This window comes from Shewanella fodinae, from assembly GCF_014651955.1.
GTDB classification, from domain to species: Bacteria; Pseudomonadota; Gammaproteobacteria; order Enterobacterales; family Shewanellaceae; genus Shewanella; species Shewanella fodinae.
This window is the reverse complement of sequence record NZ_BMXW01000004.1, coordinates 115,344-173,014: the sequence shown is the minus strand read 5'-3', so window position 1 is coordinate 173,014 and position 57,671 is coordinate 115,344. Positions and strand designations below refer to the sequence as shown.

Annotated in this window: 50 protein-coding genes (1 of these 50 only partly in view); 20 read left to right on the top strand and 30 right to left on the bottom strand. The window is 50.2% G+C overall.

Annotated elements, in window-relative coordinates; genetic code table 11:
- Positions 1-82 precede the first annotated feature (82 nt).
- Positions 83-493 carry an META domain-containing protein gene (locus tag IE064_RS05675; protein ID WP_189617014.1) on the top strand — a complete coding sequence of 137 codons (411 nt, stop codon included), beginning with the start codon at positions 83-85 and terminating at the stop codon, positions 491-493.
- A gap of 19 nt (positions 494-512) precedes the next feature.
- Here IE064_RS05675 and IE064_RS05670 read toward each other — a convergent pair whose 3' ends face one another.
- The 8 genes from IE064_RS05670 to IE064_RS05635 all read right to left on the bottom strand — a co-directional run bounded on the left by IE064_RS05670 (position 513) and on the right by IE064_RS05635 (position 11,724).
- On the bottom strand, positions 513-1,829 hold the full coding sequence (locus tag IE064_RS05670; protein ID WP_189617013.1) for a dicarboxylate/amino acid:cation symporter: 1,317 nt from the start codon (positions 1,827-1,829) through the stop codon (positions 513-515).
- A gap of 255 nt (positions 1,830-2,084) precedes the next feature.
- Positions 2,085-3,770 carry a sigma-54-dependent Fis family transcriptional regulator gene (locus tag IE064_RS05665; protein ID WP_189617012.1) on the bottom strand — a complete coding sequence of 562 codons (1,686 nt, stop codon included), beginning with the start codon at positions 3,768-3,770 and terminating at the stop codon, positions 2,085-2,087.
- Positions 3,771-3,915: 145 nt separating this feature from the next.
- Positions 3,916-4,248 (bottom strand): cytochrome c3 family protein, encoded by a 333-nt coding sequence (locus IE064_RS05660; RefSeq protein ID WP_133039834.1) that lies wholly within the window; start codon positions 4,246-4,248, stop codon positions 3,916-3,918.
- A 31-nt stretch (positions 4,249-4,279) separates the two neighbouring features.
- Entirely contained in the window at positions 4,280-5,485 is a 1,206-nt protein-coding gene (locus IE064_RS05655) for a DcaP family trimeric outer membrane transporter (protein WP_133039835.1), read from the bottom strand.
- 55 nt (positions 5,486-5,540) lie between these two features.
- On the bottom strand, positions 5,541-7,070 hold the full coding sequence (locus tag IE064_RS05650) for a flavocytochrome c (protein WP_189617011.1): 1,530 nt from the start codon (positions 7,068-7,070) through the stop codon (positions 5,541-5,543).
- 476 nt (positions 7,071-7,546) lie between these two features.
- The gene (locus tag IE064_RS05645; RefSeq protein ID WP_189617058.1) at positions 7,547-8,737 is read right to left on the bottom strand and encodes a class I SAM-dependent methyltransferase; all 1,191 of its coding nucleotides are present in this window, start codon (positions 8,735-8,737) and stop codon (positions 7,547-7,549) included.
- A 110-nt stretch (positions 8,738-8,847) separates the two neighbouring features.
- Complete coding sequence (locus IE064_RS05640) at positions 8,848-9,912, bottom strand: endonuclease/exonuclease/phosphatase family protein (protein ID WP_189617010.1); 1,065 nt, start codon at positions 9,910-9,912, stop codon at positions 8,848-8,850.
- 45 nt (positions 9,913-9,957) lie between these two features.
- Positions 9,958-11,724: an alkaline phosphatase D family protein gene (locus IE064_RS05635; RefSeq protein ID WP_189617009.1), complete on the bottom strand. Its 1,767-nt coding sequence runs from the start codon at positions 11,722-11,724 to the stop codon at positions 9,958-9,960.
- 181 nt (positions 11,725-11,905) lie between these two features.
- On the opposite strand from IE064_RS05635, the gene IE064_RS05630 reads away from it, so the two are divergent.
- Positions 11,906-12,328 carry a CBS domain-containing protein gene (locus tag IE064_RS05630; protein ID WP_189617008.1) on the top strand — a complete coding sequence of 141 codons (423 nt, stop codon included), beginning with the start codon at positions 11,906-11,908 and terminating at the stop codon, positions 12,326-12,328.
- A 61-nt stretch (positions 12,329-12,389) separates the two neighbouring features.
- On the opposite strand, the gene IE064_RS05625 is transcribed toward IE064_RS05630, so the two are convergent.
- The 7 genes from IE064_RS05625 to IE064_RS05595 form a co-directional block, all read right to left on the bottom strand.
- The gene (locus tag IE064_RS05625; RefSeq protein ID WP_133039882.1) at positions 12,390-12,674 is read right to left on the bottom strand and encodes a heavy-metal-associated domain-containing protein; all 285 of its coding nucleotides are present in this window, start codon (positions 12,672-12,674) and stop codon (positions 12,390-12,392) included.
- Complete coding sequence (locus tag IE064_RS05620) at positions 12,671-12,988, bottom strand: mercuric transporter MerT family protein (RefSeq protein WP_133039892.1); 318 nt, start codon at positions 12,986-12,988, stop codon at positions 12,671-12,673. Before IE064_RS05620 ends, IE064_RS05625 begins: the two co-directional genes overlap by 4 nt.
- 34 nt (positions 12,989-13,022) lie before the next feature.
- Positions 13,023-14,162: a transglutaminase-like domain-containing protein gene (locus tag IE064_RS05615; protein WP_189617007.1), complete on the bottom strand. Its 1,140-nt coding sequence runs from the start codon at positions 14,160-14,162 to the stop codon at positions 13,023-13,025.
- Between the two features lie 305 nt (positions 14,163-14,467).
- Positions 14,468-15,688 carry a phosphoenolpyruvate carboxylase gene (locus tag IE064_RS05610; RefSeq protein ID WP_189617006.1) on the bottom strand — a complete coding sequence of 407 codons (1,221 nt, stop codon included), beginning with the start codon at positions 15,686-15,688 and terminating at the stop codon, positions 14,468-14,470.
- Entirely contained in the window at positions 15,685-16,323 is a 639-nt protein-coding gene (locus IE064_RS05605) for a hypothetical protein (protein WP_189617005.1), read from the bottom strand. Before IE064_RS05605 ends, IE064_RS05610 begins: the two co-directional genes overlap by 4 nt.
- A complete protein-coding gene (locus tag IE064_RS05600) occupies positions 16,323-19,994 on the bottom strand; it encodes an ATP-binding protein (RefSeq protein ID WP_189617004.1) in 3,672 nt (1,223 codons plus the stop codon). Before IE064_RS05600 ends, IE064_RS05605 begins: the two co-directional genes overlap by 1 nt.
- 155 nt (positions 19,995-20,149) lie before the next feature.
- Entirely contained in the window at positions 20,150-20,347 is a 198-nt protein-coding gene (locus tag IE064_RS05595) for a YheV family putative zinc ribbon protein (RefSeq protein ID WP_189617003.1), read from the bottom strand.
- Between the two features lie 145 nt (positions 20,348-20,492).
- On the opposite strand from IE064_RS05595, the gene IE064_RS05590 reads away from it, so the two are divergent.
- The 5 genes from IE064_RS05590 to IE064_RS05570 all read left to right on the top strand — a co-directional run bounded on the left by IE064_RS05590 (position 20,493) and on the right by IE064_RS05570 (position 25,143).
- Positions 20,493-22,397: an ABC transporter ATP-binding protein gene (locus IE064_RS05590; RefSeq protein WP_189617002.1), complete on the top strand. Its 1,905-nt coding sequence runs from the start codon at positions 20,493-20,495 to the stop codon at positions 22,395-22,397.
- Positions 22,398-22,437: 40 nt separating this feature from the next.
- On the top strand, positions 22,438-22,920 hold the full coding sequence (locus tag IE064_RS05585) for a TIGR02444 family protein (RefSeq protein WP_189617001.1): 483 nt from the start codon (positions 22,438-22,440) through the stop codon (positions 22,918-22,920).
- 13 nt (positions 22,921-22,933) lie between these two features.
- Positions 22,934-23,911, top strand: coding sequence for a hydrolase (locus IE064_RS05580; protein ID WP_189617000.1), 978 nt, complete (start codon positions 22,934-22,936; stop codon positions 23,909-23,911).
- Entirely contained in the window at positions 23,895-24,152 is a 258-nt protein-coding gene (locus tag IE064_RS05575) for a YheU family protein (protein WP_133039873.1), read from the top strand. Before IE064_RS05580 ends, IE064_RS05575 begins: the two co-directional genes overlap by 17 nt.
- A gap of 103 nt (positions 24,153-24,255) precedes the next feature.
- On the top strand, positions 24,256-25,143 hold the full coding sequence (locus IE064_RS05570; RefSeq protein WP_133039872.1) for a phosphoribulokinase: 888 nt from the start codon (positions 24,256-24,258) through the stop codon (positions 25,141-25,143).
- Positions 25,144-25,366: 223 nt separating this feature from the next.
- Here IE064_RS05570 and IE064_RS05565 read toward each other — a convergent pair whose 3' ends face one another.
- Positions 25,367-26,149 (bottom strand): tetratricopeptide repeat protein, encoded by a 783-nt coding sequence (locus IE064_RS05565; protein WP_229799868.1) that lies wholly within the window; start codon positions 26,147-26,149, stop codon positions 25,367-25,369.
- 372 nt (positions 26,150-26,521) lie between these two features.
- Here IE064_RS05565 and crp point away from each other — a divergent pair, with 372 nt between their 5' ends.
- The 4 genes from crp (at position 26,522) to IE064_RS05545 (ending at position 29,595) form a co-directional block, all read left to right on the top strand.
- Positions 26,522-27,157: a cAMP-activated global transcriptional regulator CRP gene (crp, locus tag IE064_RS05560; protein ID WP_133039871.1), complete on the top strand. Its 636-nt coding sequence runs from the start codon at positions 26,522-26,524 to the stop codon at positions 27,155-27,157.
- Between the two features lie 86 nt (positions 27,158-27,243).
- Positions 27,244-27,588: a PepSY domain-containing protein gene (locus IE064_RS05555; protein WP_189616999.1), complete on the top strand. Its 345-nt coding sequence runs from the start codon at positions 27,244-27,246 to the stop codon at positions 27,586-27,588.
- Positions 27,569-28,246: a response regulator transcription factor gene (locus IE064_RS05550; protein WP_133039869.1), complete on the top strand. Its 678-nt coding sequence runs from the start codon at positions 27,569-27,571 to the stop codon at positions 28,244-28,246. The genes IE064_RS05555 and IE064_RS05550 overlap by 20 nt, the downstream gene beginning before the upstream one ends.
- Positions 28,243-29,595: an ATP-binding protein gene (locus tag IE064_RS05545; RefSeq protein ID WP_189616998.1), complete on the top strand. Its 1,353-nt coding sequence runs from the start codon at positions 28,243-28,245 to the stop codon at positions 29,593-29,595. The genes IE064_RS05550 and IE064_RS05545 overlap by 4 nt, the downstream gene beginning before the upstream one ends.
- Before the next feature lie 192 nt (positions 29,596-29,787).
- On the opposite strand, the gene IE064_RS05540 is transcribed toward IE064_RS05545, so the two are convergent.
- The 7 genes from IE064_RS05540 to IE064_RS05510 form a co-directional block, all read right to left on the bottom strand.
- On the bottom strand, positions 29,788-30,588 hold the full coding sequence (locus tag IE064_RS05540; protein WP_189616997.1) for a DUF1338 domain-containing protein: 801 nt from the start codon (positions 30,586-30,588) through the stop codon (positions 29,788-29,790).
- Positions 30,589-30,677: 89 nt separating this feature from the next.
- On the bottom strand, positions 30,678-32,138 hold the full coding sequence (gene astD, locus IE064_RS05535; protein ID WP_189616996.1) for a succinylglutamate-semialdehyde dehydrogenase: 1,461 nt from the start codon (positions 32,136-32,138) through the stop codon (positions 30,678-30,680).
- Positions 32,139-32,147: 9 nt separating this feature from the next.
- Positions 32,148-33,167: an arginine N-succinyltransferase gene (gene astA / locus IE064_RS05530; RefSeq protein WP_189616995.1), complete on the bottom strand. Its 1,020-nt coding sequence runs from the start codon at positions 33,165-33,167 to the stop codon at positions 32,148-32,150.
- A gap of 99 nt (positions 33,168-33,266) precedes the next feature.
- Positions 33,267-34,484 (bottom strand): aspartate aminotransferase family protein, encoded by a 1,218-nt coding sequence (locus IE064_RS05525; protein WP_133039864.1) that lies wholly within the window; start codon positions 34,482-34,484, stop codon positions 33,267-33,269.
- 417 nt (positions 34,485-34,901) lie between these two features.
- Positions 34,902-36,074, bottom strand: a complete 1,173-nt coding sequence (locus IE064_RS05520; RefSeq protein WP_189616994.1) for an HDOD domain-containing protein — start codon at positions 36,072-36,074, stop codon at positions 34,902-34,904.
- 138 nt (positions 36,075-36,212) lie between these two features.
- Positions 36,213-38,696, bottom strand: a complete 2,484-nt coding sequence (locus IE064_RS05515) for a S9 family peptidase (RefSeq protein WP_189616993.1) — start codon at positions 38,694-38,696, stop codon at positions 36,213-36,215.
- A gap of 146 nt (positions 38,697-38,842) precedes the next feature.
- Positions 38,843-39,421, bottom strand: coding sequence for an anthranilate synthase component II (locus IE064_RS05510; RefSeq protein ID WP_189616992.1), 579 nt, complete (start codon positions 39,419-39,421; stop codon positions 38,843-38,845).
- A 482-nt stretch (positions 39,422-39,903) separates the two neighbouring features.
- Here IE064_RS05510 and IE064_RS05505 point away from each other — a divergent pair, with 482 nt between their 5' ends.
- From IE064_RS05505 to IE064_RS05475, 7 genes are all read left to right on the top strand, one after another.
- Complete coding sequence (locus IE064_RS05505; RefSeq protein WP_189616991.1) at positions 39,904-41,991, top strand: TonB-dependent siderophore receptor; 2,088 nt, start codon at positions 39,904-39,906, stop codon at positions 41,989-41,991.
- 251 nt (positions 41,992-42,242) lie between these two features.
- Positions 42,243-43,772 (top strand): ABC transporter substrate-binding protein, encoded by a 1,530-nt coding sequence (locus IE064_RS05500; RefSeq protein ID WP_189616990.1) that lies wholly within the window; start codon positions 42,243-42,245, stop codon positions 43,770-43,772.
- Complete coding sequence (locus IE064_RS05495; protein WP_189616989.1) at positions 43,769-44,707, top strand: ABC transporter permease; 939 nt, start codon at positions 43,769-43,771, stop codon at positions 44,705-44,707. Before IE064_RS05500 ends, IE064_RS05495 begins: the two co-directional genes overlap by 4 nt.
- Positions 44,701-45,501 (top strand): ABC transporter permease, encoded by an 801-nt coding sequence (locus IE064_RS05490; protein ID WP_189616988.1) that lies wholly within the window; start codon positions 44,701-44,703, stop codon positions 45,499-45,501. The genes IE064_RS05495 and IE064_RS05490 overlap by 7 nt, the downstream gene beginning before the upstream one ends.
- Positions 45,498-46,913: an ABC transporter ATP-binding protein gene (locus tag IE064_RS05485; RefSeq protein WP_189616987.1), complete on the top strand. Its 1,416-nt coding sequence runs from the start codon at positions 45,498-45,500 to the stop codon at positions 46,911-46,913. The genes IE064_RS05490 and IE064_RS05485 overlap by 4 nt, the downstream gene beginning before the upstream one ends.
- Positions 46,891-49,053 (top strand): TonB-dependent siderophore receptor, encoded by a 2,163-nt coding sequence (locus tag IE064_RS05480; RefSeq protein ID WP_189617056.1) that lies wholly within the window; start codon positions 46,891-46,893, stop codon positions 49,051-49,053. The genes IE064_RS05485 and IE064_RS05480 overlap by 23 nt, the downstream gene beginning before the upstream one ends.
- A gap of 432 nt (positions 49,054-49,485) precedes the next feature.
- Positions 49,486-51,684 carry a TonB-dependent siderophore receptor gene (locus IE064_RS05475; protein ID WP_229799867.1) on the top strand — a complete coding sequence of 733 codons (2,199 nt, stop codon included), beginning with the start codon at positions 49,486-49,488 and terminating at the stop codon, positions 51,682-51,684.
- Here IE064_RS05475 and IE064_RS18230 read toward each other — a convergent pair.
- The 3 genes from IE064_RS18230 to IE064_RS05465 form a co-directional block, all read right to left on the bottom strand.
- The gene (locus IE064_RS18230) at positions 51,681-51,803 is read right to left on the bottom strand and encodes a hypothetical protein (RefSeq protein ID WP_268244736.1); all 123 of its coding nucleotides are present in this window, start codon (positions 51,801-51,803) and stop codon (positions 51,681-51,683) included. The genes IE064_RS05475 and IE064_RS18230 overlap by 4 nt on opposite strands.
- A 56-nt stretch (positions 51,804-51,859) precedes the next feature.
- The gene (lepB, locus tag IE064_RS05470; protein WP_189616986.1) at positions 51,860-52,510 is read right to left on the bottom strand and encodes a signal peptidase I; all 651 of its coding nucleotides are present in this window, start codon (positions 52,508-52,510) and stop codon (positions 51,860-51,862) included.
- A gap of 89 nt (positions 52,511-52,599) precedes the next feature.
- Positions 52,600-53,112, bottom strand: coding sequence for a hypothetical protein (locus IE064_RS05465; RefSeq protein ID WP_189616985.1), 513 nt, complete (start codon positions 53,110-53,112; stop codon positions 52,600-52,602).
- A gap of 162 nt (positions 53,113-53,274) precedes the next feature.
- Between IE064_RS05465 and IE064_RS05460 the strand changes: the two genes are divergently transcribed.
- A complete protein-coding gene (locus IE064_RS05460) occupies positions 53,275-53,844 on the top strand; it encodes a LemA family protein (RefSeq protein WP_189616984.1) in 570 nt (189 codons plus the stop codon).
- A 146-nt stretch (positions 53,845-53,990) separates the two neighbouring features.
- Positions 53,991-55,007, top strand: coding sequence for a hypothetical protein (locus IE064_RS05455; RefSeq protein WP_189616983.1), 1,017 nt, complete (start codon positions 53,991-53,993; stop codon positions 55,005-55,007).
- 58 nt (positions 55,008-55,065) lie between these two features.
- Here the strand turns inward: IE064_RS05455 and IE064_RS05450 are convergent, their stop codons facing one another.
- From IE064_RS05450 to IE064_RS05435, 4 genes are all read right to left on the bottom strand, one after another.
- Positions 55,066-56,052 (bottom strand): DUF4382 domain-containing protein, encoded by a 987-nt coding sequence (locus IE064_RS05450; protein ID WP_189616982.1) that lies wholly within the window; start codon positions 56,050-56,052, stop codon positions 55,066-55,068.
- 160 nt (positions 56,053-56,212) lie between these two features.
- Positions 56,213-57,121, bottom strand: coding sequence for a zinc metalloprotease HtpX (locus tag IE064_RS05445; protein WP_189616981.1), 909 nt, complete (start codon positions 57,119-57,121; stop codon positions 56,213-56,215).
- Entirely contained in the window at positions 57,114-57,437 is a 324-nt protein-coding gene (locus IE064_RS05440) for a chaperone modulator CbpM (protein WP_133039849.1), read from the bottom strand. Before IE064_RS05440 ends, IE064_RS05445 begins: the two co-directional genes overlap by 8 nt.
- On the bottom strand, positions 57,434-57,671 hold the end of the coding sequence (locus tag IE064_RS05435; RefSeq protein WP_189616980.1) for a DnaJ C-terminal domain-containing protein. The gene runs 695 nt beyond the window's last position; 238 of the gene's 933 nt are visible here — the last part of the coding sequence; its start codon lies off the right edge, out of view; it ends in the stop codon at positions 57,434-57,436. Before IE064_RS05435 ends, IE064_RS05440 begins: the two co-directional genes overlap by 4 nt.

The window sequence follows — 57,671 nt, the reverse complement described above, 5'->3', positions numbered from 1 at the left end:
ATACGGTTAACAGCAGGCTGAACTTCATTTCTCCCGCAAAAATTGTCACACTTCTGCGTCAATACTCTAATGGAACCGTTGAATGCGAAAACCCACCTTGTTAGCGCTGGGGCTGCTGTCGCTTAGTGCATGTCAGTCAATGACAGCGATACCAGTCACTAGCGCATCCCTATTGGGCCGCTGGCACATAGAACAGCTGCAAGAGCGGCCAGTGGTCGATTTTAGCCCAGCGCAGCTCACCTTTAACGCCAAAAATCAGCTTAGTGGCAATAACAGCTGTAACTATTTCTCAGGGAGTTATCAGCTCAATGGGCAACAACTGCGAATCAGCCCGGCTGCAAGCACCATGAAAGCCTGTGTCGATGAACTAATGCAACAAGAGCAGCAAGTCATGCAACTGCTACCTCTGGTTACTAAAGCCGTCATTAAAAACGGCAAACTGTTGCTTGTTGATAGTCATGACAACTCACTACTGACCTTAAAGCGCAACTAACTTGCCGCTGATTTATGCATCATTCTGTCTGCTGCTCCGATGCGGCATTCTGTTCTGCAATGCGCGCACTTTGCTGTAAATCCGCATTGTAATGCGCCAGATCCAGTTCATTTTCAGATTTGGCAATCACTGTCGTTGCCACTAGATCGCCAGCCACATTCACGACCGTCCGTGCCATATCAAGAATTCGGTCAATACCCGCAATCAACGCCACCCCTTCCAGCGGTAACCCCACCGAATTAAGCACCAGCGTCAACATCACCAGACCGGCACCAGGAACACCTGCGGTGCCAATAGACGCTAAGGTTGCGGTCAATACAATGGTGGCATAGTCAACCCAGGTTAGATCCACGCCAAATGCCTGTGCGACAAACAGCGCCGTCACCCCTTGGTACAAGGCAGTTCCATCCATGTTAATGGTTGCCCCCAGTGGTAATACAAAACTGGAGATCTTTTTATTCACCCCAAGATACTCGCTGGCGCACTTCATGCTGACGGGCAAAGTACCGGCAGAACTGGATGTGGTAAAAGCCACTGCCAGCGCATTGCTGACACCTTTGAAAAACTGTAACGGGTTGAGACGGGCAAAGACACTCAGCACGATGCTGTAAAAACCCAATACGTGCAAGATGCAACCCAGATATACTGCAACGATCACTTTCAGCAATGGCAGCAACATCTGCATACCATATTTCCCAGAAACCCACGCCATCAAGCCAAACACACCGTAGGGAGCCAGTTTCATCACCATATCCGTCAGTTTGTACATGGCTTCGGCTAGGCTCTCAAACACCTGAATAGCGGGTTTACCATGCTCACCAATCAGTACTAACGCCACGCCCAATGCCACGGCAAAAACAATCACTTGCAGTATTTGCCCATCGGCCAGTGCCGCCACCGGGTTGGTTGGTACGATATTGATCAGGGTTTCCATAATCGAAGGAACGGGTTTACTGTCAGCCGCGACTGCATGTGCAGCTAATGGCAGACCTTCGCCGGGAGCCATTAAGGCCCCCACCAATAAGCCTAATGAGATAGCTATGGAGGTTGTCGCCAGATAAAACGCAAACGATTTAAAGCCAATACGCCCCATCTTGCTGGTATCTTGCATCGAGGTGACTCCGACGATCAGCGAGCAGAATACCAAGGGCACAATCAGCATTTTAATGGTGTTTACAAACAGGGTGCCGATAGGTTTGAGGTAGTCAGCGCGTTCACCCAACAACTGACCGACAACAATACCCAGCGACATCCCTGCCAGGATCTGCAGCCATAACGGCAGACGTTGCCAACGGCTCCAGAGCCAGCCTATCAGCGAAGGCTTATGATTAGACATGTTATTTTTACCTTAGGGAAAGAGGATGTTCTCTGCTGGCCGGAAACAGCCATGATGCGCAGGCTAGCACAACGCGCCGCTGAATGGATGATCTGCGTCAACCACAGCAGATTAAAGCACTGAGCAACGGCCGTGGCTACTCCAAATCCTATGATCAGATGGACTTGCAATTCACGTGTTGCGAGCTGCGTTGACGCTCACGTTGATGACTGAACGGAAGTCTTATTAACAACACTGTTCAGCCCATTTAGCTGATTAAACTCCCGGTAAAATGGCGGCGATGGAGTAAAGCCACGAACAGATCGCGATTTGCAGCGCCCCGTATTCTTTAAGTTTGCGATACAGCGTTGCCAGGCTCATTCCCAGTTTTTCAGCGGCTTGCGTCTTGTTGTTATCGAGTTTTTCCAGCACCGCCAAGATGTAATCTTTCTCCACTTCGTGTAGCGCCCGGATATCACCAGCAACTGACGGCAGGCATAAAGTGTCACGAATTTCGTGAGGCAGGTCTTCCGGCATTATCTGTGGTCCGGCACTGAGAACCACGGCGCGCTCGATAGCATTCACCAGTTCTCGGACATTTCCCGGCCAGTTATGGCTCAGCAATAAGTCAGCGGTCTTATAATGAAATCCAGTATGGCTCTTACCTAGCTCTTGATTGAATTTCATCAGGAAGTAGCGGCTCAGAGGTAAAATATCTTCCGTTCGCTCACGTAACGGCGGAATATTGAGCTCGATCACCTTCAGACGATAGTATAGATCCTGTCGGAACTCGCCGGCTTCTACTGCCGCTTCCAAACTTTTATTAGTAGCGGAGATGATCCGCACATCGACATGGTTAGTCTCGGTATCTCCGAGTCTGCGTACTTCTTTTTCCTGCAGCACCCGCAGTAATTTCACTTGAGTGGCGGGAGACAGCTCAGCCACTTCGTCCAGAAATAAAGTACCGCCGTCAGCGGCTTCTATCAAACCACTCTTACTGCAATCGGCCCCGGTAAATGCGCCGCGCACATGGCCAAACAACTCATTTTCAAGCAGTGTTTCATTCAGCGCTCCACAGTTTATTGCCACTAAAGGCTTATCACTTCTCGGTGAATTTTTGTGGATATATTGCACCAGCTTCTCTTTACCCACGCCGCTTTCACCGGTGATAAGAACAGAAGTGGGCACTTTGGCAACATTTATCGCCATCTCCAGTAAGCTACGCATGGCATAGCTGTTGGAAACAGGATAACCGTCCTCAATAGATGTCAGTTTTAATGACAGGTTGATCTTGTCTTGCATATTGCGCGGCAATGCCTCATCCGATCGCAACACGTCGGCTAGTTGGGTCGCCACAGTTTCATTACAGATACCACTGTATACTGGCAGATAGGGCGTAATTTCCTCCCCCCACTGTTCCAGATAATTTCCCCGTAGATGACAATAACTGTCGCCTTTGGCCTGACATTCATCCTCAATAAAGTACACCGTTCGGCCTTCAAGATTGGAAACATAACCACTGGCAAATCCTATCTGCTCCCAACATACGGGGACGTTGCTCAAACCATGCATGCGTAAGTGCTGTTCTGCTTCATACAGGCTGATAAAATAGGTTTCCACCAACGGGGTAGCTTGAATACCATCTCGGCGCTGACTACTCAACACTTCACCAAAACCATACATAGAGCAGAGCAATGGCCCGAGTTTGCCTTTACGGGCTTCCGCCCAAGCGTCGGGCATCTGTCTTTTTATACGTTCGGCGACCAGCCATCCTTTAGAAAAACCAGCACGAACGATGATCGATTGCGTGATTTCCGGTCCCAGCGTGCGACATAGCTCCATCTGCTGCAAACCATGGGAAAACAGATCCGTCAGATACATGCGCTGCCCAAGAAAACTGATGGCACCACCCCTGGGTTTAAAAGACAACAACTCCCTTAGATCAAGTTCTGAGGTATTCATGCTTATTTCCACATACGGATGGTGTATTGCCAATATATGTCAGCCGCCCAAAAAACGCCGTGACTGTCTTCAATTAATACTGTGTTAAAAAATATTCCCGCCCGGGAGCAACAGGCGGGAATATTGACGACACCCTGTTCAGGGGTTATGGCACTTTAAAATCAAAGTCATGACAGTTGTTGCAATAGTTTTCTGACGCCTCGTGTTCGTGGTGGCAGTTATCGCAATCCAACGTTGGGCCATAGTGTGGCGAATCGTGCTTATCGGGTGCCCCATGATAATCCGTCTTTTTCTGGGGCAACTGATGGCATTGCACACACTGATCCGTCGATACTGCTTGAAATGGTGTCGTCGCATGACAACTATTACATTTCAACCCAGCGGCTTGATGATGCGGTTTCATGGTATTGGCTGCAAATGCCTGGATTCCCACAATCGCAGTCATGACCAACGCCGCTTTCAAGATCAATTTACACATGGTTAATTACCCGTCTAAAGCAGCGATGGTATTAAAATGAATACTTGATATAGGTCTGGAAGCGCGTCATATCGCCTTCATCCCCAGCCATGTTTTCCACTTTACCGGACATCACCCCAACAGCGTATTGCAGCTGTTTGGTAATATCCCAATAAAGATTGCTGTGCCAGGAAAACGCGGTCTTATTGGCGATAGCGGTCAACGCACCGATGTCATATCCTTCTTCATCCTGTTTTGAATAACCCGCACCAACGGTCCAACTGACATCATCGCTCAGCGCCAGGATCACCCCACCCATGATGCTTTTGAATTTCAAGGTTTCAATATCATTTGCGGTGGTTAATCCAGCCCCAGCATTAAAACCCAGTCCCGCATAACGGCCGATACCATCGCCATACATCATGCCAAGTACCGCTTTGTGGCCAGCGCCGAATTTCACGCTGGTATTCAAGGCCAAACCATAGCCAAATGCAGATTGACCATCTATCTCGAATCGTCTTAACACGGCTCGAGGCGACACGGTAAAGGTCTTATTGCCGTAAAAGTATTTCACAACCATGTCTGGCAGTTTATCTTCCGAAGATCCACTATTAACAAACACTGCCGGTCCGGCGTTACAGAAACCTAATGATGGGTTTTCCAAACTGACGGACGCGTAGTTTCCTGGCGCAAAATCGTATTGGTAACGCACCTGTGGCTGACGGACAAAGGGGTTACCTGCGTCTGATGAAAAGTCCATCGATGGCATAATGCCGGCAAAATCCATAAAGTTGGACCAAGTCTGCCCAGCTAAAATGGACTGTTTACCGTTTTGTAGCTTCATATAGGCATGACGAATACGGAAACCATTGCTGTTAGACCAGGTAGGACCATCAGCATCGATATCTGCAAAGAAATCGCCCTCGATATGAGAGGTCAGAGTACCGTATTCCGTTTCTGTTGCCGTTTTTACAAACAGTCGGCTTTCTCTGGCGGTCATGTCCAGATCGGTTTTGTCTGCATTGGCGGTGCCATCAATCGGCGTTGAGTAAACGCTGTAAAGGTCACCGTTATAAGGTGCAGTTACCGTACCGTCAGTATCATAAATCACCATCATTTTGGCATAGCCACCAAAGGTGAGCTTAGTGCCATTGACATCAAAATCCATAGCACTGGCGCTGCTGCAGGCAAGTACCATAGTCGCGCTGATGGCAGCTGCAACAGTCTTTACACGTAAATTAGCGATAGTTGTTTTCATTTGTAAATTCCCCAAATCCAGAAGAGTGCCCGGCGCGAGCACCGGGCAAAATGCCTTACGCCTTGACAACCTGCTGTCCGGCGATACGACCAAAAACAATGCAATCCGGTATTGCAACCGTGCCTAAACGACAGGCCCCATGAGTGCCTCCGGTGATTTCGCCAGCGGCGTAAAGGCCAGGAATAGGTTTGCGGGTTTCAATGTTGACCACACGCGCCTGGGTATCGATCTCAATGCCGCCCATGGTGTGATGCGCTTTAGGCCAGAAACGCACACCATAGAAAGGTGCTTGGCCCAGCGTTTTTTGTCCCATATCGAATGGTTTGGAGAATTCACTGTCTTTGCCCTGTGCCACAAAGCGGTTGTAGCGCTCCGCCTGAGCTAACAGTTCGGCTTCGGGGATCTTGTAGAATGCCGCCAGCTCGTTAAGGGTATTGAATTTATGTACTACCCCACGCTCCAGCAACTTGTCCATTACATGCTTGGCAGGCTGCATCCCCACTTCATCGCAAATACCAATGGCCGGATGCCCGGTCTTAATGATGGCATCGGCGCGGATCTTACGATCTGCAAGTTCGTTAACAAAACGCTTGCCGGTTTGTGGATCCACCATGATGCCATTGGGGTAGGCCGCGTAACCTGCAAAAATAGGTGCCAGACCAAAGCCCTTTTCATCTGGTGATGCCCACGGGCCTAATTGGATCCAGGAAAGCTGAACAGGATTACCACCAACACGGATCAATTCCTTAAGACATTCGGCAGTGGCGCCCTTATGGTTAGTCGTATCCAGTTCGGCGGTCAGACGTGGATCCTGCGTGGTGCGATAAAGCACGTCTGCAGCAAAACCACCGGCGGCCATCACCACCCCTTTGTTGGCTTTGATGAACTTGGTGTTACTGGCATCTTCTTTTCCCTGACGGTAGTTAGGGATCACTTCCAAGCCAACAATCCGTTCGCCGTCCACAATCAGCCGTTTTACATAGACTTTTTTCTGCAGTTGCACGCCCAATTCATCGCATTTTTGGAGCATTGGCTGCACGATGCCGGAACCGGATTGAATAGTCGTGGTATGTGTGCGGGGAACCGCATGGCCCCCAAAATGTGCCAGCGTATCTTTGAATTTCACGCCCAGATAATCGCGGCACCACTCAAATGCTTCATTACTTTTCTCCGCCACCATCCGCGCCTGTTGTGGATAGTTAAGCCCCAGACCCGCTTTGTACATATCGGCGACCATCAGATCTACGGAATCTTTAACGCCATGAGCCTTTTGTACGTCACTGCCCACTGCGGCCATACCACCGCCATTGATGGTGGAATTTCCCCCCGGAACAGGCATTTTTTCCAGGACGATAACGTTAGCACCAGCCTTTCTGGCTTCGATGGCGGCAGACAGACCTGCAAAGCCACTGCCAATAACTACTACGTCAAAGGTTTCGTCCCAGTGTTTTGGCACACTGACATTCTGTGCAGCTGCTTCAGTACTCAGTCCTGCCAATAGTAATCCGGACGTTGCTGTCGCCGCGCCAGAAAACTTAAGGAAATGACGTCTAGAGATATCTGTTGCGTTTTTAATATGTGTCATATTCGCCTCATTATTTCATCTTTTATTAGTTAATTAGTTATTCACATTAATCTGTATTTGAACAACTTAGTCTGGAGACAAATATGTAAAGGCAGCAAATGTGCCACATTTAATATATTAATAACTTATTGATATATAATGATTAATTTTAAATTAATAAAACACTAACTATCATAATGAGAAAGTAATTATTAAAAGTGAAACATAAGAAAAACAATAGGAAGTGAGTTAGATCTAGATATTATATCGCTAATTAAAAATAAATAATTAGATGAGAAACATCACATAAAAACCCATTTCATGAGCCACTTTTAGTTTTACAAAGTGTTCCCTATCAAACCAGTTTATTCTGTGAAATGATTAATTAATTACGTCAATTAAATCTAATAAATTATCAGCATTGATGATGGCATATTTTAGGAATAATAAAGGGTGACAATTTCACCCTTTATTATTTTGATAATCACGATTGGCGCTTACCACACCGTAGCAACCAGGCCTTTAAGGTAAAAGCCTTCGGGGAAGGCAGCTGCAATCGGATGATCAGCCGCCTGACTCAAACGCTCGGTAAACTGCGCTTCGCGTTTAGCATCCAATGCCGCATCGGCCACGATTTTCTGGAACAAATCCGCAGGCATCAAACCAGAGCAGGAAAATGTCAGCAAAGTGCCACCGGGCACTAACAACTGCATTGCCAGCATATTGATATCCTTGTAGCCACGACAGGCACCTGGTAGTTGGGCTTTGTTGTCCGCAAATTTAGGAGGATCCAGCACTACGACATCAAATTTCCGCCCTTCATCCCGATACTGCCGCAACAATTTGAATACATCGGCCTCAGTGTATTGCACCTGGCTGTCATCAAGGCCATTAAGGGCCATATTGGCTTTGGCCGTTGCCAAAGCCTGCGAGGAGACATCGACATTTTCGATACTGGCAGCACCACCTTTAGCGGCATAAACGCCAAAGGTGCCGGTGTAACAGAAGCAGTTAAGCACAGATTTCCCCGCTACGGCGCGCGCAGCAACAGCTCGGTTGTCACGTTGATCCAGATAAAATCCGGTCTTGTGCCCGGTGGTAACATCCACCGCAATCTTGACGCCATTTTCCTCAATTACCACGGGCATCGGCGGCAACTCGCCATGCAGCAGACCCGTCGTCAGCGCTAGCCCCTCTTTTTTACGGGAATCCACATCCGAGCGTTCATAGATAGCACAATCTGGATACAGTTCCGCCAGCACCGATACCAAAGTGTCGCGCCAATAGTCAGCACCAGCAGACAACAGCTGACACACCAGCACATTAGCGTAGCGGTCGATGGTAATCCCTGGCAGGCCGTCAGACTCAGCGGCAATCAAACGATAACCCGTTAGCCCTTGCCGGGCGATTAGCGCATCTCTTGCCTTTTGCGCCCGCTCAATACGACGCAGAAAAAATGCCCGGTCAATCTCTTGTTCGCGGTCAAAACTCCAGATACGCACTTGGATTTGCGATTCTGGTGACCAGGCACCACGCCCCAGCCAACGCCCATCGTGTGCCACCACATCGACAGTGGCACCGGCAAGTGGCTGGCCTTTGATGTTGTGAATACCGCTGGAAAATATCCAAGGATGATGGCGATCGAGCGATTTTTCGCGCCCCGGTTTAAGTTTGATCCTGTCCACTATGCGATGCCCTTTGGCTATGAAAACGCTGATACGGCCGCGAATGGTATCTATCACCATCGCGCTATGGCGCGCATCATACCTTAATTCTGCATTGCCTGGCAGATGCCTGGCTATCGCAAACTGATGGTGACGGTCACTGGCGTATGATCGCTGGCCATAGCGTCCAATTGATAATTTGGTCGCAGCAAGTGATCGTCATACACCCGATATTCCTTTACCTGACCCAGGCTGTGCTGGCTAGCGCCATTGAACTCCTGACTTAACAGAATATGGTCAACCGCACTGCCGCTAGCACCGTGAAAATGGCTGACGGGGCGGGCATCGGTCATTGGCTGATATTGTTGCCCTAACTCCCATGCATCATATAAGCGATAGTAACCAATGCGCTGTTGCAATTGCAGTGCGTCCAATGCGGCCAACCCTGCCGCCCGGATATCTGAGGTAAACACGCGACTACTGTCGGTCATTAAGGCGCGCATTTCGCTGCTGTCGATGGTGGCATTAAAGTCCCCCATCAGCACCATCGCATGACCACTATGGTTACGGCGTTGCAACATTGCCTGGTATAACAACGCGGCCTCGGTACCCCGTTTTACAATGGATGCCCAGCGACCGAGGGCGCTGCCCGCCAACAATGCAGGCACCCCTTGCAGACGGCTGTCCTCTGCCGTTAGCAGTGAACGAGGAGACTTAAAATGCACCACATAAATATCGGTGCTACCAATTCCAGGCAACACTGTGGTTACCCGCAGGAAACGGCGACTGGGCACAAACTCATCCATTAACCCCAGCGCTGAAATCAGTTGCCGGTCAATCTCAACGTCGCTGACATCGGTGAGTGGATAACTGCTGGCGAGTGCCACCACACTCTGATGCGCCACGAATCCTTCTATCTGCGGCTGCGCTACCGTGACAAAATAAGGTAGCCCACATTTTTCACATAATGCTTGCAGCGCATCGGGACTGAACACTTCCTGCATCGCCAATAGTTGTGGTTTGGCGGTACGGATCCAGCGAGTGATCCAGTCGCACTTTTGCAGCCATTGCAACTGAGTGTAGATGTTGTCGAATTGATGGTAGGCCAACGGTGGCGCGGCAAAGTTGTAGAGATTAAGGGTTGCGAGCGTAAAGTCATCAAACATAATGTGGCTATCAGCAAAAGGCCCTATTTGCATCTTATGCTGTCAGCCACATTTGTCCAGTCGCTCGGGAGCTTAACGCTAAGGTATCATTACCACTGTTGGCGTACCAGCCAACATATACCCTTGGCGCCGTCTGGCAGACAGTTCCGCAAAACTGTTGGACAAGATAGTGTCCACAAAGTACCAGGTGGCATCGGCCCGTTCTGCTGTGAGTTCCAGCAGTAAGTAGCCGCGTTGCAACAAGTTAGTATACTGCAAATCCGTCACCATGCTGACCACCGCTTGTTCGTAGCTATCGATTTGGCTGGGATCTAGCGCTAGATAGTCTTCCATGCCGGGTGACGTCACGGAACTGGTGGCAAATTCCACGGCCACCGCATTGCCATCCTGATCTTTGAGATTATTAGCCCAAGCGTTATGGGTGTCGCCTGCCAACACGACGGTATTTTTGCCCAGCGTCCGAATCGTCTGTAACAGTACCTCGCGCTCGTAGCCGTATCCGTCCCAGGCATCCAAGTTGTACGGAATATTGGGTAATTGCAGCAATGCTAACACCTCTGGAGTGAGTCTGGCCTGATTTGCTAGCAGATAATCCAGTTCGGCCTGCGTCAGTGTTGGATCTCCGGCCTGGGCTCTGGCGGCCAACTGCGCCAATTGCCCCAGTTCCGCATAATCACTGATGGACATCTGTTGGGTGGCGACCGCTGCAGGTAACAGCATGCGCCCCATCAGTACCTGCTGCCCAATGACCTGCCAGGTGGCCGTCGATGTTTGCAACTGTTGCTGTAACCAGGCCAATTGTGTTTGCCCCAGCATGGTGCGGCTGCTGTCCGTCAGAGCCGCCATCAGTCCCGCTTGATCAAAATTGCCATTGGCATCCAGATAATCCGCATAATCCAACTGTTTGTCACGAGCCAGCAAACGGGTATCCAACATGTGCAGATCTAATAGGTCGCCAAAACTGAAACTGCGGTAAATATCTTGATTATCCCCTGCTTGCCAAGGGCGGATCGGCAACCATTCAAAATACGCCTGCATCGCCGCTTCTTTACGCAGTTCGAAGTCACCTTCGCCATCGTTATGATTTTCTGCACCATCTTTCCAGGCATCATTCGCCACTTCATGGTCGTCCCAGATGGTAATAAAGGGCACTTTGGCATGTATTTTCTGCAGGCTGGCATCACTGCGGTATTGGGCGTAGCGAGTGCGATAGTCGCTAAGGGTTAGCAACTCATTAGCCGGTAAAACTTCACGGCCCAGCTCTGCCGCATGTTCACTGGCATACTGACCTCGACCATATTCATAGATATAGTCGCCAAGATGCAACAAAGCGTCCAGATCGTCACGCTCGGCCGCCAGAGCGAATACATTGAAATAACCTGCAGGATAATTGGAGCAGGACATGACGGCCAGTTTCACTGATGCCACCTGGCCCTGAGGCAGGGTCTTGGTAATACCTACCGATGATTGCACGTTACCAACAGCAAAGCGGTAATAGTAACGCGTCCCAGGTTTTAGTCCCACGGCATCGACTTTCACCGTGTAATCCCGTGACGCATCGGTCATTGTCTCACCATTAGTGACTAGCTGTGAGAAAGCAGCGTCAGTCGCCACTTGCCAGGAAACTTTCACCTGAGCATCAGTGACCGGGGTCACCCGAGTCCACAGGATCACGGCATCACTCAACGGATCACCACTGGCAACACCATGTTTAAAAGTTGCGGTCACAGTGTCGGTGTCATCATCATTGCTGTTACAGCCCATGAGTCCGTATGAGATTACCGCAGCGCCTATGCCTTTAGCTGACAGTGCCAGAAAGCGACGGCGGGAAAACGAGTGGGTCATGAATCATTCCTTATTTAGCTATCCTTGAATGACCCAAATTGTCAGTACTGGCGGTTACTGGTATGTGAATTTATCATTAAGTTTATAAGAAACCGCTGATTATTCATTTATCTTCAGCGCTGGCGTATGATATGACTGCGGCCAAATCCCATCCCGGCCGACACTGAGACAAGGAAACACCATGAAAGTACAGGACATAATGACAGCTAATGTGGTGTGTATCAGCGACGGCGCCACTATCAAGGATGCGCACCTGTTGATGCAGAGCCGAGGTGTAAGACACCTGCCGGTAATTTCAGAAGCCGACGGCACTTTAGTAGGTTTGCTGACACACAAGAAAATGATCGCCACGGTCGTGGGACTGCTTAATCGTTACGGTGCAGGGGCTCTGGACAGACGAGAACGCTATACCCCATTGGTGGAACTGATGGAAACCGATTTTACGCCATTAACCACCGACACAGCACTGGCAGACGTGGTGGACTATTTTATCAGTAACAAACATGGTTGCCTGCCGGTCGTCGACAGTGAACGCAAAGTCTTGGGGATTGTCACTTCGTCTGATTTTGTAAAATTATGCAGTAAGTTACTGAAGGGCCAATGACCAACGACACAAAAAAAGCGATGCCGAAGCATCGCTTTTAGGTCGAGCTAACAGCGTAGCGTTACGATGATTTTTCAACCTGATGAATAACGCCCTTATAGCCAGTCTTATCAATCGCCTGTAGCAATTTATTGGTATCAAATCCCTCGGGCACTACCACCACCGCCTGGCGGGTTTTCAGTGATGACTTGGCTTTGATCACTCCGTCCGTTTGCCGCAATACTTTATTGACCACAGTAACGCAAAGCGGACAGGTCATGGCTTCTACATCGATAATCACCGTTTCATCGGCAGCCCACACCGCCGGGCTACCAAGCAACAGTATTATCAGCATTAAACGTTTCATTCAAACCACTCCAGAATCCAGGGCAGCACATAAGGGTAAAGCTGAAAGGCGAGCACCAGCGGCACCGCGAGCCAATACAGGATTAACAGCTTAGTGCGACTGAACGTGCCGCTGCACAAGGGTCTGCGCGAAAAATACAACCGCCAAAAACCCAGTGCAATTAACCCTGTTGACAGCAGTAGCATCGGGTAATGCAACCAGGTCAGCTGTTCAACACCTGACAGACTGGCCGCCGAAATGCCAAACACCAGATACAGCAAGGGTCCGATACAACACAAACTCGAGGCTACTGCGGCGATAACCGCCGTAGCCACAGTAGCCACAAAGCCGTGGGAGCCTTGCTGGGTGTTAGCGCTGTTCGGTTGACTGGTAGTCATAAGCGAATACTTTGGGATCGTAGAAATTCACCGGATCGCCATCAACTTCAGCATAGGGGTAGGCAAAATCATTGATCGGTGTCTGTTCAGCGCTCGGATACAAATCAAAATCACGGCCATAGTTAAAGGCAATCCAGTTCATTTCCCAGTTGCCGAACAGATAATCGTTGACGGCCTGAGAGGCTGGATCCTGTTTATCCTTTTTCTCAACCAAACGCAATTTAGTCACATCTCCCGGATCGGCTGGCAACCAACCATAACCCGCCAGATAGAACATAGCGCGACAATGCTGACCGCCACTGATTTTAGCAACGCCTTTATCATCGGCACTACCAAACGCTTTATGGGAATACTTACCCAGCTTAATCGCTTGTCCAACGCGGATACCGAATACTTCTTTTGCTGGAATACCAGCAGCTCGCGCCAGTGCCACAAATACGGAACTGATATCCGTGCATTTGCCGCCCATATTGCCCGTTTTCAAAATAGTCGCCACATCGCCGGTACCACAACCGATGACATCGTTGTCGCGGAACATATTGTCGGTCACCCACAGATAGATTTTATGGGCTTTTTTCAGCGGGTTAGTTTCAGAACCGACAATTTTATCTGCCGTCTGTTTTACCAGCCCATCGACCGGAATATGGGTAGTTGGCAGCAGATAAGGTTTAACTTCGGCGGGATATTGAATCACGTCAGGCACTTTATAGTTATCCAGCTCACCGTTTTTACGCGGTTCCCAATCCTGAGTTTCAATCACAAACTCCAGTGTTAGGGTCAGTTTACTTTTGGCATCTGGCCAAGTGGCAAACAGCGTTTTGGCACCATAAGCATTACCTGTGGTGATATAAGCTTCTTGATAGTTGCCCTGATATTGCAAACTGCATACATGTTGAAAGGTCATGTCTACCGGCAGCGGTATCCACAATTTCACCACGCCAGCGGAACCTTCAGGCGCTTTTACATCATAGTTCTGCGTTACGGTAAAACGGCGGTGCCCTTCAGCGGCCGCGATGGCAGGTTTCGCCTGCACCGACGTTGCCAGCAATGGGCTGATGACCCCCGCAGTAGATAACAAGGCAGCATTCTTTAAAAAATCTCGTCTTTGCATCGTTGAGTTCCTTTATTTTTCCTACATCAAGAAGCTACCGCCAAGCCGTGCGACCGCAGTGGCAACTGCGCCTTCATCATGTCGCAACCAAGCAAACAAGTGCCTTCCAACATTAGGTTTATTATTTCAGACAACACCAAATGGCTGTGCATTACAATACACAGCCCGCTGAAAATGAAAACAGTCATTTTGTCCCGACGACGCGAGAATATTAGCGTTCGCTCACAAAATACAAAAGCTTGTGGATTGCCCGTCGCAGGGATATTTGCAACAGGCATTTTATCTGCATTATTTGCCGATTGCTGTCAACGCAATCCCACTTCTACATCGCGGATAATAAAATTACCGGAATAAATAGGGTGGACCTCCCCCAGCGGTTCCAGCTCAAAAAACTGTTTGTGTTCATCACTCAGCCCTTCGAAACCACCGATCACCTGAAACAGCCAACTTTCGGCATCCCAGGGTAACTGTTGCGATTCAAGATACTGCAACGCCGATTGGTTGCGGCCGGAATCAATAACCGCACAAAAATATTCTTCTACCGCTTGTTTCAACGGATTATCAGGAATATCAAAGGCTTCAGCGGCAATGACCGCCACAGGTTGCGCCTGTTGCACCGCATGCTGTGGCAGATTTTCACGGCTGATAGCTTTAATGCCGGCCACCAGCGCCAACAGTTGCGGTTCATGCTGCGGATTGTGTACATCCACCGCTGCGGGCGCCAGCAAGGACTGCGCCTGGTTAAACAGCGACGGGATCTGCTTGTGGGCCACATGGTCGGCCACTTCATAATCTGGATGCAGATCGGTATACAGTAACCAGCCTTTTAGCAGCCGAGTGCGCCCCTGAATTTTACGAAAACGCCCCAGCAGCTCCAGCAAACGCCCCTGCACCACACTGAGTTCTTGTGCACAAGAGCTGAGGGTTTCCTGTAAACTGGTGACCAACAAACGCCGCAGTTCGCGGATATCGCCCGCCAGCTCGCCCAGATCATGGAATTCAATCATCTCCAAACCGTTTAGCAATTCGGAGACCTGGCTCTGTGCCAACTCATTTTCACGGATTTTGGCGCTGATTGATCCCACATAACCGAATTCATTATTGATGCGGCCCCACAACACCCGAATTGAGTAGCGCAGATTTTCGGTAAAGCTGTATACCTGTTCAGATAAATCGGCCAGATAAGCTTCAGCAGCACTGTAGTCAACACTGGCACGGGCTTCACGGTAGTGACTCGCCAATGTTTTGATAGTCGCCAGCGCCGAACCGACATTGGCATTGATCTGCCGGTTACGCTCGTCTTTTAGTCCGTCTTCCAGCAAGGCCCGGACGTTGCGGGACAAACGCAGCGGCTCTCCAGGTTCCGGGCGCCACAGAATGCCATTATCAGTGAGTTTTTTTACCGTACCAGGTTCCAGCTTTGCTTCATCGATGCTGCCGCCAAGATAGGTATCCATCACCAGCTCGGCATGGCGGCCAAGCAAGCGCAACAGCTTGACCCCGGCCTGATGTAAGTTGCTGCTCATAGCAGATCCCTCTGACTGGCGGTTTCTGCCTGCGCCTCCAGACTCAGGCTCTCTGTTTCATCGATAAAACGGATCACTTCATACAGATAATCCAGTTTACCGGTGGCGAGATATATCTGCTTTTCCGGGTTTGGTCGTAACAAGTAACCCAGTTCCACCAGCCGTTTGAATACCAGTTTAATCTGTCCATCAACGCTGCTGGAGCTGGAACCAAATAGTCGATATTGGCTCAGTTTCGCCAGTTGTTCACGAAATGCAGGCGTATCTTCAATGCGGCTTTGTAATTCGGTTAGGCGCACTGGTGCACCTTCCGTCAACGGCGCGTCCTGACCACTGGCTTCCTGCACCAGTACCAGCCATTCCACTAACGGGATCAGCGACTGGCAAATTTCGCGGAACTGCGCCGAAATCAGCTTGCGTTCGTTGTCGCCGAGATTAACGTAGCCGCAAAAGAACACTTCACCTTCTGCGGCGTGGGCCACCGTGCGATTGATCTGGTTCAGATAGGCTTCCACCCGATCGCGGGTAGCCGGATTTTTCAATGCCCGCCAGCCTTCTTCACAGGTAGTACGACAGATAAATTCACCACGCAGTAAGCGTTCAATCAGCTCACCGTGGGCTATGATTTCGCTCATTACACTGTCTCCTTCGCCAGACGTTCACTGAGTTTTTGGGCAATCGGGTCCAGTTTGGGTTTCACTAGCTGCAAGCGCTTGGTCTGCTTATTGATGATGTAACGGTTAACAAACAGATTAAGCACTTCCGATTCTGGATTGGGAAATGCCCCGAGCACACAGATATTATTGTTCTCGCAAGCATCAAAAATTTTCTTCACATTGCTGTGATGTAAGGTACCCAGTTCATCAATCGGCCAGTGGATGGTGACATCCGCTTTACCTCGTAACAGCCGAGTAAAAGCCAACAGAAACTTACACAGGATCAGATAGGCCATACCGTGGCTGGACGACTCATTGAGCTGACGGTCGGTGCGGATAATCAGGTCTGAGTTGCCTTCTTTCAGCCGCAACTCAATCTCCAGCAGCTTGGCAATGCCGCCAGTGAGCGCCGCACGGCCGATGATGTCCAACGCCCGGCGCATACTGTCGGTATAGTGTTCATCCGGCAACTTACTGAAACCATCCGCTTTCCAAGCTCGGAAGGCTTTGACAAAGGTTTCCAACTCCGGCCAAAACTCCAGTTCACTGATGCGGGAACGGATCTTCACCGCAGACTCCGAAACCCCTTCGAGGAACAACTCTTCACCCACTTCGCGGGTAATACGCGCACTTTGCGAGGCAATGCGGCGGTCAATATCGGCCAACACATCGTAAAACGAAGTCAGATCAATACCGAAGATACGGCCTTGTTCACGCAATGCCGTGATCGATTGCGGCACCATCACGTTCAGCAGTTGCGCCAGTGCGGGCACCAATTTGTGGTAATCCAGCAGGCGAATGCCTTTATCGGTGACATAGCTGCATTCTTCGCGGGCGCGCTCCCAGGTTTCTGACAGGCTAGAGCCAGATTTGGCCGCAATCACCTGATCGAAATGATCGACATACTGTTTCACTGAACCCAACAGATAGTCGCGCTTGAGCAATAACTCTTCGCCCTGACGCATGCGTTCGCTGATGCTGCCAGGGGTTTCTTCATTATTTTTCGGCAGTTTCAGGTCGCTGAGTTTGCGCAACAGTCCGCGCAATTTACTGAGATTTTCCGAGGCTTCTACCTGCGCCGCATTAGACTGACGCAAGCTATTTTCCAGCTGTTGCCGCTGTTGTTTCACGTCGCTGGCACGGTTTTTCAATTGTTGATCGAGCGCCGAGAGTGCCTGCTTCACCTTTGCCAGTTCACTCACCAGCTTCGGCTTACGCTGCAACCAAGTATGCTGGTACCAATCTTCATAACGCAACACCTCGCTACGGCGCTGCTCAGCATTGGCAATCTGCCCCTCCAGTTCGCGCATCTGCCGTTTCAGCGCCACAATTTCATCTTCGTTAATGCCGCGGGATTTGAGCTCATTGCGGTACCAGCTATCGCAGGCTTTCTGTTCCTCTTTGGCGCGCTCGCGGCGTTGTCCAATGCTGTCACGGATGGTTTGTAGCTGCTGTTCAATGGCTCCGATGACATCCTGCCAGTACACCTGGTTTTCCATGCGTGCTTCCAGCGCCAGCGATTTTTGCTCATCGACCCATTCAAGATGCTGGTTATTGAGCAGTTTCATCTCATGTTCGAGCTGTGTCAGCCGTTTTCCGGCCTCGGTTTTGCGAGCCGCCAACGCCCGATTGATCTCGCTCTGGGCATTGCGGCGCTCTTCCATCAATCGCCGTAAATCTTCCCGTAAATTCTTGTAACTGGTGCGTGCCATGGTCAATTCACGCCCCAGATTATCCAGCGCTGTATTGGCGGCAACCAGTTGCTCTTCCGCCTGCTGTTTTAACCCTTCGGCGTGTTGCAGCGCATCTTCTGCCTGTGCCAACCGCGCCCGCAACTCTGGTTCACTGGCGGCATAGGCCGGAATATCCAGCGCTTTCAAATCCAGCGTCAGGCCATAAAAACTATCGCTTTCGCCTAGATAACCGGGGTGCAGATCGCTACGATGCAGCAGTTCTGGATTCACTACTTTACCCAGATGTTGCTCCCATCCCGGCAGTTCACGCCGCAGAAACTCCAGCAAGGTATGCGACTGCGGAAACAGCATTTGCCGAATATCGTCCAATTCCCCTTGGCGCTCATTGACTCGCAGTGCTGCTAGTCGCAAGGCTTCGGTTGCCTGATCGCGTTGTGCTCGGAGTTTGCGTTCTTCGCCGCTCAAGCGCTCCACACCAACGCTAGCGGCTTCCTGCTCGGTATCCGCCCGTTCAATACGTTCGTCGAACACCGCCAACGTCAGTTTTTCCTCTTCGGTGTAACTGACATTATTTACCTGCAGTTGTTGCTCGGCCGCCGACAACTTCAGTTGATATTGTTGTTCCTGAAACTTGGCTTTGCCCGCGTCAATGCGTTCACGCCATTCGTTGTCGAGTTTGGTGGTATCTTCGCTGGCGAGCAGTTTTTGTTTGTCCAGTTGTTCCCGTTGTTCGTCCTGCTGTTGATGCAGTTTTTCCAGTTCACGGTTGAGCTGCTCGCCAATTTTGCTGCGTCTGGCGTTATAGGCGGCTTCAACGTCCTGATGCTTTTCAGTCAGCAGTTTGTGGCGTTCACTCAGGTTTTCCAGATCGGCACGCCATAGCGGCAACTGTTCCAGATGCGCTTTTGCCTGTTCAATATCCGCGTCCAGATAGGCGTTTTGCTGATTTTCGATGCTGTCGAGTTCATCTTCCAGCTTGTTGGCATCACCTTTGGCGGCCGACAATTCTTGGTTCAGCTCATCGCGCTGCTCTTTCCACTGTTCATCCAGTGTTTTCAGGCGGAAATTACACTCCTGCGATAAAGTTTGCTGTTGCTCTTGGCGTTGGCTTTCCAGCACTTCGTCATGTCGGTAGCCCTGCGATAAACTGGCTAAGCGCAACTCGGCTGCCTGCAGTTCATTATATTCCAGATCCAGTTTGTCGAATTCCGGACGGATTTTTTCAAAACCAGCAATCAGTTGGCTTTCGCGGATCCAAGACTCAACCCGCTGCGGATTGATGCTGGACGTTGGCGGATTTACCCCATCTTCTTCCAAAATAGCGGCAATCATCGACTTGACGGTTTCCATTTTACCCTCTTTCGAGTGCACCGCTTTAGCCAGTTTCTCAATATGGCGCAGCGAATGATCGGCCTCGCACAGCGAAAACAGCCGCGCATAATTACGCAGTTCACTGCGGTTGCTGCCGGTATTCAACAAGCTGCGATCATTTTGGATAATGGCGCGATATTCACGGGTATTAAGCAGATTGGAATATTCGACGCCGAGCCGTTTCATCTCGCGCCCCAATTCCGCCATGGTATGACACAGGATGGTGTCGCCATTCTGCGACTTGATGTAATCCTCAAGCTCAAAGCCCTTGGCGATAAATCGGTAATTAACCCCCTTGCCATCACCCGCCGAGGCCAGCACAGCCTGATACAGCAAGCCGTCGGCTTTCTGATATTCATAGATGATGTAACTGGATTCTCGCGGCAGATACCAACGTTCAAAACTATCACGGGTTGATGGCACCACCCGGCTCGGATATTCGCCATAAAACACCGGCACTAAGCGCTGCAAGGTGGTTTTACCGGAGGCGTTGGTACCACAGATATTGGTATGACCGTCAAGACGTAGTTCCACCACGCCCGGCAGATGGGTGTCAATCAACAGGATTCGGGTAAGGCTTGGCATAGTTATCCTTGTTATACAGAGAGAACGGTGACTCACGGCAATACCGTTCACGCAGGCAGCGTCTGGCCGCTTTATCTTAGCTCGTCAATGAGGCCACTAAAGTAAAGGAAAGCCCTGATGTTGGCAACGCCAGAGCGATGGCGGCGTGACCGCGATTACTCAGGCTTAAACAGGCCGATAACCTGACCTTGGGCCTTGTCGGCTACCTTGGCGTCGGTTTGCTGTTCATGGTAACCGCATTCAATACACTCGACCGTTTCCACACCGTTATCTTTATAGAGGACGATGCTATCGAGCGCCTGACATTTAGGGCAACGGACACCGGCAACAAAACGTTTTCTGGATTTGCTCATTTTCTATTCAATTACAGAGAGTTTAATGGCTATTTTGCCACATTCTGTGGCATCAACGTAAGTTTGCCGCATCAGTGCTATAGCGAAAGCCGCCGCATGTGGGCTATCATCGACGTTTTCACTTGTATCACTATTGCGTTAACCCATGATCACCATTTCTCACGCGCAACTCATCCGCGGCAGTAAAGTACTGCTGGATGATGCCTCCGTCACCCTTTACCCCGGCCACAAAGTGGGGTTAGTCGGCGCCAACGGCACCGGCAAATCTTCACTGCTGGCACTGATCATGGGCAAACTGCACCTTGATAAAGGCGATATCAGCGTTCCGGCCCAATGGCGCATTGCCACCGTAGCGCAAGAAACGCCAGCACTGGATATGGCAGCGCTGGAATATGTCCTCGATGGCGACCGTGAATTTCGCGAGCTGGAAAATCAGTTAAAACTGGCGGAACAGCGTAATGACGGCAATGCCATCGCCTTGTTGCACGGCAAGCTTGATGCCATTGGTGCCTACAGTATTCGCGCCCGCGCTGGCAGTCTGCTAGCAGGACTCGGATTTAGTGACCCACAGCAAAGTCAGCCGGTAAAGAGCTTTTCTGGTGGCTGGCGTATGCGTCTCAACTTAGCGCAAGCACTGCTGTGCCGCTCTGAATTACTGCTGCTGGACGAACCCACCAACCACTTGGATCTGGATACTATGTTCTGGCTGGAAGGTTGGCTCAAGAGTTATCAGGGCACGCTGGTGCTGATCAGTCACGATCGTGATTTCGTCGATGCGATTGTGGAAGAGATTATCCATGTTGAAAATCAGAAGCTGAATTTCTACCGCGGCAACTACACCGCATTTGAAGCCGTACGCGCCGAGCGCATGGCACAGCAGCAAGTTGCTTATGAAAAGCAGCAACGCGAGCGGGCGCACATGCAGTCTTACGTCGACCGTTTCCGTTATAAAGCCAGTAAAGCGCGACAGGCACAAAGCCGCCTCAAGGCACTGGAGAAAATGACCGAATTGCTACCTGCGGCGGTCGATAATCCGTTCCAGATGGCATTCCGTCCACCTTCGGCACTGCCCAATCCTTTGGTGATGATGGAAAACGTCGCGGTTGGTTACGGCGAAACCACTATTCTCAACTCGGTGCATCTTAATCTGGTGCCGGGAGCCCGCATCGGTTTGCTGGGACGCAACGGTGCCGGGAAATCGACCTTTATTAAACTGCTGGCCGGGCAACTTGAGCCACAGCGCGGTAAGTACCAGCCGAATCCCGGCCTCAATATCGGTTATTTTGCGCAGCATCAAGTGGAATATCTGCGTCTAGATGATTCACCGCTGCAACATCTGCAACGGCTGGCACCAGAGCAGAGAGAGCAGGAACTGCGGGACTTCCTCGGTGGTTTTGGTTTTCAGGGTGATATGGCGCTGTCGCCAGTACGTCCGTTTTCCGGCGGGGAGAAAGCGCGCTTGGTACTAGCCTTGCTGGTGTGGCAACGACCAAATCTGCTACTGCTAGACGAACCCACCAACCATCTGGATTTAGAGATGCGCCACGCGCTAACGCTCGCTTTACAGGATTTTGAAGGCGCCATGGTGATTGTCTCTCACGACCGCCATCTGCTACGCCTCACCTGTGACGATTACTATCTGGTAGACAGCGGTAAAGTTGAGCATTTCGCTGGCGATTTGGAAGACTATCACCAGTGGTTATTAGACGCCGCCAAAGCCGCTAGGCCACAACCACAGGCTGATAGTAAACCGCAACAGGATAAAAAACTGCAGAAACGCCAAGAGGCGGAGTTACGGCAAAAGCTATCACCGCTGAAAAAGCAGCAGGGCAAGCTGGAAGATGAGCAGCAAAAAGTGACTGAACGATTGGCTGAACTGGAAAACCTGCTGGCGGATACTGAATTATATGAAGAGCAACATAAGGCCAAACTGACCGAAGTATTGGCTGAACGCACCCAACTCAACCAGCAGTTGGAACAGAGTGAATTGAGCTGGCTAGAGTTACAGGAACAGATTGACGGCATAGAGCAAACCGCCACCTCTGTATAAAGCCATTGAGGATGGTTATTAGTTAAGCAAGGAGCCGAACGTGTCATCACAAAGCATTTTTACGTCGTCATTGTGGCAGGCATGTGAACAGTATTATCCGGCTGTAGAAGTCACAGCCTTGCAGTTGCAGGACCGACACGGGGTTATCATCAATCTGCTGTTATTGGCACTGGAGCTGGATCATCAACGGCTGCGTCTGGCACCGCAACGCTGGCAGCAACTACACGATGTTGTCAGCCAGTGGCAGCAACGTATACTGGTGCCCTATCGGCAACTCAGACGACTATCCAAAACACATGTTGACCAAGACGTCTACCAACAGATGTTGCAATTAGAGTTACTGCTGGAACACAAGTGTCAGCAATTTATCTTGCAGCAGTTATGGAATGAAATCCCCGAACCACAAACCACGGGGCAATCTAACTTGCGGGACTATCTGACGCTATTGCAACTTGATTTGCGGGATTACCCGATGCTCGCACAGCAGGATCACCTCTATGGTAAACTCGCAGTGAGTCTGTAATTCACGAGCTATTATGCAACCGTTATTTTCGCCTCCTTGGTGGGGCAGTAATCCACATCTCCAAACCATTTTGCCAGTGCTGACAAAAATCGCCAAGGTCGCCTTACAACGCGAACGGGTGGAGCTAGAAGATGGGGATTTTATCGACCTAGACTGGCTATCAACACCACTGAGCGGCCAACCGTTACTGGTGCTATTACACGGTCTAGAAGGCAGCGCTGACTCACACTATGCCAGACGTATGTTAACAGCATGTGCCCGGCAACAACTTGCGGCGGTAGTGCATCATCATCGAGGCTGTTCTGGCGAGCCTAACCGGCTTAACCGTAGCTATCACAGTGGTGATACAGGGGATATTGGTCATACGCTAAAACTGCTCAGACAACGTTATCCACAGTCGCCGCTATTGGCAGTGGGCTACAGTCTAGGCGGCAATGTACTGGCAAAGTATCAAGGTGAACAAGGTAATGCCAGCCTACTTAGCCGCGCGGCAGTGGTGTCGGCACCGCTTGAACTGGCAGGCTGTTCGCGCAAACTGGAACGTGGTTTTTCTCGGTTGTATCAACGCTACCTGCTGCGGCAACTGCAGCAAAAGATGCTGGCTAAGATAGCGCTTTCTCCGTTGCCAGTACTGCAGGATGGTAACCGCGTACGGCAACTGAACACTTTCTATAAATTTGATGACCAACTTACCGGGCCAATGCACGGTTTCGCGGGTGCCGACGATTATTATCGCCGTGCCAGTGCCTTGCCGTTAATTGGCCATATCACGCGACCGACCTTGTTCATCCATGCCGCGGATGATCCCTTTATGAGCCATTCAGTGATCCCAGATACCACGAGCTTACCCACCTGTGTACAATACGAGTTGTACCCTCATGGTGGCCATGTTGGTTTTATCGATGGCGGTACCCCTTGGCGCCCACAATATTTTCTAGAACGACGCCTGCTGCAGTATCTGCTGGAGGATGAAAATGCTGGTACCCTATGAAGCGCTACTACAGTTGCCGACAGCCACCCTGGACAACCTGATCCGTGAATATCTGCTGTCTCATGTGGAGGATGGCAGTTTTAGCGATCTTGATGAAACCGTTATTCAGCGGGCAATAGACCGATGCCGCCAAGCGTTAAAAAAAGGCGAGCTGCTCGTTGAATATAGCGAGGAAGATGAATCTATCGCTATCCGTTCCCGAGAACAGATTATTCAGCGAACCACCAACAGCGAAGATTGACCGAACCGGCCTAGTGCCGTATAAGTAACTGCCTGCCGTTACAGTATCATAACATTTTGCGACGTAGTTCCGGCAGTCACCGCTTCAGATACAGGTAGCAATCATGTCAGCAAAACATCCCATTATCGCAGTAACAGGCTCCTCCGGCGCTGGAACTACCACGACAACAACTGCCTTTAGCCATATTTTCAGGCAGTTGGGGATTAACGCCGCCATGGTAGAAGGTGACAGTTTTCATCACTATACCCGCGCAGAAATGGAAGTGATGATCCGCAAGGCTAAAGCGGAGAATCGCAATATCAGCTATTTCGGACCAGAAGCGAACGACTTCGACCGCTTAGAAAAGTGCTTTGCTGATTACTCGGCCAGTGGTCAGGGAGAAACCCGTTCTTATCTACACACGTTTGATGAAGCCGTGCCATATAACCAGATGCCTGGAACCTTTACCCAGTGGCAGCCGCTTCCAGATAACACCGATATGCTTTATTACGAAGGGCTGCACGGCGCGGTGGTGACACCGGAAAATAATGTGGCACAGCACGTAGATTTGCTGATTGGCATGGTTCCGATTGTTAACTTGGAGTGGATCCAGAAAATTATTCGTGACACCAGTGAGCGCGGCCACACCAAAGAGAAAGTGATGGGGTCAATCGTGCGCTCAATGGAAGACTACATTAACCATATGACACCGCAGTTTTCCCGGACCCATATCAACTTCCAGCGCGTTCCCACCGTAGATACCTCCAATCCCTTCAGTGCCAAGGATATTCCGAGTCTTGATGAAAGCTTTGTGGTGATCCGCTTCCGCGGTGTGGACAAAGTGGACTTTCCTTTTTATCTGCAGATGATCCAAGGCTCATTTATGTCACGAGTGAACACACTGGTAGTGCCTGGTGGCAAGATGTCACTGGCGATGGAATTGATCCTCACCCCACTGATCAAAGCGCTGATGGACCGGCGGATTGCCACCTTAGAGCAGGAACTGGAATAATCCTGCCACTCAACTCGATTAAGTTTGCTTTAATCACTTACCGCTATATTGTCTGCCATCGGGATTTCAGACGAAATTCTGATAGCCGGCAGTCAAGGTGGAAATAGATTCCCCCATCATGATCTGTTTATTTCTGCTCTGATATGTCGGCAACCCGATTCATATGTGTGGATGACTCTTTTTTTCTCTCATATTTCGCCCGTTATGGGCATTTTTTTTGCCATCAGTCCAACGGTAAGATTTCGCGATAAGGTTTTTGTTGCAGATAATCCTGCAGGCGCGACTGAAATTCACCTTCCTTATCATGGATTTTACTTTTATTGGCCTGGAGTGCCGCAATCGCCCTGCGCTGCGTTTTTACGGCAGCAGTGAAGTTTCCCATTTCAGCGTAAGCCGCTGCCAAATTATCCAAATTGGTCGGATCCTGCTGATTATGCTTCAGTAAATCAGTTGCCAATTGCAGCGCTTTTTCGCCATCGCGATACTGTTTCTCTGGACAGGTAGCCAAGATCCAAGCGGCATTGCCCATAGACACTTTGTCACCCGCTTCAGTGAAGTATTTAACGGCTTTACCGCAATGACGGCTAACACCATCACCACCTGCGGCATAAATAAATCCGAGACGAAAACGCGCCCACCGATCATCTTTCTCTGCTAAGCGCAGATACCAATGTTCAGCCAGCGACAGGTCACGCTTGATCAATTTGCCTTCAAAGGCCAAATCTGCCAGCGTTTTCTGTGCATTAATATCACCACCGTCCGCCGCTTGCTTGAGCCATGAAATACCCAGCGCCTTGTCTGTTTTGACAAACCGCCCAGAGACATACATCAGCCCCAACAAATATTGCGCGTCGGCAGAACCCTCTTCGGCATTAAGTTGAACATAGGCCACTTTACTGGCAATCAGCTCTTGCTGTGGCTGCGGGATAGAAAATGCCCAACCGTTTGCCGACAAGGTCAGCGCCAGCCCTGAAAAAAGCCCAAGTAGTAAATGCGGATATCTCACGGCAGTATCCCTGCGTATATCAAACTGATTTCAAAGTTAGCCAGAATTGGGTGGCAAAGTCGAGTATTAAGCGCCATCATCTGTGTAAAAGATAAACGGTATACCATTCAGATATTCGTGCCCAGTCAAATCCCGACAACAAGTTGTGATTTGCCCTACAAGACTGGCATCTGGTACCCGGCTAAGCAGAGGTATTTATTGACTTATGTCACTAAAGTATCAGAATGTTGTATTTATTAAGCAGTTATTAATTTTTAGAGTGCGCAGGGAATTGCAGCACAGAGTGGGTCACAGGATACACTTGGGCCGATTGACTCAAGATCCTTATTTAGCATACTCTAACTTTACATTAAACAATTGAGGAACAAAGGCATGGCTCTGATTGGTAAGCCAAAACCGGATCCGACTTTGGAATGGTTTTTATCTCACTGTCACATTCATAAATATCCAGCCAAGAGCACATTGATCCACGCCGGTGAAGGTTCTGATACCCTCTATTACATCGTGAAGGGTTCCGTTGCAGTTCTGATTAAAGACGACGAAGGCAAGGAGATGATCCTGTCTTATCTGAACCAGGGTGATTTTATCGGTGAGCTGGGGTTGTTCGAAGAACAAGCGGAGCGTACTGCCTGGGTTCGAGCGAAACAAGCTTGTGAAATTGCTGAAATTTCCTACAAGAAATTCAAGCAATTGATTCAGGTTAATCCTGAAATCCTGATGAAACTGGCGGCTCAGATGGCACACCGTCTGCAGAATACCAGCCAAAAAGTAGGCAATCTGGCGTTTCTTGATGTGGCCGGACGTATTGCCCAGACGTTGTTGCATCTGGCAAAACAGCCCGATGCGATGACCCACCCAGACGGCATGCAGATCAAGATTACCCGTCAGGAAATTGGTCAGATTGTGGGTTGTTCCCGCGAAACCGTTGGCCGCATTTTAAAGATGCTGGAAGAACAGAATCTTATCCAGGCCCACGGTAAGACCATCGTGGTGTACGGTACCCGTTAATCGCTGATTCAGATTGATTTAATCCTGATTTATTAAAGTGGCCGAGGTGTAAATCTTGGTCACTTTTTTGTTTTTCAGGAGTGTTGATGAGCTGGCTGAATCAACTGTGCTGGGCAGGGCTATTACCTGTTATCACCCATGCCAATGTCGCCAGTTTACACCTGCAAGCAGATCACAACATTGCCAAAGAACTCGTCCGCACCGGCGAAATACTCTCCCTCGATACCACCTTATCCAAACTGCAACATTTCTGTTATGGGCAATTGGTTGACGCACATATCTACCAGCAAGACGACAAATGGCGTTATGATTTACTGATTAGAATTGACCAGGACACCCTGCTGCGACTGGATCTGAATGCCAGTACCGGTGAACATGATGGTCAACCGTTACCTGAAGAGTGCCATCCTTATGAAACTGCTCCTCGTTGAAGACAATGATTTGCTGGTAAACGAACTGGTGAAACAGTTGAAAGTTGCTGGCTATGTTACTGATGTGGCTGCCAAAGCAGTCGATGCCGACTATCTGATCAAAGAAACCCAGTATGATTGTGTCATTTTGGATATTGGTCTGCCCGATGGCAACGGACTGGCACTATTGCAGAGTTGGCGCCAGCGTGGCATTAACACGCCGGTGATTATGTTGACGGCCCGTAGCCAATGGCATGAAAAGGTTGAAGGTTTTAATGCTGGTGCAGATGACTATCTCGGTAAACCTTTTCATACCCAGGAACTGCTGGCACGTTTACAAGCAGTTATTCACCGAACCCACGGTCGTGCAACCACCCCCAGTAAACAACTGAGCTTTGGCGGTGTAGTCTTGGATGAAACCGAGCAGACTGTGACCGTCAATGAACAGTGTTTTGAACTGACCGCAATGGAGTTCCGGCTGTTGCGGATATTTCTAATGTCACCTAAAAAACTGTTATCCAAGGCGCAACTGAGCGATAAGCTGTATCAATTCGACGACGAAAAAGAGAGTAACGTCGTTGAAGTCTACGTGACCCATCTGCGTAAAAAACTTGGCAAAAGCGCCATTGAAACCCGCCGCGGCCAAGGTTATATCTTCCACGGTACGCAATTGTCATGATGTCAATAAAAACCAAGCTCACTTTATGGCTGACCGCTCTTGTACTGCTCAGTTCGCTTATTGGCCTTGGTTTTATTGAATCGATGTTACGCCAAGCGTTCCACGACTCCATCATCGATCGCCTCCATGAAGATCTGGAGCAAGTCATACTTGCCAGCGACATCAGGCATGATGAAGTGTTGGTGGACAAAAGCCAGCTGTCTGGCTTCTATAATCCCGCCTATTCCGGCCGTTATTATCAGCTCAACTTGGGCGACATTGAAGTTCGCTCCCGTTCACTTTGGGACAAACATCTGGATATTACGCCGCTGGCACCGGGGGAAAGCCGAGTATGGCAGGCAAAGGGACCGCAACATCATGATATTCAACTGTTATCCAGAGGGCTACCCGCCATTGCTGGCGCGCATGGTAACCCAACGATCACCGTGGCTCAGGATCTCAGTATTGGCCGCAAGGTATTCACAGAGGTCTACGGAGCTAAATTAACCGTCAATCTGACAACGTTGCTGGTGATGATCCTCGGCATCTTTTTGAGCCTGCGTCAGTCCTTCAAACCAGTGACCAAGATGAAGCATGCCTTGGCAAAACTGCGTGAAGGCCAGAGCTCATCGTTGTCGCTAGCAAGCGTACCCGCTGAGATCAAGCCACTAGCGGAAACCTATAATGAACTGTTGGAATACACCAGCAATCAGATCCAACGCAGCCGTAATAACCTTGGTAATCTCAGTCATGGACTGAAAACCCCGCTGGCGGTTATGCGACAGCAGGTGGAAGTGCTAGGCTTAAAAGATCCAGAAACCGCAGCCGCACTGGAACAACAACTGGATCAGATCCACAAGATGATCGAGCGCAAGTTGGCCGCAGCCCGCATTACTGGCGATATGTTACCCGCAGCACAAATGGTTATCCCCCGTGATTTGGACAGCTTATGTGTGACCATGGGTAAGGTACACCACCAAAAGCAGGTCAACTATAAGTTTGATATCAGTGAACAGGTGCCACGACTGCCAATCCACCGAGAGGACGGTATGGAGTTATTTGGCAATCTATTGGACAACGCCTCCAAATGGGCTAACGAAACGGTACTGATCCGTATCTGGCTGCAACAGGGCGACATCCAGATCACCATTGAGGACGATGGTCCCGGCGTGCCACCAACAGACCTGCCTAAACTCACCCGCCGCGGTAAACGTCTGGACGAAGAGGTGGCGGGTCATGGCCTGGGGCTATCCATTGTTAAGGATATCTGTGAACAGTACCAGTTACAGGTATCCTTTGAGCGCAGTCCATCATTGGGCGGGTTGAAGGTACTCTTGCAGGTGCCCAAGCACAAAGAAAGCATTGTATAGCTGTTTTTCCTCGAGCAGATGTCGCGGTCATCTTTTGTGTATGTGATTAACGCTTTTTAGCGTAACAAGCAGCGTCAATTGCTGCACGCATAACAAGTGCAACTCAAAACATGTAACCGTTGTAGTCGCACTATGGTGTATGTCACAGGCTTAAAGCCCTCCTAATGGAAGGCTTGTAAGCACTGTTTAAAGTCAGCTTTTAGCGTTGGTACTTTCAAAGATTTTGTCTGCTGATGCCGCAACAAAACCAGTGTAAAGCTTGCCGTCCGCTTTAGGATAACGCAGGGCAAATTCATAAAAACAGCTAGGGATTTCCATCGTACGCTCACCAAAGGACACAGGAATACGGTCGGCCATGGTGGACGATTGTTCCAGCAACACCGCTGCAGAGCCTTTAATCTCGCCACCAGCACTGTTGAGCACAAATCCCGCATGCTTTAACGCATCATTCACGGCCTGCAGCGTAGTGAATCCAGCCAAATGATTTACCGACACGGTAAAATGGTTGGCACGATAACCAAAAGCCGCGACCCAAGCGGCATATTCGCTTTCTTCAAGGAGACGCGAATAGGTGGCGTAATCCATCGACCAATGACGGCCAGAATACAGAAAATCATCGGCGCTAGTGGCATCTTCAGGGATCTGCGCCACCAGTTGCGCCACTGTCTGCTGCAGCCAAGGGCTAAATTGCTCCACCAGCAGTTCGGAGATAAACACCTTAGGTTGGGTGTCATCAGGATGTTCAAAATGCTTGGCGCGCAGCTTTTTCTGCTCAAACACATAGTCGCCACAAGCCTGGTAACCCAACGCCTCAAAATGCGCTGCCAGTACTTCCAACTTCACTTTCGGCAGATTAAAGGTACGTAGCGCAATATGATCATTGATAATCGCCTTGCCATGCCCCAGCAGCTGATGCACCTTTGCCGCCGAGGGTGTCATGGAGATATAGTCCTGCCACATGGCAGCAAACAGGTTATCGATATCCTGATGCATAAAATCCTCCTGATGTTGACCTGCCGCCGCTATATAGCGCCCCCGCGACGACATATAAAAAGGAAGCAACAAATGGCTTCCTAACAAATTTACAGCGTTAATCCTGGACTCAGCGTTGCAGGGAGACTCAAGACATCGGCTTCCATGGATGCCACTGGATACGCGCAATAATCGGCCGCATAGAATGCACTGGGCCGATGATTGCCAGAATCACCGATACCGCCAAATGGCGCCGAACCCGCAGCGCCGGTGATTTGCTTATTCCAGTTCACAATCCCAGCACGGCTGCGAGCAAAAAAGTAGTCAAAATCAGCGCGACTGTCGGCCAGTAGTCCAGCAGATAATCCGTAGCGAGTGTTATTTGCCATGGCGATAGCGTCATCAAAATGCTGATAACGTACCAACTGTAATAAAGGACCGAAATATTCTTCGTCCGGCAATACATTGACCGCCGTAACATCAATAAGCCCAGGAGACACCAGCCCAGTGCCAGCTTGCAACTGTTGCATCACCACCAGCGACTTACCGCCCAGCTGCTGTAACTGCTGCTGCGCCGCCAACATGCCCTGTGCGGCTCGTTCCGACACCATCGCCCCCATAAACGGCTGAGGTTGGGCATTCCACGGCCCAACTTTTATGGCTTTTACCGCTGAGACCAGAGCGTCGATGAGCTTATCGCCCTGAGCCCCCTGCTGCACATACAGGCGGCGAGCACAGGTGCAACGTTGCCCCGATGAGATATAAGCCGACTGAATAATCTCATGCACCGCGGCTTTAATATCAGCAACGTCTTTGACTATCAGTGGGTTATTGCCGCCCATCTCCAACGCCAAAATCTTGCCAGGACGGCCGCCAAACTGCTGATGTAAAAGCTGTCCAGTACGGCTACTGCCAGTAAAGAACAGGCCATCAATACCGTCGTGCCCCGCCAGCGCTTTGCCAGTTTCCACTTCTCCTTGCACTAGGTTGATAACGCCTGCAGGCAAACCGGATTGCTGCCACAACTGCACCATCAGTTGCGCCACTTTGGGTGTCAGCTCTGAAGGTTTGAACACCACTGTGTTACCAGCCAACAATGCCGGCACAATATGACCATTAGGTAGATGTCCCGGAAAATTGTATGGGCCGAATACCGCAACTACGCCGTGCGGCTTATGACGTAATACAGCTCTGGCAACTGGCAATTCACTCTCGCTGACACCGGTACGCTGCTGATAAGCCTTGGCTGACAGCGCAATTTTGCCAATCATTGCCGCCGCCTCAGTGGCGGTTTCCCACAACGGCTTACCGGTTTCCTCAGCAATGGTTGTCGCCAGCAGCTCACGGTTGGCTTCCAGCTGTTGCCGGTATGCTTCAACATGGCGCAAACGCCCCTCAAATCCCAACATGAACCAGTCAAACTGAGCGGCCCTAGCTGCCGCAACTGCGGTATCAACCTGTGATGAAGTGGCGGCATTACCTTGCCAAAGCTGCTCGCCGTTGGCTGGATTGCAAGAGACCGTCTGCTGGCCCTCACCGTTAATCCAGTTACCATTGATAAACTGAGTCATGAGGTTCTCCTAAATGGGTAAGATCCGTACCTGCTGCCCGGACTGAACTCGCAATGCTTGGGCTAACTGGGGGGACAGTGTGACCTGATTACTTTCAGCTGTCAGATTAAGTGACAATGCCGTCGCACGAAAATCGGCCACTTGTGTGTTGGCAACAATGTATTTATCGCCACTTTCGGCCATTGCGCCAACTGTAACGGTCAGTAAGCGGCTGTCGCGTACTGCGCGGATCTCCTGCAGGTTGCACTCAACCGTTGGACCGCCATCAAAAATGTCGACATAACCACGGCAACGGAAACCTTCCGCCTGAAGCAAACTCAGGGCTGGACGGGTATTGGTGTGTACTTCGCCAATCACCCGCTGAGCCGCCTCTGGCAACAGACAGAGATACACTGGACTACGGGGCATCATCTCGGCCATGAAAGCTTTTTGCCCAAGGCCAGACAGATAGTCCGCCTCAATAAAATCAATACCGAGAAAATGCTGTTGTAACCAGCCATAAAAAGGTGAATTACCCGCCCCATCACTGACGCCCCGCATCTCGGCAATCACCGTGTCACCAAAACGCGACGGATGCTGTGCCAGAAACAAAAAACGACAGCGAGACAGTAAGCGGCCATTGGTACTCTTACGGTAATCCTTGCGCAGAAATAAGGTGCACAGTTCTGCCGCACCAGTGTAGTCATGGCACAAAGTTAGCGTTTCGACTTCATTGCGTACGCCAATTTGTGCCGAATGATAGACTTCGGTGCCAATACGGTAGTGGTAGAAGGCATCTTCCATGCCCACGGCACCTTCAATACCGCAAGTGCCGACAACTTCACCACTGTCAGTATCTTCCATGACAAACAGATAGCTTTCATCATAGGGCTTGCTGACAGACTTATTGAACGAGACTTCGGCACGACGAATTTTGGCAGCCAGCACCTCATCATTGACGGGTAAAGAGGTAAAGCCGTGGCCGGAGGCTTCGGCAATATAGCGCAGAGCAGCAAAATCAGACTGGCAAATAGGCCGGATTATCAACATGGTTAACTCTCCTGTGTCCCCACTGAATATCCGGCGTATAAGCACGCCGGATACGGGGAAAGCGTAAAGGTCAGGGTGTAACTGCGTCCTGAACGCTTTTTAAGCTTCGACTATCTGGGCGATAGCTTTTTCCAGGCGAGCCATGCCTTCGGCAATGTCTTCCTCTGGGATGATAAGTGAAGGGGCAAACCGCAGCACATTCGCACCGGCAACCAGTACCATCAGGCCATTATCAATCGCGGCTAACAGGAAGTCGCGGCTACGGCCTTGATATTTTTCATTCAGCACGCCGCCAAGCAGTAACCCTTTACCGCGCACCTGAGAAAACACATGGTATTTGTCATTGATGCTATTGAGTCCATCGCGGAACAACTGTTCACGACGTTTAACACCGTCCAGCACTTCTGGGGTATTAACGATATCCATCACCGCGTTGCCAATAGCGCACGCCAATGGATTACCACCATAGGTAGAGCCGTGAGTACCCACCTTGAAGTGTGAGGCAATTTCAGTGGTCGTCAGCATCGCGGCAATTGGGAAGCCGCCTCCCAGCGCTTTGGCGGTGGTCAGAATGTCCGGCACAATATCAGTGCCCATATAAGCGTAAAGATCGCCAGTACGCCCCATACCGCTTTGTACTTCGTCAAACACCACCAGCGCATTGTACTTATCAGCCAACTCACGCACTTTACGCAAAAACGCGGGATCGCCGTTAATGATGCCGCCTTCGCCCTGCAACGGCTCTAACATGATGGCACAGGTCTTTTCTGACACTGTCGCTTCCAGAGCATCAATATCGTTGTAGGGAATGTGAGTAATCGCCTGAGGTTTAGGACCAAAACCATCGGAATACGCGGCCTGACCACCCACGCTGACGGTGAAGAATGTGCGGCCGTGGAAAGCTTTATCAAAGGCAATGATCTCGTCTTTCTCTGGACCATAGTTGTCTACAGCATAACGACGAGCCAGTTTCAGCGCTGCTTCGTTGGCCTCAGCACCGGAGTTGGCAAAATAAACTTTTTCAGCAAAGGTCGCATTAACCAACTTAGTTGCCAGCGCCAGTGCCGGTTCGTTGGTCATCACATTTGACAAATGCCACAGCTTTTCGCCCTGTTCTTTCAGTGCCCCAACCAGTGCCGGATGACAATGCCCCAGACAAGTCACCGCAATACCACCGGCAAAGTCGACATACTCTTTATCTTGCTGATCCCACACCCGACTGCCCTGACCACGCACAGGGATTACCGGAGACGGTGCATAATTAGGCACCATAACTTCATCAAACTGAGCACGAGTCAGATTCATTTTCACACTCATTCCTGAATATCCTTTATGATTTCAGACAGCGCTGTAATCGCTGTCCCTTCGCAGTTAATCTCTCTTTGTCGTTTAGTATTACTGCGGTTCGGTGTTTTAGGTATGTGACATTAATAGCGAAATTGTGATCAAAATACCAGATTGATCAGGGTCAGCGCTTAACTCTTCGAAGGGTAAGTGCATAAAGATCTGATTTCAGGAAGTAAAAAGGCAGTAAACCGATATTTCCAGGCATAATTAGTCACAAAAAAAACCAGCCGAGCCACAAATGGTTAACTATTCGTTTTAAGTGAATAGTTAACCATAATAATAACAGCAGTTACTATGCGGTAGAAGTTGCTGCCGAATGAAAAAATAAAGAAATTTGGGGCGTTGAGTGAGCAAAACGTCAATCCTGCTTGCCAGCGGCCATCTATTTCAGAACAGCGTCAATTTGCGATAGTTCTGCCCCTGCAGCCGGATAAGTTCCTGTTCGCTCATTTCATAATAACTATGCAGTAACTGTTTATCTCGGAAACTTAATTGGTTTGCTTCCTCGAGCAGCAAACCCTGTACATAACAGCTAGCTTTGGCGACTAATTGCGCTGTCAGCGACATCTGTTCAAATCCGGCGAGATCCTGCAACGCCCGTAATTGCAATACCAGTTCACTGTCAGCAAATCCTAGCCATTGCGGTAACTGCCAGTTCAGTTGCATGCCTAACTCGGCGACTTGCTGGCAAATCTCTGCTGCCGGGAACTCACTGACCGCCACCGCATCATACAACTCTTTATCCCGCGCTTTGCTGGCTTCACGCAACCAGTTACCACGCAGTTGTTCAAAAATCGCAGCCCCGATCCCTAAGATGACCGAAGCCCCCAATTGCCGCATCAGTGCTAAGGAATACAACAGTGCACCATCCTGTTCGTGCAGCGCTGCCAGTGCTCTGACTGCCACCCCTTGGATCTGCGCATAACGCCATAATTTACGATTAATCCACAACAGGCTGGTATGGCCGAGCGGCAACCAGTGTCGACAGAGGTAGAAGGGGATCAGTAAACGCAGATTATCCAAGCCGATATAACCAAGAACCAGTTTTAGATCAGTCACCTGCAGGTCGCTATTTTGAGGTTTTCTGGCACCAAATACCGGGCTGTTAACCATGTTGGTCAGATCACGGGCCAACCAAACCTGGCCGTCGATGATCGGCCGTAAGCGGCTAAGATCCAGTTTTGAGGAATGTAGCAACTCCAGTAACAACAGATGCTTATCTGAAACCGGGCTCAAATGTTGGATCACCTCCGCTGACGCCAGTTGGTTTGCCAGCTCGGCTTTCAAACTCATGTGCAACTGGCCATTAATTTGCTGCGCGAGCAGCTTGCTCTGCTGTTTCTTAGCGATGCGTGCCAGTGCGGCTTCCCGCTCGATTTCCAGTTTAAACGCAACGGCTTCCAGTTCCGGTTCTGGGTCATCCCACACCGGGGTGTTAGTTGATGTTCCCATAATCAGCTGTTGCAGGAACTTCTGTTCCAGTGCCGCCACTGGCGCGGGTTTTAGCCCGCCGGAAATCGACGCTACCACCTGTGTAATGGTCCCCTTGGCTGCAGCCAATGAAAATCCGAATCATTAATACATTTTATATGTATTCCTACCAAGAAACGCCAGTGATATTGCGATAACAACGGATATGAACGAAAAAAAACAGGCCCCCTAAGGAGCCTGTTTGTCAGCATGTGCTTTTTGTCTCAGTTAGCGCTTCAGATCAGTTTCAAACAACCGCAAAATGCGGCGGTATTCATCCAACCAACTGGAAGGCTGACGGAAACCATGGTGCTCTACTGGATAGTAGGCCATATCGAAGTGAGGATTCTCTAACTCAATCAGATGCTGCACCATCCGCACACTATCTTGGAAGAACACGTTATCGTCTTCAATACCGCCTAGAATAAGCAGATGATTTTTCAAACCCTGTGCATGTTCAATCGGCGAACTGCGGCTATAAGCCAACGGATCATCGTCAGGGGTGTTGAGAATATTGGAGGTATAGGGCGCATTGTAGTGTGCCCAGTCGGCAACCGGTCTTAATGCGGCACCACATTGGAATAGATCCGGCGCGGTAAATAGCGACATAAAGGTCAAGAACCCCCCATAGGAGCCGCCGTAAGTGCCGACTCGTTTGGTGTCGATATTGGCATGTTGGGCCATCCAGGCCACACCATCTTTGAGATCATCAACTTCCGGGTGCCCCATGTTACGATAGATAGCCGTTCGCCAATCGCGACCGTAACCTTTGGAACCACGATAATCCATATCCAGCACCACATAGCCGTGCTGCGCCAACAAATTGTTGAACATGAATTCGCGGAAGTAATCAGAGAAGCCATAGTGCACTTCCTGCAGATAACCGGCACCATGGTTGAAAATCACGGCCGGATATTTATCAGCCCGCTTAGCATCAAACCCCTGGGGCAAATACAGCCTTGCATAGACCTTACCAGCACCATGATTTGAGGGAACTGCAATAATCTGTGGCGCCTGCCATGGATAATCGGCAAACGCTTTGCTGGTATCGTGAGTCAGTTGTTTCAGTTCACCGCCAATAGGTTGCAGATATAACTCATTCGGCTGTGTTAGTGCCGAAGCTGTCAGCAGCAAGGCATCGCCTTTGGGACTCAGTTGATAATCCAGTGTACCGGTCCAATGGGTCAGCTGTTCGTCTTTATCGCTGTTCAAGTTCACCCGATAGACATTGTACTTGCCGGGATGCGCCTTATTGGCCTTGTAATAGAGGTACTGATTATCGGGGCTTAGGGTGATATCACTCACCACAAACTTACCCTGGGTAAGCGCTTTCTCCTTGCCGCCTAGCGGTTTCAAGTAAAGCTGTGAATAACCAGTCTTTTCTGACAGATAAAACAAGGTATCTGTGCCCGGTAACCAACCATACTGATTGTGGTCATAGTTGATCCAAGCATCATCGTGCAGCCGCTCCTGGGTGTGGAATTGGCCGTTGTTGAGATCGACTGTTGCAATCCAACGGTCCTTGTTGTCTGTGGCTTCCAGCATCACGGCTAGAGTATTTTTGTCGGCTTGCCACTGAATAGCACTTTGCTCCCAGCCCCAATCTTCAATCAAGCGGATGTTACGGACCTTAGGTTCGCTGTGGTAATCCTTACCTTGCGCTTTGGCGTTTTCTGCCTTCACGGCTGCCAGCACATCCTCGTTGTAGCCAGTCAGTCCTTCGAGCGTCACATCTTTCTGGTTATGAGTCTGCAGATCCAACACCACAAACCGCTGCCCCGGCAGTTTGTCTTCTGCCACCCGTGCGCGCACCGGCACCATGCCGATGTGCCCCTGAGCATCGAGGTAATTAGGCATCACGTCAGCATCAGTGCGCCCTTTGTAACTTTTATCCTGCAATACCAAAAACAGATAACGGCCATCGGGTGACACACTCAGTTCTGCCAAGGTATCTTTTTCACCCAGATAAAACGGCTTGGCCGCCAGCGTAGGATCTTGCTGTTGCAGTTGCGCTTTGTATTGCTCCAGCGCCTTGGCATTGTCATGCTGTTTGGCAACAAATTTGATCAAGCGCTGATTCTGTTTTGCCAAAAAAGTGTCTGGGTCTTTCACGCCGTCCGGAGCTTTAGCAAACTGGATGTCAGCCAACTGTTCCACCATGCCGGAGCCCTGATGGATGCGGAAAACCCGAGTGTTTTGCCAATACACCAAATCGCCGTTAGTCAGAAAACGCACACCGTCAATGTTATTGCTTTGACGGGTGAGCTGCGTAATCTTGCCGCTATTGAGCTGTTTCACAAACAGGTTGTTCTGATAAATATAGGCTTTGCGGCTTTTATCTTGACTCAGCACGCCACCGCGTTGCGATGCCAGATGTAGCTGGCTCAGCTGCAGTTCCTCGGTCACGCCGTCGGCTATGCCAAGGCGATAATAACTCCGCAAAGGTGACGCACTCGGCTGCCGATAAAACAGCACCGATTTAGCATCATCGCTCCAATAGGCACCTGCGGCACTGACACCCATCCAATCAGGATCCGCCATGATCTGTTCTAATGTCAGCGGTTTGTCGGCACTGGGGGGAGCCAACAATGGCTGGCTGATTACAGTATTGGTAATAGCTGGCGCAGGGGCACTGCTCTGAGTGGCGGCGCAGCCGCTGAGTACCGCCAGAGCCAAGGCGCTGAGCCCTACATGACGCACGAGGGTTTTCATTCGCATTCCTTTTTATTGTGAGATTTTCCGGTGTTGGCAACCGGAACAGGACTTATTAACAGCGCCAGTTATATCACATTGATAGCGATGAGTGAGCGCTGCGCGCAGGGAAACTTGTAAAGGCTTGTTAGCGAACAATGGTCTTGTCAAGCAACAGTCGCTTCCAGAAAATTAGCCAATAGCTCATGCCCTTGCTGGGTCATTATCGATTCAGGATGAAACTGCACACCAAACAATGCCTGCTGCGGCTGGCTAATTGCCATAATTTCCCGTCCCCAATGTGGATCATCAAACCAAGCGTCCAGCACAAAGCCCGCGGGCAATGACTGCACCAGCAAAGAGTGGTAACGGGTGACGGTAAGTGGTTGTTGCAGGTTGCGAAATAGTCGTTGCCCACTGTGCTGAATAGTGGATGTTTTACCATGCATCACGCGCTGAGCGCGGATGACCCGAGCACCGAATACCTGCGCGATGGCTTGATGACCGAGACACACCCCCAGCAATGGAATTTTTCCCGCCAGTTGTTCAATTAATGCCAATGAAATGCCCGCATCATCAGGGGTGCAAGGGCCGGGTGAGATCACCAAACGCGTCGGCTGCAACGCCAATGCCTCTGCCACCGTGAGCGCGTCATTACGGTAAACCACCGGCGATGCGCCGAGCTGCTGGAAATATTGCACCAGGTTGTAGGTAAATGAATCGTAATTATCGATAACCAATAACATATCAAATATAACAAATTGATTTTAAATGGATTAAATGTTTGAACCGTCATCATCTCTGTGACTGCTAACAAACTGAGAGCTGTCGGCTTATTTATACGGCGGTTATGGTGATATTGTGCCAAGCCTGCCCGACTTGCGACTCAAGTGCAGCGAGTTGGAGGGCCGATCATAGCCAACAATGGCCAGTAAGTCAGCCACCAATAGTACTTGTCTTTGCTACCGTAATGTCCATCCGCGCCTAGGCACCTGCGGCGGTGTTGACCAGACCACATGCTGTCAGAATTCACGGCTATCGACAGCCAGCAACAATAAACGCACTAACCTGCGCTGCTGCGACAACGGTAACAACAGCAGCTTTGCTCGATAGCACAGTTTTTCACCTAACATCACATAATTTTCACAGTTTGTTTGTAATTGATAATCAATATCATTTATATTTGCGCAAAATTCATGTTTAACTACGCCATGAGGCCTTAAGGCTTATGTTCAAACTCAATACCATTACCGCCACCCTTCTACTTTCAACCGCCATCGCGAGTACCGTTGCTAGCGCCGATAGTGCAGATACAGACATTGAACGCATCAGTATTACCGGCACCCGTGACAATCGCGTCAGCGCTGGTGCAACCGGGCTGATGCTGGGCATACAGGATACCCCTCAGTCTATCAGTGTGATTGATAGCGATACCATGTCGCTATTTGGCGCTGATAACATCAATGACGCCTTGGACTTAGTGACAGGGGTAAGTGTCGAGCGCTGGGAAACCAATCGCACCAATTACCTGTCGCGGGGTTTTGAAATTAAAAGCACCCAGATTGATGGCGTCGGCTTGCCAAACAGCTGGGGAATTGTGGAAGGTCAAGTAGACACCTATGGCTATGACCAGATTGAGGTCATTCGTGGAGCCAATGGTCTGTTAACCGGTGTGGGTAACAGTTCTGGCACTATCAATTATATCCGTAAACGCCCGACTAACGACAGCAAGGGGCAGTTTGGTGCCAGTGTCGGCTCTTACGCAAATTACCGCGTTCAAGCGGACTATTCCACGCCGTTAACCGAAGACAAATCCTGGGCTGGCCGTGCCGTAGTCGCTGCAGAAAGCGCAAACTCCTATCTACGCGGCTATTCCTCCGACCGGAAATACGTATATGGCACAGTAGATGGACAGTTAACTGAAGACAGCAACATCGCCTTTGGACTTTCTTATCAACGAGACGATACCGATGGCACCATGTGGGGCGGACTCACACTAGTCAACTCAGATGGCACCATGGCAGAGTTTGATGTCAGTGCCTCGACCGCGCAAGACTGGACCTTCTGGAACACCAAGAATATCAACGGTTTTATCGAATATAACAATCAGCTATCCGAAGATTGGCAGCTACAGCTAAGTTACAACTATCGGCAATCTGACTCTGACACTAAACTGCTTTTTGCCTATACCAACACCGGACTAGACACAGAAACGGGGGAGGGATTAGTGGGTTGGCCTGGGCGCTTTCCCAGCGAGTCTAACGCCGATATTTTTGAAGCCAAATTAACCGGATATTTTGATCTGTTTGGTTTTGAACACCAACTGCTGGCTGGTATCTCTCGTGCAAAAAATACCAACGATGAATACCACTATGACGTAGATGCTACAGAGCCAGCGTTTGGTACATTACCGGCCTTTCCCTATGCATTCGATGCCATTCCAGAGCCACTTTGGGGCGCCAAAGCCCTTGACTCAACCACCGAAGATACCCTCACCCGCTACTTTCTTGCTACCCAGTTAAACTTCGATGATTGGGCGTTCACTCTGGGTATGAATGCCATCGAATTCGAGCGTCACGCGACTTCTCTGGCAACATCATTAAATGAGTCTGAGATCAGCCCCTACGCAGGGGTCGCCTACCATGTCACGCCAGCCATTATGCTTTACACCAGCTATTCCGACATATACGAACCACAAGATTATTATGATGAAAGTGGTGATTTTCTGGCACCCACCAAGGGAGAAAACTATGAGGTGGGAATCAAAACCAATTGGTTAAACGATCGTCTGGCCGCTAACGTTGCGGTGTTTAAAGCTAAACAACTTGGCTTGGGTGTTTATGCGGGCCTGAATATGGAAACTGGCCAGTATTATTATGTGGGAGAAGATACTTACTCCGAAGGTGCAGAACTGGAACTCACCGGCAAGCTTGACGAACAAACCGTGCTGAATGTCGGCGTGACCTACACAGATATTGAAGATAAAGACGGCGCTAGAAGCCATGCTTGGGTACCGCATACCGTGGTGAATTTTTCCATGCGCCACACACTGGAATTACTGCCACAACTGACATTTGGACTTTCTGGTAAATGGCAGAGTAAAACCGCCAAAGTTGAAAGCTACACTGGCTACACAGTAACGCAGGAAAGCTATGCGAAACTCAACCTGTTCACCGCTTGGGAGCTCTCTGATAACGCCACATTGCGCTTAAACGTCGACAACCTGACCAATGAGAAATACATCAGCAGTCTGTGGGAAATTGGCTATTATGGTGCCCCCCGCGAATACAAGCTGAGCTTTGATTATCGCTTTTAAAACCGTGGTAATGGCCCCGTACGCCTGCCCCATTTAGGCGGCGGGGCAAAGCACAAGATATGACTAAATGTAAAATACGTAACATTAATGACACATTTAATTCCATAAAATCAGCAAGATAAGATGCATCCATTATCTATAATTGTCAGTGATAATACTTTTATAAAAATAATGTGATCCAATCGATAGCCACGGTATGACTTTTTATAGAAAAATAACACTCAGGTTTTCAAGCCATTTAACCTGAGACCATGGCTAAATTAATTAAACGTTTTATTACTCTTCTGCTGCTCTGCGTGATTTATGGCTGCAGCCAACCACCGCAAGCCGATCGCTTGACCATTAGCGGGCCATTCGAGCCAATCAGCCTCGATCTGGCCAGAGCCGGATATATTTTCAGTCGCTTACAAATTGTTGAAACCTTGGTGGATATAAACAATGACGGGCAGTTACAACCTGGACTCGCCACCTCATGGGAAAGTCATCAAGATGCTACGGTTTGGCGTTTTCACCTTAGACCCAATGTAACGTTTCACGATGGCTCGATGATGGATGCCAACGCGGTGGTAAAAAGCTTACGCATCGCCCTCAGTAAACCCACCCCGTTTGATAAACAGCTCATTGCTGCGGTAACCGCCATTGATGCCCATACCGTCGAGTTCCGCTTGCAATCCAGTTATCGCCCTTTTGCCGCCATACTCACAAACTACACGATGGCAATTCTGGCACCTGCGTCATTTGACCACAGCGACAAGGTAGTCAATTTAGTGGGCTCAGGGCCCTACCAATTGACGGAATTTGACCCGCCACATATGGTCAGTGTTAGTCGCTTTGCTGACTATTATGGCGCTAAAGCCCACATTCCCTACGTTGACTACATCACCGGTCATCGACCTGAAAGCCGAGCGCTGATGGTCCAAGGTAGCAGTGCTGACATTGTGTACAATCTTGATCCCGCCAGTGTGCAATTGCTGCAAAATTCAGCAGAAGTACGGGTTAACTCAACAGCCATTCCGCGCACTATTATTATCAAACTCAATATCGCCGATCCGTTACTGTCGTCATTGGAAGTACGCCAGGCGTTGAGTCTGGCACTGGATCGCCAAGGCATCGCCGAAGGGATCATGCACCAACCCGGCGCCGAAGCTAATCAGATTTTTGGTCCGTCCATGGGCATTTGGCATGTGGCATCGTTGCCGGCACCGGCTGCAGATCTGAAGCAGGCCCAAGCACTGCTAGCCGCCGCAGGATGGCAGCGCGACAGCAACGGCATGCTACAAAAACAGGGCAAACGTTTCACATTGAACATGGTGACTTATGCCAATCGGCCTGAACTGATTGTGATTGCCACCGCCATCCAAGCACAGTGGGCCAAGCTGGGCATAACACTTGACGTGCAGATGGAAAATGCCAGCGCCATCCCGTTAGGGCACAACGATGGCTCATTACAGACGGCACTGATGGCACGCAATTTTGCCAATATTCCAGATCCCTTGACGGTCTTGCTCGCGGATTTTAGTACCCCCCAAGGCGGCGACTGGGGCGCGATGAACTGGAACGACCCGGCTTTTTTCCACTTATTACAGCAAACCACGCATGCCACGGGGGCTGATTATGAACGTGATGTGCAGCAACTGAGTACCCATCTGGCTGAGGCGTTGCCGATGATTCCAGTACTCTACTACGTGCAGCAATCTGCGGTTGCCAAACGCGTCAAAGGCTTCAGCTTTGACCCCTATGAACGTTCGTTTCGTATTGCCAACATGGAGTTACAACCATGAAAGGCATATTAATTAAACGACTCGTGCAACTGCTGATGATGGCCTGGAGTGTCGGCACTATCACTTTTATTCTCAGCCGGATGTTGCCAGGAGACATGGCCTACAGAATTGCCGCTGGCCGCTATGGCGACGACGCAGTGACCGCAGCAGCCGCCAGTGCCGTGCGCCAAGAGCTAGGGCTGAATGATCCAGTGTGGCTACAATATCTGCATTGGTTGGGAGAATTACTGCAGTGCAATTTAGGTAGCAGTCTGGTGAGTGGCAATCCGATCACGGCAGAACTGCAACACCAGTTAGGGTATACGCTGATACTCGCCGCAGCGGCCATATTGTTGTCGGCAGTGATTGCGCTGCCACTGGGGCTTATCTGTGGTTTTCAGGCCAATAAATGGATTGACCGTTGCGGCCTACTTATCTCAACCTTTCTGCGTTCACAGCCGGTATTTTGCTTAGGGCTCATCCTGATTTTACTGTTTTCCCTGCAGCTAAAATGGTTCCCGGTTGCCGGTTTTGATTCCCTGCCCCACCTGTTTTTACCAGCCTTGACGTTAGCACTCAGCTTGGCAGCACTTTCCAGCCGAGTGATAAGAAACAGCACGCTACGAGTAATCCGCAGCGATTACTATCTGTTTTCCAGAATCAAAGGGCTTAGCCGCCAGCAGACCTTTCGGCGTCACGGCATCCGTAATATTGCGTTGCCAGTAGTTGCCTTCATGGGGATCCAACTGGTGGGACTTATTGAAGGCGTCATCATGGTCGAAAGCCTGTTTGCTTGGCCGGGGATCGGTCACGGGCTTTCACATGCCGTGTTCTCTCGCGATATCCCGATGCTACAAGGCACGGCGCTAACCTGTGGCGTGCTGTTTGTCGTGATTAACACCTTGGTAGATGGTTGCTGCTATCTGCTGGATCCAAGGAGCAAGATGACATGCTGAAGAATCGTCTAAAGCAGATGAGCCCAGGGCAATGGACTGGTGCGGCCATCTTAATACTGTTACTGCTGAGTGCCTGGATGGCACCGTTATTCGGACATGGACAACCCAATCTACAACATCTTCAGCACAGCTTTGCGCCCGCGAGCGCCCAACTGCCGCTCGGTTCCGATCAATTCGGTCGCGATATGTTAGCTCGGCTGGCGGCCGCCGTAAGGCTGTCATTTGGCTTGAGTTTGTTGTGTGTCGCCTCGTCAGCATTCCTGGGGATTTCATTGGGTGTCATGGCGGCATGGAGCAGCCAACGGATTGATGCGGTTATCAATTTTGTCGCCAATACCGTCATGTCATTGCCCGGATTGGTGCTGGTGTTGTTAGTGGCAGGATTAGCCCCTGGGTCATTTACCATGCTGTATCTGGGGATTTCTTTAACGCTCTGGGTGGAATATTTCCGCGTGGTCCGCGCGACCGTCCAACCCCTTGTCAACGGGCCGGAATTGCAATCCTCAATGATGTTAGGTTTTGGTCGTTGGTATCAGTTTCGTCGCCATATCTGGCCGGCAATTTCCGGGAATGTGCTAACACTGGCCGCCTTCGGTGCCGCAACCTCTATTTTGATGATGGCGTCTACCGGTTTTGTTTATGCCGGACTTAAGCCACCTACGGCTGAGCTAGGGCTGATGATTGTCGAGCTATTCCCCTATTTTGCAGACGCCACCTGGGTGTTGTTACAACCGCTGTGCATCCTGCTGCTAATGGTGCTTGGCTTTAATCTGCTGGCGGGTCAAAAAGCATGAATGAACTGATATCCATTAAGAACCTGAGTATCCGCTCAGCCAGCGAAACGCTGGTAGATTCACTGTCACTGACACTAATACAAGGGGAACCACTGACCATTCTTGGCGAAACAGGCTCAGGTAAGAGTCTGTTAGCGCAAGCGATTATGGGCATATTACCGGCGGGGCTGAGCTGCCAAGGCGACATTGCACTTAATGGCCAACGCATGACAGCAAAGGAACGCCGACATTACTGGGGGCGCCACCTGTCAATGTTGCCGCAGGAACCGTGGCAATCACTCGATCCGGTGATGCAAAGCCGCGAACAGGTTGCCGAAGTCTACCGGGAAGTACTGGCATATTCAGCGGCAGCAGCGCAAAAAGCCACACAAACTCAGCTGCAGCAGTTGGGACTAGCCGACATTCAACATAAATTGCCATCACAGTTATCCGGTGGCATGGCCCAGCGTTTAGCGTTTGCTGCGGCCACGGCTGCTGGCGCCCGCATGATTATTGCCGATGAGCCCACCAAGGGGCTGGATACTGGTCAGCGCGACGGCATTGTGCAATTACTGAAATCGCAGACAGAGAATGGTGGTTTACTGACCATTACCCACGATGTCGCGGTTGCGCAGCAGTTAGGTGGACGCATTATCGTCATGCGCCATGGCAAAGTTGTAGAACAAGGAAGTGCCAGTTCAGTGTTAACGACACCAATTGCCGCATACACCCAAGAACTGATTGCAGCAGCGCCCTGCTACTGGACTGACGTTACCCCTCAGCAATGTCATCAGCCCTTGCTGACTATTCGCAATCTGGCCCAACAACGCAATGGCAAAACACTGTTTCGTCATCTGTCTTTCACCGTCCATCACGGCGAAATCATCGGCCTTTATGGTGATAGTGGCTGTGGCAAAAGTACACTGGGCGACACGCTGCTGGGCTTGTTAGCCCCCAACTCGGGCAACATTGAGTGGCATGCCGATATTCCAAGGCACCAGAAGCTGAAACTGTACCAAGATCCCCCCAGCAGCTTCAGCCCCGCCGCATCGTTACAGACATTGTTGGCGGATGTGGTGCGCCGCCATGGACTACAGGCCGAACAGATCCCGCCATTATTGCAAGCGCTAGCGCTGTCGCCCAGCCTACTCACACGCAGCAGCCACGATGTTAGCGGTGGCGAGTTACAACGCATTGCGTTATTGAGAGCAATGCTGCTGTCACCAAAACTGTTAGTGGCCGACGAGCCAACTTCTAGGCTCGATCCCATTACTGCCAAACAAATAATTCAGTTGTTGGTCAAGGCCGCCCGCCAGCAACAGTGTGCATTGCTACTGATAAGTCACGATGAAACACAGCTCAAAAAAGTCTGCGACCAGATTATCTATCTTCAGGATTACGCCCGTGAAAATGTCATCAATCACTGCGACTAATACCCCTCGTTTATCTGGCACCATCAGCAGCGCGATACTGCTGTGTTGCCTGCCGGTCATCAGTCATGCGGACACAGCCGCCAATAGTGCTACGGCACAGACTGCCGCAGACAACAGCAATATTGAACGCATCAGTGTGGTCTCGCAGCGCATGCCTTTTCGGGGTGACGTGCCTCTGAATGCCCTGCCGCAATCTGTGGCCGTGATCTCGGCGGACACTCTGGAAGACCAAGCAATAACCGATTTCCAAAATACCATTGATCTGGCGAGCGGCATTGTCCGCCAAAATACGCTGGGTGGCTTATGGGACAGTTTTGCCATACGCGGATTTGCTGGGGGCGAGAATCTGCCAAGCGGATATCTGATCAATGGTTATAGTGCCGGTCGCGGCTACAGTGGCAGACGCGATACGGTAAATATTCAGAGCATCGAAATTCTGAAAGGTCCAGGTTCGGCGCTCTATGGTCGCAGTGAACCGGGAGGCACTATCAACATCATCACCAAAAAACCCCAATTTTCTCCCGCAGGTTACCTGCAGGTTTCCGCTGGCAACTATGACCATTATCGGGCTGAGGCCGATTACACCAATGCCATCACCGACCAGTTGGCATTCAGGGTTAACGGAGCCTATGAAGATAATGGAAGTTTTCGCGATACCATCCATGCCAAGAAATGGTTCTTTTCCCCTTCGATTGATTATGTGATCAGCGACCGCACCAAGCTGAGCTACGAACTGGAACTGCTGGATCAAAAGATCCCGTTTGATCGTGGCGTTGTAGTCCTGAATAACGACTTTAGTCAAGTCAATCGGAAAACCTTCTATGGCGAGCCCGCTGACGGCCCGATGCATGTGCAGGCAATCGGCCACCAGTTAAGTCTGACGCACGAACTGGCTGACAACTGGCAATTACTAACAGGTGTGGGGTACCGAGACTCTTCACTGGAAGGCTATTCCTCAGATACCGAATTGTCCGCCTCAAGACAACTGCTATACCAAGACGGCACCACACTTTCAAGACAACGGCGCTGGCGCGACTACGATGCCAAAGATCTGTCAGCCAGAGTTGAATTAAGTGGTACGTTTCAGGCGGGTGTTAAGCACCATGTGCTGATGGGAGCCGATGGCTACCATTATCAGTTAGACTCCTTCTTACGACGCTGGCGTGTGGCCCCTGGCGATGACACTTACAGTATCGACGTCCACCACCCCGTTTACGGACAGACGCCACCTGCAATGCCAATATCAAATGATGACCACGAAAAACAGCGTGCATTCGGCGTTTATCTGCAAGATCAACTGGATTTGACAACGCAATGGAAAATGCTGTTGGGCATGCGCTTTGATCACTTCGAACAGCGCATTGCCAACAGTCTAAATGGCAGCGTGACCCACCAAAGCCAAAACACCACCAATCCCCGCGCGGGGCTGGTCTTTCAGGCTGACGATAACCTCAGTTTGTATGTCAGTTATGCCGAAGGCTTCAGCCCTAACTCTGGAACCGACGTTAACGGTACCCCGTTTGATCCGGAAAACAGTAAATCGTGGGAGACCGGGGTCAAATTCGCACTCCTTGACAACAATGTCACTGGCACCTTGGCGTTGTTCCGCGCTGAAAAATCTAACATTCTGGCAGCGGATCCCGTCAACACCGGATACACCGCCGCCTTAGGTAAAGCCCACAGCCGCGGCATAGAACTCGACCTCAATGCCTGGTTGTCAGACAGCACCCAATTAGCACTGGCTTATGCCTACACCGACGCAGAAACTGAAAACGATGTTATCAACCCTGACTGGGGCGTGAATATTCCAGCCGGGAGCCGTTTAGTGAATATTCCCAAACACAAACTGAACCTAACTCTGACACAGGAATTTACCCTGTTTAGTCATAGTGCTAAAGCTGGCATCAACGCCACCTATGTGGATAAACGGTTAGGTGATAGTGTATCGCCAGACTATGAACTGCCGGAATACACCTTGGTGCGTATCTTTGCCACGCAACACTTCGGGCCAAACTGGCAAGTGAATGCCTCAATCAACAACTTATTGGATAAGCACTACTTTGTCAGCTCTTACGCCGCGTTATGGACACAACCCGGCGAGCCAAGAACGGCCACAATTAGTGTTAAATATACCTTTTAAAACACCAAACTCACTGACCATAGCAAAGCCGCCGCATCATCAATCGGCGGCTTTTTATTTACCCCACAGCCGATATGAAAGCATTCATTCTTTTTCACCATCAGGCAAAACCTCAAGCCCTTAGCGCAAAACATATCTATCAGCTTTGAGGACCAGGACGAATCTCGTGGCGCCCACCATCGCCCGACAGTGTTATTCGGCCGCTGGTCATGAATCATTACCGCCATAAGACCTAGCCAACGCCCTTGTGACACCTCAGATGCGATAACCTGGACAATGATCACAAATGATAATAATTATCATTAATATTTATTTAATATTGTGTATGATTTGCTCCTTGATAATCCAGGTGAATGAGCTGAATGCACATTTTGCTCTTTGATTGATTTGGATATGAACGCAGACAAAACAGGTAATGAAAGGAAAGTTCCGATGGATAAAACTTGTGCTAAAACATCAGATGCTATGAGTCATCATTCTATTACATGCAAATTCCCCCATAAGCTTTCTCTTGTTGCGTTTGCCATTTCGCTATTGCTCAGCAGTAATCTGGCGGTCGGACAACAGCCAGATAAGGAGCAACGGGAGGATAAACAGAAAGATATTGAAGTGGTACTGGTAGAAGGGAAATACATCGTTAATGACAAGTTGGATACCGCCACAGGCCTGGGACTGACCTTACAGGAAACCCCACAGTCCGTCAGTATTATCACCGATCAACAGATTATTGATTTAGGGCTGGGTTCACTCACCGATGTTGTCAATAGTGCCGCTGGTGTTTCATCGCGAGCCTTTGACAGTTCCCGCAACTCCTTTTCCTCACGCGGTTTTGACATTGATAACTATCAAATTGATGGTATTCCGGTGAACTGGTCAGGTGGTTCAAGTGCAGGTGAAACCCAAACCGATACCGCACTTTATGAGCGTGTAGAAATTGTGCGTGGCGCCACCGGCTTGTTAACCGGTGCCGGGCAACCGTCGGCATCCATTAATCTAGTACGTAAACATGCCGATAGTGCAGTGTTTGATGGTTACGCATCGGTCAGTGCCAGCCGCTGGAATACCTATCACGCGGAAGTAGATTTAAGTAATGCACTGAATGAATCCGGCTCCATTCGCGGCCGTACCGTGATGGTCTATGAAGACGGCGATTCTTACGTGGACTACGCTGGTAATAAAAAATCGGTGCTTTATGGTGTGGTGGATGCGGATATAACCGAGCAGACACTGCTGAGTGTGGGGGCCAGTTATCAAGATAACGATCCCACCGCGTCACAATGGGGTGGACTGCCGATTTTCTTTAGCGATGGCAGTCGTACCGACTGGGATCGCTCTAAAACCGTGGGGGCCAACTGGACCTCATGGGCAACCAAGCATAAAACCTACTTTGTGAATCTTAAACATCAATTCAATGACCATTGGGCCGCCCGCTTCAATTACAATCGCACGCAAAGTAGCTCAGATATGAAGCTGCTGTACCTGTATGGCTTACCAGACCGTGAAACCGGCATGGGGATGGGAGCATCGCCTGCCCGCTATGATAATAAACGTGTGCAGGATGATTTTGGTGTCCGTTTAACCGGGCAGTACGCACTCTTGGGCCGCGAGCACGAGCTGGTGTTGGGTATCACCCACAGTAAGCAGGATTTTGATTACTACAATTACACTTACAGCAACGCGGCCGATGTGGGCAACTTTTTTGAATGGGATGGTAATTACGCGGAACCGAGTTGGGATAATCGCTCACCTTTTCAAAAGGAATCGACCAAGCAAACCGGATATTATTTGGCGACTAGGCTATGGCTCACTGACGATTTCAAGGTCATTGCGGGTAGCCGTATCGCCGACTGGGAACGTGTTGACCATCTGACAGATGATAGTTACGGCAACAACGGAGTGGTGGTGCCTTATTTTGGTGCCCTCTACGATTTGACGGAAAACTACACACTGTACGCCAGTTACACCGAAATATTTCAGCCTCAGGACGCCAAGGATGCCAAAGGCAGTTATTTGGATCCGCTGACAGGCATTAACTACGAGGCCGGCGTTAAAAGTCAGTTTTTTGATGATGCCTTACATTTTACTGTCACGCTGTTTCGCACCGAGCAGGAAAATTACGCTGTCGAAGACACTGATTTTATCCCCACTGACGAACAACTCATTGCCTACCGAGCAGCGAAAGGGGTTACCAGCAAAGGCTTCGAGCTGGAGATGGTGGGCGATATCACCGACAACTGGAAAATCAGCGCTAACTACACCCAGTTTGACGCGTCTGAACAAAATGGCGATGGTGAATCCAATGCAGTAAACACCCGCTTCCCTAACAAACTATTCCGTCTATTTACGACCTATCATTGGCAAGGCTTAACTGTCGGCGGCGGTGTTAACTGGGAAGGTGAGAGCTATACCGATGTTACGAATGAAGGGACGGGAATGAACGAACGTGTAACTCAGGGTGCCTACGCGCTGGTAAATTTGATGGCGCGCTATGACATCAATTCGAATCTGTCAGCCCAGTTAAATATCGACAACCTGTTCGATAAAACCTATTACAGCCAGATTGGCTTCTACACCCAACTCGCCTACGCGGAGCCAAGGAATGTGACCTTGTCACTTAAGTACAAGTTTTAACGGTTGATACAGCCTGAGACACCACGCCGCAGTGGCTGACACAGGCTCCCGACACAAGGTTGTAAGCTCAACGTTGGTGGTGATAACGCCAGTGAATCACCATCAACGTCTAAAGACATAATGTTGGCGTGGCACCTGTGTGATTTATCAGCAAATGACTGAAACCACCAATGCCTCAAAGCGTATGCCAGAAGCGCTCTGGCCGTGGCAGATAGTAATTATCGTAGTTCAGTGACATCACCACGCTACGGCTACGTCCAACAATCTCCTGTCGCGGAATAAAACCGATAACCCGGGAATCAGCGCTGTTATCGCGGTTATCACCGAGCGCTAGATAATAGCCAGCTGGCACAGTCACCGCCGGGAAGCTAGACAGTGTAGAGCCATCATTGTGGATGCGGATCAGATGTTTGATGCCCGCCAAGTCTTCTTGCACATCAGTGGTGGTGTTATCGCCATTGAGCGCATGATAACTGAGTGCCTTACCGTTAAGGTACACACGGTTATGATCCATCGCCACCACATCGCCAGGAACGGCAACCACGCGCTTAACCAGCTTTTTACCTGCGGCCGCCGAGTCAAACACAATAATGTCGCCACGCTGCGGGTCGGCCAGTTTTACAAGCGAGATATGGGTAAAGGGCAGACGGATATCATAGGCTGCTTTGTCCACCAGAATCCTATCACCCTCAACAATGGTGGGTTTCATTGAACCGGTGGGTACGGTATTCCAGTCCGCAACAGCGCTGCGGAACACCGACATCAGCAAAATGAACAGTAGTAACGAGCGATTCTCGCGTAGCAATTTACCGACCAAATTGCGCATAGTGTAGTTCCTCCTGTCAATTGGCAGGCAGTACCATTAACGGTTGTTGAAGTGTCTGACCATTGGCTCGTGACTGGGTTCAATCTAACCTAAGATAAACTGTCTAGTGGTTGCCCCAAGCGGCAAGACAACTTGTGACACAACTGCTGGCGTTGGCGTTTAGACAAGCACAAGTAACCAAATTCCACCACGCTATCATCGCGGAGTTTAAGTTGAAATTTCCGAGGCCAGCATAAGCCGGGTTCGAGGCGATATGCTTGCAGTTCCGACCAGGCAATAAATTGCGGTTCACCATAGCGAATAATACAGATACCGGCATTATCCAGACGCACGCCAAACTCTATCAGCTTGCCATCACCGCGGTTAAACAGCATCAGCCAGAGCGTGATGACGCCAAACAACACCAGTATGCTGGCTGCTGGGAGCACCCATGTTAGCAACAAAAACAGCGGGTAATGCCAACACACGACAGTCACTGCCCCGAATAACATTAGCCAGAACTTTTCCAGCAGCCATGCACCGCGATAACAGATATTTTGCCAACGCGACTGCACCAGTAAGATTTCGGCTCCCGGCGTCTTTGACGGCACAGTAGTTAACATGGTATCGACTCCCTGATATTTTGTGCTGTAACGGCTTCTCTTGCTTAAACTATCGCTACAATAGAAGAGATTCAATATGTTAGTGAATACCGATTCAATAATTGACGTGCAATCTGCTACAGTAAGCTGCAGTTGTGACCTCTACATTTTTAAGGAAAGAAAATGAGTTCTCTGCTCGTGTTAGTCATTTTACTTGCGGCAGCAGTGCTGGCAGTTATCGTGATCCACAATAGTATTATTGGCCGTTATAACGCCACGCAGCGCGCTTGGAGCGATGTCATTGCGCAAGAGCGACAAAAGAACAAGATTCTGCCATCGCTGGAGCAAGTTGCGGCGCAGTACAGTGAATATGAAAAAAGCTTGCTGGAAAAAGTCACCGCACTGCGCAGTTCCTTGGCAGCGCTTTCCAGTGACACCATTGACACTAAAAGCTTGGCTAAAGCTGAAGGCCATATGAGCGAGGTCGTGAAGGGATTAAATATTGCTGTTGAGGCCTACCCGGAGTTAAAGGCCAATGAACTGTTTAGCAAACTGATGCATGAAATCACCGAGCAGCAAGAAAACATCGGCGCGGCAGTACGCATCTTTAACCGTAATGTGGAACTGTTCAACACCGGCATTGAGGTGTTTCCCAACAGCATGGTAAACAACATGTTTACGCACAAGCATCGGCTAGACACTTTCGATGACAGCGAAGCATCAGCTGGATTCGAATATAAGCCCAATTTTTGAGATTGTGATGATTTTCCCATCGTTATCCTGTGGCCAGCGCTGTGCTGGCCAGTGTTTCGCTTATCTGCAGGATCAGGCCATACGTCTGACTAATCACCACCATGACCACCTCTAATAACCAAAAAATCGATCAGCTACTACGGAGCATGAAGCAATCACTCGCTGGCGTTGATGATGAAACTAGCCTGTATGCCCTCTTGCAACCGGCACTCAATTTTCACGGGCCGATCCGCTACAACAACCGTTGGCCCTGGAGCATGACGCTTGGCGGACTGCTGCTCATGCTGCTACTATGGCTGCTGGACAGTGGTCAGCTCAATGCCTTGCCGCCTGAAATGTTGAATGGCCTGTGGTGGCTCGTGCGTCCGCTATATCAACTCCCCTTTGGCCCCTGGTCACCATTTGTACTGCTAACGGTTATCGGTATCTGGTTGTTGCTCTCCCGCTATCAACGGCTCAAGGGACTGGTCGATTCCATCTGGCATAAAAATCTGTTGTTAGATAATCAATTACAAGAATTATCCTGTCAGCCAGAAGCCAAAGCCCGTGAATTTGAGCGGCGTTTTTTTGAGTTCAATCGCGGCAACCATAAGCGCAGCATTGACTGGTTATGCCAAGGGCATTATCAGGGTGAACAGCATCAGTTTGACTATCAGCTGTTCGATTTTCATTACGTGGATAAACACACGACTACCACCACTGATAGCAAAGGCCGCAGTCACACCCGCACTACCTACAGCCATTACCACCGATATGGCGTCATAATGTCCTTTGGTTTTACCCGCGATCTCAACATCCTCGGTTACAGCAATAGTGGCCAACGTGGCATAAAATGGGAACCGGCATCGCTGGAGTTTCGCAAACAATTCAAAGTGTTAGCCGGGTCAGAAATGACAGCGGCCAAATTTTTCAAACCCGCCGTGGTCGAACAACTTCAGCAGTTAGGGCAAAAACTGCGTAAACTCAATCTGGAGTTCAACTCACAAGCCGAGTTGTGTCTAACGGTGGCCGACAGCGATTTTGCCAATGTCCCTTGCCCGCTAGGGCTAGAAGACGCGCAGGCATTTCTCAGCTTACTGCAACAACAAACCCGTCTGGTAAAACTGGATGCAGCCCTGCACACCATCCATCAGTTGCTGGTGTATAACGACAACAACTTCTGAGCGTACTTTGCACAAAAAAAGCACAGCTAATGCTGTGCTTCCAGCGTAACTGCAAAGGTTATCCGCCGTGATGCCCGCTATTGCCCATACCACAGCGATGGACGGTTTCGGTACCGCCAGTCGTTCCGGCATCGATGGTGACACTGCCAGCATCAGCATACATGCTAAAGGAGCCGTTCGTCGTATCATCCACTTGTGGATCATCCAGATGGCCTAAACAGCTATAACCGACCCGGTAAGTCCCAGCAGGTAAAAAGCCCATGCCAAAGTACCAATTGCCCTGGTCATCTTGGCGCAGCGGTGCCACCGCTATCGGCGCAGTACGGCCAGCTGCCGGGGTTGCAGACACATCCGCCATCTGGCTCATGCTAGTCACAGTTGCTGGGTAAAGATATGCCAGATGAGTAAATACGCTGCCCACGGGTGCCAAAGCCGCATTGTCGGCCTCGCATTGCGCCACCCATTGCGGGTCCATCTCACCTAACAAATGCCCCATTGACATGTTGTTGACCGCCCACATGCCATCGTGGTTCAAGCTGTAGTCGTACTGGTTGTCGTGTTGCAGCCCCAGATACAGATCCACTTCCATGGTGTAACCGTAGTGCTGACCAGACGCCACGCTGAAGTCCATCAGTGGTAATTGACCGTCTTGTACCTGCAAGGCATGACGCCCCTGCCCATCTTCCACATAACAACCATTGTTGCCATCGCCCTGGACCACGGTCATGTAAACGTTATGGTAGCTACCGACAGGCACATCCATATTATCAACCACGGTGTGACTGAGTTTACCAGGATAATCCAGCAAATTCATGGTCATATCACCTAATGAATAACGGTGTTCCACGCCATTGCCGTCGGTCATCACCAATTCGTGTAGATGTAGCCCAACGGCAGTAACTCCGCTCATTGGCGCATCAGAGACCGCCAATGATAATTTACCGGTTTCGGTGGGTTGCGGGGTTGGGGCCGGATCGCTGCTGCTACCACCACAAGCTGCCAGTAATGCACATGCTGACATGGTTAGCCAATGCCTATAACTCATGTTGTATCCTCCACAGGCCGTTTTGCGTAACACAGATGTGAAGGTAGAGTCTTGCACGATAAATATGTCGTTTATCTGATTTGTATCAAATTTGTTACACATTTAATTAGAAAAATACGATTGATTGAGTCACCACTAACCGCCGCGGTTTAGATAACAGTTAATCACGTGGTCGGTGCCACAAAGGTGATAGCACTTCATGCTGCTGAAACCAAGGCTGCTGTTTGAGTGCCTGTAAACGTAAGATCCGTTCGCGAGTCTGCGGATGGGTACGTAGCGCCGATGGCAAGGACATTACCGATTCTGGCAGCAACAACCGCTGCAACCAGTTTTGCTGTTGCTGCTCAATTTGCACCAGAGCACTGGCGAGCCCATCGGCATCACCGGTCAGCTGCACCGCATTCAAATCCGCATCGTACTCACGAGTACGGGATAACGCCAGTTGCGCCAGCACGCTAAGCGTCGGCGCCACCAGTAGTAACAAGATTGCCCACCAATTAATGCTGGCAAACCCCAGCATAATCAGTGGCAAATTGAGCAGCAGTAATAGCTGTCCCATGGTTGCTAGCAGCGATGTCCCACGGCTCAATGTATCCGCCAGTGCCATCACTTGCAGATCATTGCTACGAATATGGCTGATCTCATGCGCTAACACGCCGGCTAACTCACGCCAGTCAAGCTGTTGCAAGGCACCTTCAGTAATGGCAATCAACGGCCGTTGCTGGCTACCGATGGCAAAAGCATTCAGTAACGATCCAGGAAGCAGAAAAAGTTGCGGCACCTGCGTTAATCCAGCACGTTGAGACAACTGCTGCAACAGCTGCCACAGTGCTGGGAATTGCTGAGGCATTAACGGACGAGCGCGGTACAGTCGCATCACGGTCAACGGCGATATCGAACGACGAAGCCCCCACAACAGCAGGCCACCAAACAGCAACAGCAATAAGCCGCCGCTGCCAGCCAATAACCAGCCCAGCAGCGCTATAAATCCCGCCATTCCCAATAACAGCAACGCCGAATGCCAGAAATTACGTTGTGAATGCTGCTGCCAGCGTACTGGATCAATCATCCTGGCCCTCCAACCGCCGAATGCGCGCCCGCAACTGCTGCAGTTCATCTAGCAGATCCAGCGCCAATGCCGCCCCAGCGGTATTTAAGCCTAAATCCTGTTCTAGACGGCGTGCCCGATGGATCCGCGTTAACGCCACACCGCTAAAACGCCAGTGCGTTGGTCGCTTGCCATAAGGCTCAACCACACCGTATTCCACCAGTTCGAAAATCTGTTCTGGGGCCAAATGGCTGGCGCGACATAGCTGCGCCAGCGTCAATTTACAATGCTCATCCAATACTTCAGCCGCATATAGTGTCAGTAATTCCTTGCTCATGCCCTGCTCCCCCAATTTGCCCGAGGATCAAAATCCAATGTCTCCTTGAAAGTGTTGTAGGCCTGTTTGGCCGCAGTGCTATTGGCTGCTGGCAATACCACACTCAACTCCACATAAAAGTCACCAGGCACTTTGCCGGGGATCCCTTTGCCTTTCAAACGTAAGCGCCGACCATTGGCCGAGTTGGCCGGGATTTTCAAGTCGATACTGCCTTCCGGTAATGGCACAGTAACA

Excerpts from the sequence above, each read along its gene's own strand:
- IE064_RS05675 (WP_189617014.1), top strand. The coding sequence starts at position 83 with ATGCGAAAACCCACCTTGTTAGCGCTGGGGCTGCTGTCGCTTAGTGCA.
- IE064_RS05670 (WP_189617013.1), bottom strand. The coding sequence starts at position 1,829 with ATGTCTAATCATAAGCCTTCGCTGATAGGCTGGCTCTGGAGCCGTTGG.
- IE064_RS05665 (WP_189617012.1), bottom strand. The coding sequence starts at position 3,770 with ATGAATACCTCAGAACTTGATCTAAGGGAGTTGTTGTCTTTTAAACCC.
- IE064_RS05660 (WP_133039834.1), bottom strand. The coding sequence starts at position 4,248 with ATGTGTAAATTGATCTTGAAAGCGGCGTTGGTCATGACTGCGATTGTG.
- IE064_RS05655 (WP_133039835.1), bottom strand. The coding sequence starts at position 5,485 with ATGAAAACAACTATCGCTAATTTACGTGTAAAGACTGTTGCAGCTGCC.
- IE064_RS05650 (WP_189617011.1), bottom strand. The coding sequence starts at position 7,070 with ATGACACATATTAAAAACGCAACAGATATCTCTAGACGTCATTTCCTT.
- IE064_RS05640 (WP_189617010.1), bottom strand. The coding sequence starts at position 9,912 with ATGCAAATAGGGCCTTTTGCTGATAGCCACATTATGTTTGATGACTTT.
- IE064_RS05635 (WP_189617009.1), bottom strand. The coding sequence starts at position 11,724 with ATGACCCACTCGTTTTCCCGCCGTCGCTTTCTGGCACTGTCAGCTAAA.
- IE064_RS05630 (WP_189617008.1), top strand. The coding sequence starts at position 11,906 with ATGAAAGTACAGGACATAATGACAGCTAATGTGGTGTGTATCAGCGAC.
- IE064_RS05625 (WP_133039882.1), bottom strand. The coding sequence starts at position 12,674 with ATGAAACGTTTAATGCTGATAATACTGTTGCTTGGTAGCCCGGCGGTG.
- IE064_RS05615 (WP_189617007.1), bottom strand. The coding sequence starts at position 14,162 with ATGCAAAGACGAGATTTTTTAAAGAATGCTGCCTTGTTATCTACTGCG.
- IE064_RS05610 (WP_189617006.1), bottom strand. The coding sequence starts at position 15,688 with ATGAGCAGCAACTTACATCAGGCCGGGGTCAAGCTGTTGCGCTTGCTT.
- IE064_RS05605 (WP_189617005.1), bottom strand. The coding sequence starts at position 16,323 with ATGAGCGAAATCATAGCCCACGGTGAGCTGATTGAACGCTTACTGCGT.
- IE064_RS05600 (WP_189617004.1), bottom strand. The coding sequence starts at position 19,994 with ATGCCAAGCCTTACCCGAATCCTGTTGATTGACACCCATCTGCCGGGC.
- IE064_RS05595 (WP_189617003.1), bottom strand. The coding sequence starts at position 20,347 with ATGAGCAAATCCAGAAAACGTTTTGTTGCCGGTGTCCGTTGCCCTAAA.
- IE064_RS05590 (WP_189617002.1), top strand. The coding sequence starts at position 20,493 with ATGATCACCATTTCTCACGCGCAACTCATCCGCGGCAGTAAAGTACTG.
- IE064_RS05580 (WP_189617000.1), top strand. The coding sequence starts at position 22,934 with ATGCAACCGTTATTTTCGCCTCCTTGGTGGGGCAGTAATCCACATCTC.
- IE064_RS05575 (WP_133039873.1), top strand. The coding sequence starts at position 23,895 with ATGCTGGTACCCTATGAAGCGCTACTACAGTTGCCGACAGCCACCCTG.
- IE064_RS05570 (WP_133039872.1), top strand. The coding sequence starts at position 24,256 with ATGTCAGCAAAACATCCCATTATCGCAGTAACAGGCTCCTCCGGCGCT.
- crp (WP_133039871.1), top strand. The coding sequence starts at position 26,522 with ATGGCTCTGATTGGTAAGCCAAAACCGGATCCGACTTTGGAATGGTTT.
- IE064_RS05555 (WP_189616999.1), top strand. The coding sequence starts at position 27,244 with ATGAGCTGGCTGAATCAACTGTGCTGGGCAGGGCTATTACCTGTTATC.
- IE064_RS05550 (WP_133039869.1), top strand. The coding sequence starts at position 27,569 with ATGAAACTGCTCCTCGTTGAAGACAATGATTTGCTGGTAAACGAACTG.
- IE064_RS05545 (WP_189616998.1), top strand. The coding sequence starts at position 28,243 with ATGATGTCAATAAAAACCAAGCTCACTTTATGGCTGACCGCTCTTGTA.
- IE064_RS05540 (WP_189616997.1), bottom strand. The coding sequence starts at position 30,588 with ATGCATCAGGATATCGATAACCTGTTTGCTGCCATGTGGCAGGACTAT.
- astD (WP_189616996.1), bottom strand. The coding sequence starts at position 32,138 with ATGACTCAGTTTATCAATGGTAACTGGATTAACGGTGAGGGCCAGCAG.
- astA (WP_189616995.1), bottom strand. The coding sequence starts at position 33,167 with ATGTTGATAATCCGGCCTATTTGCCAGTCTGATTTTGCTGCTCTGCGC.
- IE064_RS05525 (WP_133039864.1), bottom strand. The coding sequence starts at position 34,484 with ATGAGTGTGAAAATGAATCTGACTCGTGCTCAGTTTGATGAAGTTATG.
- IE064_RS05515 (WP_189616993.1), bottom strand. The coding sequence starts at position 38,696 with ATGAAAACCCTCGTGCGTCATGTAGGGCTCAGCGCCTTGGCTCTGGCG.
- IE064_RS05510 (WP_189616992.1), bottom strand. The coding sequence starts at position 39,421 with ATGTTATTGGTTATCGATAATTACGATTCATTTACCTACAACCTGGTG.
- IE064_RS05505 (WP_189616991.1), top strand. The coding sequence starts at position 39,904 with ATGTTCAAACTCAATACCATTACCGCCACCCTTCTACTTTCAACCGCC.
- IE064_RS05500 (WP_189616990.1), top strand. The coding sequence starts at position 42,243 with ATGGCTAAATTAATTAAACGTTTTATTACTCTTCTGCTGCTCTGCGTG.
- IE064_RS05495 (WP_189616989.1), top strand. The coding sequence starts at position 43,769 with ATGAAAGGCATATTAATTAAACGACTCGTGCAACTGCTGATGATGGCC.
- IE064_RS05490 (WP_189616988.1), top strand. The coding sequence starts at position 44,701 with ATGCTGAAGAATCGTCTAAAGCAGATGAGCCCAGGGCAATGGACTGGT.
- IE064_RS05485 (WP_189616987.1), top strand. The coding sequence starts at position 45,498 with ATGAATGAACTGATATCCATTAAGAACCTGAGTATCCGCTCAGCCAGC.
- IE064_RS05480 (WP_189617056.1), top strand. The coding sequence starts at position 46,891 with ATGTCATCAATCACTGCGACTAATACCCCTCGTTTATCTGGCACCATC.
- IE064_RS05475 (WP_229799867.1), top strand. The coding sequence starts at position 49,486 with ATGGATAAAACTTGTGCTAAAACATCAGATGCTATGAGTCATCATTCT.
- IE064_RS18230 (WP_268244736.1), bottom strand. The coding sequence starts at position 51,803 with ATGTCTTTAGACGTTGATGGTGATTCACTGGCGTTATCACCACCAACG.
- lepB (WP_189616986.1), bottom strand. The coding sequence starts at position 52,510 with ATGCGCAATTTGGTCGGTAAATTGCTACGCGAGAATCGCTCGTTACTA.
- IE064_RS05465 (WP_189616985.1), bottom strand. The coding sequence starts at position 53,112 with ATGTTAACTACTGTGCCGTCAAAGACGCCGGGAGCCGAAATCTTACTG.
- IE064_RS05460 (WP_189616984.1), top strand. The coding sequence starts at position 53,275 with ATGAGTTCTCTGCTCGTGTTAGTCATTTTACTTGCGGCAGCAGTGCTG.
- IE064_RS05455 (WP_189616983.1), top strand. The coding sequence starts at position 53,991 with ATGAAGCAATCACTCGCTGGCGTTGATGATGAAACTAGCCTGTATGCC.
- IE064_RS05450 (WP_189616982.1), bottom strand. The coding sequence starts at position 56,052 with ATGAGTTATAGGCATTGGCTAACCATGTCAGCATGTGCATTACTGGCA.
- IE064_RS05445 (WP_189616981.1), bottom strand. The coding sequence starts at position 57,121 with ATGATTGATCCAGTACGCTGGCAGCAGCATTCACAACGTAATTTCTGG.
- IE064_RS05440 (WP_133039849.1), bottom strand. The coding sequence starts at position 57,437 with ATGAGCAAGGAATTACTGACACTATATGCGGCTGAAGTATTGGATGAG.